Annotated in this window: 48 protein-coding genes and 1 pseudogene (1 of these 49 running past the window's edge); 27 read left to right on the top strand and 22 right to left on the bottom strand. The window is 73.3% G+C overall.

Features of this window, described 5'->3' with window-relative positions:
• The 7 genes from PUR71_RS28285 to PUR71_RS28255 form a co-directional block, all read left to right on the top strand.
• A protein-coding gene (locus tag PUR71_RS28285) for an MFS transporter (RefSeq protein ID WP_329929975.1) crosses the window boundary here: on the top strand, positions 1-172 show its end. 1,049 nt of this gene lie to the left of the window's left edge; 172 of the gene's 1,221 nt are visible here — the last part of the coding sequence; the start codon falls outside the window, past its left edge; the stop codon is at positions 170-172.
• A gap of 197 nt (positions 173-369) precedes the next feature.
• Complete coding sequence (locus tag PUR71_RS28280; protein ID WP_329929974.1) at positions 370-603, top strand: hypothetical protein; 234 nt, start codon at positions 370-372, stop codon at positions 601-603.
• A gap of 138 nt (positions 604-741) precedes the next feature.
• On the top strand, positions 742-1,269 hold the full coding sequence (locus PUR71_RS28275; RefSeq protein ID WP_329929973.1) for a methylated-DNA--[protein]-cysteine S-methyltransferase: 528 nt from the start codon (positions 742-744) through the stop codon (positions 1,267-1,269).
• Positions 1,270-1,512: 243 nt separating this feature from the next.
• On the top strand, positions 1,513-2,934 hold the full coding sequence (locus PUR71_RS28270) for a family 2B encapsulin nanocompartment shell protein (protein ID WP_329929972.1): 1,422 nt from the start codon (positions 1,513-1,515) through the stop codon (positions 2,932-2,934).
• Between the two features lie 214 nt (positions 2,935-3,148).
• Positions 3,149-4,198 (top strand): family 2 encapsulin nanocompartment cargo protein polyprenyl transferase, encoded by a 1,050-nt coding sequence (locus PUR71_RS28265; RefSeq protein WP_329929971.1) that lies wholly within the window; start codon positions 3,149-3,151, stop codon positions 4,196-4,198.
• Between the two features lie 152 nt (positions 4,199-4,350).
• Positions 4,351-5,745, top strand: coding sequence for a DUF1254 domain-containing protein (locus tag PUR71_RS28260; protein WP_329929970.1), 1,395 nt, complete (start codon positions 4,351-4,353; stop codon positions 5,743-5,745).
• 58 nt (positions 5,746-5,803) lie between these two features.
• A complete protein-coding gene (locus PUR71_RS28255) occupies positions 5,804-7,138 on the top strand; it encodes a DUF1254 domain-containing protein (RefSeq protein WP_329929969.1) in 1,335 nt (444 codons plus the stop codon).
• A 29-nt stretch (positions 7,139-7,167) separates the two neighbouring features.
• On the opposite strand, the gene PUR71_RS28250 is transcribed toward PUR71_RS28255, so the two are convergent.
• Positions 7,168-9,129, bottom strand: a complete 1,962-nt coding sequence (locus tag PUR71_RS28250) for a BACON domain-containing protein (protein WP_329929968.1) — start codon at positions 9,127-9,129, stop codon at positions 7,168-7,170.
• A gap of 172 nt (positions 9,130-9,301) precedes the next feature.
• Here PUR71_RS28250 and radA point away from each other — a divergent pair, with 172 nt between their 5' ends.
• Positions 9,302-10,837: a DNA repair protein RadA gene (gene radA / locus PUR71_RS28245; protein WP_329929967.1), complete on the top strand. Its 1,536-nt coding sequence runs from the start codon at positions 9,302-9,304 to the stop codon at positions 10,835-10,837.
• 200 nt (positions 10,838-11,037) lie between these two features.
• Positions 11,038-12,096 (top strand): DNA integrity scanning diadenylate cyclase DisA, encoded by a 1,059-nt coding sequence (gene disA, locus PUR71_RS28240; RefSeq protein ID WP_329930206.1) that lies wholly within the window; start codon positions 11,038-11,040, stop codon positions 12,094-12,096.
• A gap of 100 nt (positions 12,097-12,196) precedes the next feature.
• Here the strand turns inward: disA and PUR71_RS28235 are convergent, their stop codons facing one another.
• Positions 12,197-13,093, bottom strand: a complete 897-nt coding sequence (locus PUR71_RS28235; RefSeq protein WP_329929966.1) for a hypothetical protein — start codon at positions 13,091-13,093, stop codon at positions 12,197-12,199.
• A 212-nt stretch (positions 13,094-13,305) separates the two neighbouring features.
• Here PUR71_RS28235 and PUR71_RS28230 point away from each other — a divergent pair, with 212 nt between their 5' ends.
• Positions 13,306-14,235: an A/G-specific adenine glycosylase gene (locus PUR71_RS28230; protein ID WP_329929965.1), complete on the top strand. Its 930-nt coding sequence runs from the start codon at positions 13,306-13,308 to the stop codon at positions 14,233-14,235.
• 79 nt (positions 14,236-14,314) lie between these two features.
• On the opposite strand, the gene PUR71_RS28225 is transcribed toward PUR71_RS28230, so the two are convergent.
• A complete protein-coding gene (locus PUR71_RS28225) occupies positions 14,315-15,910 on the bottom strand; it encodes an MDR family MFS transporter (protein WP_329929964.1) in 1,596 nt (531 codons plus the stop codon).
• A gap of 219 nt (positions 15,911-16,129) precedes the next feature.
• Here PUR71_RS28225 and PUR71_RS28220 point away from each other — a divergent pair, with 219 nt between their 5' ends.
• Complete coding sequence (locus tag PUR71_RS28220; protein ID WP_329929963.1) at positions 16,130-16,765, top strand: TetR/AcrR family transcriptional regulator; 636 nt, start codon at positions 16,130-16,132, stop codon at positions 16,763-16,765.
• Positions 16,766-16,879: 114 nt separating this feature from the next.
• On the opposite strand, the gene PUR71_RS28215 is transcribed toward PUR71_RS28220, so the two are convergent.
• On the bottom strand, positions 16,880-17,812 hold the full coding sequence (locus PUR71_RS28215; protein WP_329929962.1) for a M23 family metallopeptidase: 933 nt from the start codon (positions 17,810-17,812) through the stop codon (positions 16,880-16,882).
• A gap of 365 nt (positions 17,813-18,177) precedes the next feature.
• Between PUR71_RS28215 and PUR71_RS28210 the strand changes: the two genes are divergently transcribed.
• The gene (locus tag PUR71_RS28210) at positions 18,178-19,341 is read left to right on the top strand and encodes a threonine aldolase family protein (protein ID WP_329929961.1); all 1,164 of its coding nucleotides are present in this window, start codon (positions 18,178-18,180) and stop codon (positions 19,339-19,341) included.
• A 73-nt stretch (positions 19,342-19,414) separates the two neighbouring features.
• Here the strand turns inward: PUR71_RS28210 and PUR71_RS28205 are convergent, their stop codons facing one another.
• The 15 genes and pseudogenes from PUR71_RS28205 to PUR71_RS28135 all read right to left on the bottom strand — a co-directional run bounded on the left by PUR71_RS28205 (position 19,415) and on the right by PUR71_RS28135 (position 37,728).
• Entirely contained in the window at positions 19,415-21,766 is a 2,352-nt protein-coding gene (locus PUR71_RS28205) for an immune inhibitor A domain-containing protein (protein ID WP_329929960.1), read from the bottom strand.
• Positions 21,767-22,038: 272 nt separating this feature from the next.
• A complete protein-coding gene (locus PUR71_RS28200) occupies positions 22,039-24,558 on the bottom strand; it encodes an ATP-dependent Clp protease ATP-binding subunit (protein ID WP_097237352.1) in 2,520 nt (839 codons plus the stop codon).
• Between the two features lie 664 nt (positions 24,559-25,222).
• Positions 25,223-25,573 carry a histone-like nucleoid-structuring protein Lsr2 gene (locus PUR71_RS28195; protein WP_329929959.1) on the bottom strand — a complete coding sequence of 117 codons (351 nt, stop codon included), beginning with the start codon at positions 25,571-25,573 and terminating at the stop codon, positions 25,223-25,225.
• Positions 25,574-25,664: 91 nt separating this feature from the next.
• The gene (locus tag PUR71_RS28190) at positions 25,665-26,201 is read right to left on the bottom strand and encodes an amino-acid N-acetyltransferase (RefSeq protein WP_329929958.1); all 537 of its coding nucleotides are present in this window, start codon (positions 26,199-26,201) and stop codon (positions 25,665-25,667) included.
• Between the two features lie 9 nt (positions 26,202-26,210).
• Positions 26,211-26,657, bottom strand: coding sequence for a BlaI/MecI/CopY family transcriptional regulator (locus PUR71_RS28185; RefSeq protein WP_329929957.1), 447 nt, complete (start codon positions 26,655-26,657; stop codon positions 26,211-26,213).
• Between the two features lie 277 nt (positions 26,658-26,934).
• Positions 26,935-28,479, bottom strand: a pseudogene (lysX, locus tag PUR71_RS28180) (bifunctional lysylphosphatidylglycerol synthetase/lysine--tRNA ligase LysX); the annotation flags it as partial.
• A gap of 375 nt (positions 28,480-28,854) precedes the next feature.
• Positions 28,855-29,616 carry a hypothetical protein gene (locus tag PUR71_RS28175; protein WP_329929954.1) on the bottom strand — a complete coding sequence of 254 codons (762 nt, stop codon included), beginning with the start codon at positions 29,614-29,616 and terminating at the stop codon, positions 28,855-28,857.
• Positions 29,617-29,698: 82 nt separating this feature from the next.
• Positions 29,699-30,484 (bottom strand): type III pantothenate kinase, encoded by a 786-nt coding sequence (locus PUR71_RS28170; RefSeq protein ID WP_329929953.1) that lies wholly within the window; start codon positions 30,482-30,484, stop codon positions 29,699-29,701.
• A gap of 47 nt (positions 30,485-30,531) precedes the next feature.
• A complete protein-coding gene (gene nadC, locus PUR71_RS28165) occupies positions 30,532-31,500 on the bottom strand; it encodes a carboxylating nicotinate-nucleotide diphosphorylase (protein ID WP_329929952.1) in 969 nt (322 codons plus the stop codon).
• 4 nt (positions 31,501-31,504) lie between these two features.
• On the bottom strand, positions 31,505-33,178 hold the full coding sequence (locus tag PUR71_RS28160) for an L-aspartate oxidase (protein ID WP_329929951.1): 1,674 nt from the start codon (positions 33,176-33,178) through the stop codon (positions 31,505-31,507).
• Between the two features lie 3 nt (positions 33,179-33,181).
• Positions 33,182-33,643 (bottom strand): aspartate 1-decarboxylase, encoded by a 462-nt coding sequence (panD, locus tag PUR71_RS28155; RefSeq protein WP_329929950.1) that lies wholly within the window; start codon positions 33,641-33,643, stop codon positions 33,182-33,184.
• A 78-nt stretch (positions 33,644-33,721) separates the two neighbouring features.
• A complete protein-coding gene (panC, locus tag PUR71_RS28150; protein ID WP_329929949.1) occupies positions 33,722-34,627 on the bottom strand; it encodes a pantoate--beta-alanine ligase in 906 nt (301 codons plus the stop codon).
• A complete protein-coding gene (locus tag PUR71_RS28145; RefSeq protein ID WP_329929948.1) occupies positions 34,614-35,582 on the bottom strand; it encodes a Rossmann-like and DUF2520 domain-containing protein in 969 nt (322 codons plus the stop codon). Before PUR71_RS28145 ends, panC begins: the two co-directional genes overlap by 14 nt.
• A 229-nt stretch (positions 35,583-35,811) precedes the next feature.
• Positions 35,812-36,501, bottom strand: a complete 690-nt coding sequence (locus PUR71_RS28140; RefSeq protein WP_329929947.1) for a response regulator transcription factor — start codon at positions 36,499-36,501, stop codon at positions 35,812-35,814.
• A 33-nt stretch (positions 36,502-36,534) separates the two neighbouring features.
• Entirely contained in the window at positions 36,535-37,728 is a 1,194-nt protein-coding gene (locus PUR71_RS28135) for a sensor histidine kinase (RefSeq protein ID WP_443077610.1), read from the bottom strand.
• Positions 37,729-37,893: 165 nt separating this feature from the next.
• On the opposite strand from PUR71_RS28135, the gene PUR71_RS28130 reads away from it, so the two are divergent.
• Entirely contained in the window at positions 37,894-38,919 is a 1,026-nt protein-coding gene (locus PUR71_RS28130) for an SAM-dependent methyltransferase (protein ID WP_329929945.1), read from the top strand.
• A 4-nt stretch (positions 38,920-38,923) separates the two neighbouring features.
• Positions 38,924-40,093, top strand: coding sequence for an NADH-quinone oxidoreductase subunit D (locus PUR71_RS28125; protein ID WP_329929944.1), 1,170 nt, complete (start codon positions 38,924-38,926; stop codon positions 40,091-40,093).
• A gap of 63 nt (positions 40,094-40,156) precedes the next feature.
• Here the strand turns inward: PUR71_RS28125 and PUR71_RS28120 are convergent, their stop codons facing one another.
• Positions 40,157-41,041: a hypothetical protein gene (locus PUR71_RS28120; RefSeq protein WP_443077599.1), complete on the bottom strand. Its 885-nt coding sequence runs from the start codon at positions 41,039-41,041 to the stop codon at positions 40,157-40,159.
• 139 nt (positions 41,042-41,180) lie between these two features.
• On the opposite strand from PUR71_RS28120, the gene PUR71_RS28115 reads away from it, so the two are divergent.
• The 6 genes from PUR71_RS28115 (at position 41,181) to PUR71_RS28090 (ending at position 48,011) form a co-directional block, all read left to right on the top strand.
• Complete coding sequence (locus tag PUR71_RS28115; RefSeq protein WP_329929943.1) at positions 41,181-42,047, top strand: glycerophosphodiester phosphodiesterase; 867 nt, start codon at positions 41,181-41,183, stop codon at positions 42,045-42,047.
• 151 nt (positions 42,048-42,198) lie between these two features.
• Positions 42,199-43,161 (top strand): Ppx/GppA phosphatase family protein, encoded by a 963-nt coding sequence (locus PUR71_RS28110; RefSeq protein ID WP_329929942.1) that lies wholly within the window; start codon positions 42,199-42,201, stop codon positions 43,159-43,161.
• Positions 43,162-43,750: 589 nt separating this feature from the next.
• Complete coding sequence (locus PUR71_RS28105) at positions 43,751-44,554, top strand: sugar phosphate isomerase/epimerase family protein (protein WP_329930204.1); 804 nt, start codon at positions 43,751-43,753, stop codon at positions 44,552-44,554.
• A 46-nt stretch (positions 44,555-44,600) separates the two neighbouring features.
• Positions 44,601-45,371, top strand: coding sequence for a class I SAM-dependent methyltransferase (locus PUR71_RS28100; protein ID WP_329929941.1), 771 nt, complete (start codon positions 44,601-44,603; stop codon positions 45,369-45,371).
• A 175-nt stretch (positions 45,372-45,546) separates the two neighbouring features.
• Positions 45,547-47,391, top strand: a complete 1,845-nt coding sequence (gene ilvD / locus PUR71_RS28095; RefSeq protein WP_329929940.1) for a dihydroxy-acid dehydratase — start codon at positions 45,547-45,549, stop codon at positions 47,389-47,391.
• Between the two features lie 104 nt (positions 47,392-47,495).
• The gene (locus PUR71_RS28090; RefSeq protein WP_329929939.1) at positions 47,496-48,011 is read left to right on the top strand and encodes a hypothetical protein; all 516 of its coding nucleotides are present in this window, start codon (positions 47,496-47,498) and stop codon (positions 48,009-48,011) included.
• Between the two features lie 3 nt (positions 48,012-48,014).
• On the opposite strand, the gene PUR71_RS28085 is transcribed toward PUR71_RS28090, so the two are convergent.
• Complete coding sequence (locus PUR71_RS28085) at positions 48,015-49,382, bottom strand: SCO2583/SCO2584 N-terminal domain-containing protein (protein ID WP_329929938.1); 1,368 nt, start codon at positions 49,380-49,382, stop codon at positions 48,015-48,017.
• A gap of 121 nt (positions 49,383-49,503) precedes the next feature.
• Positions 49,504-49,953 carry a hypothetical protein gene (locus tag PUR71_RS28080; RefSeq protein ID WP_329929937.1) on the bottom strand — a complete coding sequence of 150 codons (450 nt, stop codon included), beginning with the start codon at positions 49,951-49,953 and terminating at the stop codon, positions 49,504-49,506.
• 152 nt (positions 49,954-50,105) lie between these two features.
• Here PUR71_RS28080 and proC point away from each other — a divergent pair, with 152 nt between their 5' ends.
• The 7 genes from proC (at position 50,106) to PUR71_RS28045 (ending at position 57,058) form a co-directional block, all read left to right on the top strand.
• Positions 50,106-50,933 (top strand): pyrroline-5-carboxylate reductase, encoded by an 828-nt coding sequence (gene proC, locus PUR71_RS28075; RefSeq protein WP_329929936.1) that lies wholly within the window; start codon positions 50,106-50,108, stop codon positions 50,931-50,933.
• A 251-nt stretch (positions 50,934-51,184) separates the two neighbouring features.
• Complete coding sequence (locus PUR71_RS28070; RefSeq protein ID WP_329929935.1) at positions 51,185-52,393, top strand: MFS transporter; 1,209 nt, start codon at positions 51,185-51,187, stop codon at positions 52,391-52,393.
• A gap of 442 nt (positions 52,394-52,835) precedes the next feature.
• On the top strand, positions 52,836-54,032 hold the full coding sequence (locus PUR71_RS28065; RefSeq protein ID WP_329929934.1) for an acetoin utilization protein AcuC: 1,197 nt from the start codon (positions 52,836-52,838) through the stop codon (positions 54,030-54,032).
• 227 nt (positions 54,033-54,259) lie between these two features.
• The gene (locus tag PUR71_RS28060) at positions 54,260-54,469 is read left to right on the top strand and encodes a helix-turn-helix domain-containing protein (protein WP_148644250.1); all 210 of its coding nucleotides are present in this window, start codon (positions 54,260-54,262) and stop codon (positions 54,467-54,469) included.
• A 174-nt stretch (positions 54,470-54,643) separates the two neighbouring features.
• Complete coding sequence (locus PUR71_RS28055) at positions 54,644-54,760, top strand: 30S ribosomal protein bS22 (protein ID WP_425311139.1); 117 nt, start codon at positions 54,644-54,646, stop codon at positions 54,758-54,760.
• Between the two features lie 149 nt (positions 54,761-54,909).
• Positions 54,910-56,043, top strand: a complete 1,134-nt coding sequence (locus PUR71_RS28050) for an NAD-dependent epimerase/dehydratase family protein (protein ID WP_329929933.1) — start codon at positions 54,910-54,912, stop codon at positions 56,041-56,043.
• A 7-nt stretch (positions 56,044-56,050) separates the two neighbouring features.
• Positions 56,051-57,058, top strand: a complete 1,008-nt coding sequence (locus PUR71_RS28045) for a lysophospholipid acyltransferase family protein (RefSeq protein ID WP_329929932.1) — start codon at positions 56,051-56,053, stop codon at positions 57,056-57,058.
• Positions 57,059-57,098 lie beyond the last annotated feature (40 nt).

Raw genomic sequence — 57,098 nt, 5'->3', positions numbered from 1 at the left:
CTTCGTCCTGGGCCCGGTGGGCCTGGCGGCGGCGGGACCGCTGGCGGAGCGGCTCGGGACCGGGACCGTCCTGGCGGTCGGTGCCTTCTGGCAACTCGGCGCCGCAGCAGCGGTGCTGGCCGTACCCGCCGTGCGCCGCCGCCCCTGGGAGGGCGACGAGGAGCCCACCTGAACCCGCCCCGGGGCGCACCCCCGGGCGGACGCCCGGCCCCGGAGCGCCACCGCCCCGCCCGCCCGTCCGACCCAGCGGCGGGCGGGGCCGCCTCCCCGTCCCGGTCGGAGCCGCCCGGCTGCCCCCGCCCCCCGGGCGGGCCCGCCGGGCCGGTCGTACGGTGGAGGGTGCGGGGGGGACGACGGAGGAGGCTGGACATGCCCGGTTCGCTCACCATCAGCCACCACGAGGCCGCGGTGGCCCTCGACCACTCGGACGCCGCACGGCTCGCCACCGTGCTGGAGGAACTGGCCTACCTGCTGGAGATCCCGGGCCCGAACCGGATCAACGACGCGCAGCTGACCGTCCTGTGCGAGGGCCGCGCGGCGGACCGCGCCGAGCTGTCGCACTGGTCCCGCGCGCTCGCGGCGCAGCTGAAGGGCCGGCTCTAGCCCGACGCACCGGCGCCGACACCTACCCCGCCGTACGATGGCGCGCGGGGCGGGCGGGTGCCGCGCGCCTCCCGGGTGCCGGGGTGGCCGGCGGCCGGTCCGCCGGAGGGTGAGGGTGGGGGCCCGAGCGTGCCGCAGATGTCCTGGTTGACCGTGCCGACGCCGCTGCCGAGCGGCCCGATGCACGTCGCGGTGACGCCGCTGGGCGTGGCGGCGGCCGGTTACGGCGGTCGCGACGGCGAGGTGCCGGCCTGCACCGACGACGCGAAGATCGCCGCCGTCACCGACCGGATCGGCGCCTACCTGGCGGGCCGCAGCCGGGAGTTGGGCCTGCCGATCGACTGGAGCCTGAGCAGCGGCCCGCACCGGGAGGTGCTGCGGACGCTGTGGCGCGAGGTGCCCTACGGGCGGACCATCACCTACGGCGAACTGGCCGCGCTCAGCGGGGTGTTCGAGGACGTGACCGAGCCGGGCCTGGCGGCCCGGACGGTGGGGCAGATGATGGCCGCCAACCCCGTCGCGCTGCTCGTGCCGTGCCACCGGGTGGTGGCGGCGGACGGCATCGGGGGCTTCGGCGGCGGCCGGGTGGGAATCGACGTGAAGCGCTGGCTGCTGACCCTGGAGGGCGTGCTGGAACCGACCCTCGACTGGAACGGCCCGCTGTAGTGCCGGAACCTCCCGAGTGCTGGATCCGCCCGCGCCGGATGCGGGAGGATGGCATCCGGCATTCCGACGAGTTCGATTAGCCAATCGAACATATATCGATCAAGTGATCTAGTCGTACTATTTGTTCGGTTATTCCGAACCACTCGAATGAGTGATTGCGGCGTGCCTCCGTTCGGGCCCACCATGAAGTTGCACCATGAATATGCAAGGCGACACTTCATCGGTTTTGCGAAGGGCTCCCCTATGTCGACCGAAACGAATGCCGGTATTCCTGCGCCGGGCGCGCAGCCGGAGATCCGGCAGCAGCAGAGTCTGAGCACGGCGGGTGCGCGGAACCTCGCCACGACCACCAAGTCCGCGCCGCAGATGCAGGGCATCAGCCCGCGCTGGCTGCTCAGGATGCTGCCGTGGGTGCAGGTCTCCGGTGGCACCTACCGGGTGAACCGTCGCCTGCGCTACTCGGTCGGCCGCGGCCGGGTGAGCTTCGTCAAGACGGGCGCCGAGGTGCGCATCGTCCCGCCGAGCCTCACCGAGGTGCCGGTGCTGCGCGGCTTCCAGGACGAGGCCGTCCTGGAGGAGTTGGCGGGGCGCTTCGTGCAGCGCGACTTCGCCGCCGGTGACGTCCTGGTCTCCGCCGGCGCGGAGATCAGCGAGGTCTTCGTCATCGCGCACGGCAAGCTGGAGCGGATCGGCACCGGCAAGTACGGCGAGGACACGGTCATCGGCACCCTCGCCGACGGCGACCACCTCGGCGACGAGGCCCTGCAGGAGGACGGCAACGCCTGGCCGTACACGGTGAAGGCGGCGACCGCCGGCACCGTGATGGTGCTGCCGTGGCCCGCCTTCCAGGAGCTCCACGACCGCTCCGAGTCGCTGCAGTTGCAGATCATGGAGTACCTGAACGGCTTCCAGCAGGCGCAGAACAAGCACGGCGAGGCCGCGATCGACCTCTCCGCGGGCCACGAGGGCGAGTTCGAGCTGCCCGGCGCCTTCGTCGACTACGAGCTGAAGCCGCGCGAGTACGAGCTGAGCGTCGCCCAGACGATCCTCAAGGTGCACAGCCGGGTCGCCGACCTCTACAACCAGCCGATGAACCAGACCGAGCACCAGTTGCGGCTGACGATCGAGGCCCTGCGCGAGCGCCAGGAGCACGAGCTCATCAACAACCCGGAGTTCGGTCTCCTGCAGAACGCCGAGTACGACCAGCGGATCCAGACGCACTCCGGCCCGCCCACGCCGGACGACATGGACGACCTGCTCAGCCGTCGCCGCAGCACCAAGATGTTCCTCGCGCACCCGAAGGCGATCGCCGCCTTCGGCCGCGAGTGCAACAAGCGCGGCCTCTACCCGGGCACGGTGGAGGTCGAGGGCACGCACGTCACCTCGTGGCGCGGCGTGCCGGTCTTCCCGTGCAACAAGATCCCGATCATCGGCGGCCACACCAGCTCGATCATCGCGATGCGGGTCGGCGAGGACAATCAGGGCGTCATCGGCCTGAACCAGACCGGAATTCCGGACGAATACCAGCCGGGCCTTTCGGTGCGGTTCATGGGGATCGACGAGAAGGCCATCATCTCCTACCTGGTCACCGCCTACTATTCGGCCGCCGTCCTGGTGCCGGACGCGATCGGCGTCCTGGAGAACGTGGACATCGCCCAGCGCTGAGGCGGCCGCTGCGGCGGAGCGGGCCGGCGCCGAGGCCGCCCCACGACCGGCACGGCACGCCGGCCGCACGTCGACCGCACCGAGCGCTGTCCGGCCCCGGGCCCAGCTCCCGGCGCCGGACGGCGCCCCGCGCGTCCCACCGCGCACCGGCCGGCCGCGTCGCCCCAGGGCGGCGGCCGGCCTTCTCACGACAGGTCATCAGGGGGAGGAACCCATGACGAGCCCCACGCTGGAGCGGGACCACCGGGAGGGCCACGAGGCCGAGGACGTGCTCCTCCGGGCCCGCGCTCTGGTCGACCCGGTCCTGCGGGCCGCCGTCGACTCGCTGCCGGGCGCGATGCGCAAGGTCGCCGGCTACCACTTCGGCTGGTGGGAGGCGGACGGCTCGCCCTCCGCGGCGCCCTCCGGCAAGGCGATCCGTCCGGCCATGGTCCTCGCCGCCACCCAGGCCCTCGGCGGCGACCCGGCCACGGCCACCTCCGCCGCGGCGGCCGTCGAGCTCGTGCACAACTTCACGCTGCTCCACGACGACGTCATCGACCGCGACGAGACCCGCCGCCACCGCCCCACCGCCTGGCGGGTGTTCGGCACCACCGAGGCGATCCTGGCCGGCGACGCGATGCATTCGCTGGCGCTGCGGCTGCTGGCCGAGGACACCCACCCGGCCGCCCGCTCCGCCGTCCGCCGCCTCACCGACTGCGTGGTGGAGCTGTGCGAGGGCCAGCAGATCGACTGCGCCTTCGAGCAGCGGGACGACGTCTCGCTCGCCGAGTGCCTCGCGATGGCCGAGGCGAAGACGGGAGCCCTGCTGGGCGCGTCCTGTGCGATGGGCGCGGAGTACGGCGGCGCGTCCGAGCGGGCGGCGAAGGCGATGGACGGCTTCGGGCGGGAGATCGGCCTGGCGTTCCAGCTGATCGACGACCTGATCGGCATCTGGGGCGACCCGGCCGTCACCGGCAAGCCGGTCGGTGCGGACCTGGTGGCGCGGAAGAAGTCGCTGCCGGTGGTCGCGGCGCTCGGCTCGGGCACGCCCGACGGCGCCCGGCTGGCCGAGCTGTACGCGCTGGACCGGCAGCTCGGCGCCGAGGAGTTGGCGCTCTGCGCGGCGGCCGTCGAGGGCGCGGGCGGTCGCGGCTGGGCGCAGGGCGCGTCCTGCGAGCGGATGGCCGCCGCGATGGACCTGCTCGCCGTGGCCGTGCCCGAGCCGGCCCGGACGGACGAACTGCTCGCGCTGGCCGAGCTGGTGACGCGCCGCACCCACTGACCTCGCGGGGGAGTGGGAAGTCGGCCGGGCCGACTTCCCACTCCTGCCGTGTCCCCTTCTCGCCGTCCGCCCTCCAGGTGCTGACCGACGCCTCCCCGCCTAGCATCCCCTATGTAGTGATATGTCCGAATCCTGCTGGGGAGAGCGACAGCATGGTCAGCCCGGCCCTCGTCGACCCGACCACCGTCCGTGCGACGGCTGCCGAGGCGTGGCTGCGCGGGTACCCGATCCTGCGGAACTACCGCACCCTGTACGCGCAGGCGCTGGACGACGCCGACCCGGCGTACGTCGGCGGCTTCGGCGTCTTCCGCCACCACCCGCCGCCGTCCGCCCCCGACGCGGCGACCCCGCGTACCGCGACGCTCCGCCCCCCGCCGCCCGGTGCCGGATTCGTCGACCACGAGCTCGCGACCTCCTCCGCCTGGCTCGACCTGCGCGCCGAGCCCTGGGTCCTCTCCGTCCCCGCCGACGACCGCTACCACGTCCTGCCGGTCCACGAACTCGACGCCGTGTACGCCGGGTTCGTCGGCGCCCGCGTCACCGGCCCGGAGGCCGGCGACCACCTGGTGGCCGGCCCCGACTGGCGGGGCGAGCCGCCGCCGGGCGTCCGGAGCGTGATCCGCACCGCCACCCGGTTGGTCGGCATCGTCGCCCGCACGCACCTCACCGGACCGGAGCCGGCCGAGGTCGCCGCGATGGAGGCGGTCCGACAGCAGTACCGGCTGCGCCCCCTGCACGAGTACGCGGGCACCCCGGCGCCGCACCCCGCCCCGGACCCGGTCTGGCCGGTCTGGCGGGACGAGGTGACGGACACCGTCGAGTTCTTCGCCTTCCTCGACTTCCTGCTCGGCTTCTTCCCGCTCCCCTCCCCCCGCCACCCGGCCGCCGTCCCGCTCCCGCCCGCCGAGGCGGACCTGCGCGGCCGCCTCACCGACCTCGGGATCGACGGCCGCGGCGAGTTCGAGCCCGCCGCCCTCCCGCTGGACGTGCGGGGCGAGCTGGAGCGCGGCATCGCCGACGCCCGGGCCCGGCTGGAGCGCGAGGCCGCCGCCCGCCCCGACGCGCGCGGCCTCGCCGGCACCCGTGAGCAGACCGGCGCCGACCACCTCCGCCAGGCCCTCGGCGCCCGCCTCGGCCCGTACGACCTGCCCGCCGAGGAGGTCTGGTGCGGCGCCTGGACGGCCGACAGCGAGGGCCACCGGCCGCCCAGCGCGAGCGAGCGCGACTACACGATCCGGTTCGCCCCCGGCGCGCTCCCCCCGGCCCGCTTCTCCTGGTCCGCCGCCCTGTACGAGCTCCCGGACCGCCGGCCGGTCGACAACACCCTCGACCGCTACGCGATCGGCGACCGGACCCCGGGCCTGGTCCACGACCGGGACGGCGGTCTGACGATCCACGTCCGCCACAAGCGCCCCGCCGACTCCGAGCACTCCGCCAACTGGCTCCCGGCGCCGGACGGCCCGTTCACCGTCGTCCTGCGGCTCCGCGGCCCCGAGGCGGCGGCACTCGACGGCCGCTGGCGACTCCCGCCGCTCACCCCGCGCTGACGTCCACCCCCACCCCCAGGCCGCGACCGACCGTGACCCGACCCCGACAGGACACCCGATGACCCAGCCCGAGCTGGAGGCCCTGGCCGCCGACGCGTACGTCTACGGCTACCCGCTCGTCGCCGGCCTCACGATGGTCGAGCGCTTCACCAAAGGCGGGATGGGCACCCTCCCGGCGGCGACGTTCAACCGCTTCAGCCACGCCACCCGGCTGGCCGCGCCGGGGGACGACTTCGTCTCGGTCAACAACGACACCGTCTACTCGATCGCCCAGCTCGACCTCTCCGAGGGCCCCCAGGTGCTGCACGTCCCGGACACCGCCGGGGCCTACTACGTGCTGCAGTTCGTCGGCGCCTGGACGGACAACTTCGCCTACGTCGGCAGCCGCGCCACCGGCACCGGCGCGCAGACCTGGCTGGTCGTCCCGCCCGGCTGGCACGGCACCCGGCCCGACCCGGAGCGGGTGATCGAGGCGCCGACCACCGTCGCGACCGTCGTCGGCCGCTTCGCCTGCGCCGGCCCGGACGACCTGCCCCGGGTCAAGGCCCTCCAGCACGCGCTCACCCTCAGCCCGCTGGAGCCGGGAGGGCGGGCCACCGGCCTGCCCGAGCCCGACCAGGACGTGCCCGAGCGGCTCGCGTTCTTCGAGCGGATGCGGATCTGGATGCGGGCCTTCCCGCCCGCCGGCCCCGACGTCGAGTACGAGCGGCGCCTGGCCCCGCTGGGCCTCCTGGACGAGGGTGCCTCCCCGTACCGGGCGGCGGCCTCGGACTGGACCCACACCCTGCTCAAGGGGCTGGCCGCCGGGCGCGAACGGGTCGAGGCGGCCACCCGCCCGCCCGAGGACCACCCGCTGGGGGAGTGGCGTTCGGCGCTGCACCTGTTCGACTACAACATCGACCACCTGGGCCCCGGCACCATCGACGACCCCGAGTGGCGCATCCCCGACCGCCGCGCCGGCTACCTCAGCCGCGCCGCCGCCGCCCGCGCCGGCCTGTGGGGCGGCCACGCCTACGAGGCCTCGTACGCCATGACCTACGACGACTCCGACGGCCGCCCGCTCAGCGGCGCGAACCGCTACACGCTGCGCTTCGACGTACCGCCGCCGGCCGAGGCGTTCTGGTCCGTCACGATGTACTCGCTGCCGGACTACTACCTCGTGGCCAACCCGATCGAGCGCTACTCGATCGGCGACCGCACCCCCGGCCTGGTGCACGGCGCGGACGGTTCGCTCACGCTGACCCTCCAGCACGAGGAGCCGGAGGACCCGACGGAACTCGCGAACTGGCTGCCCACCCCGGCGGGCGAGTTCCGCCCGATCATCCGCTTCTACCAGCCGAAGCAGTCCGTCCTGGACGGCACGTACCGGGTGCCGCCGATCCACCGGCTCTGAACCGCTCCGGCCCGGACCGGAAGCACCCCCTACCGCGGCGAGGACCGAGGCGAGGACTCGGGCGAAGCCTGCGGCGGGGCCGACCCGCCGCTGCGCGGGTGCGGCGTCGCCGTGCCGCCCGGGGACGCCGTGGCCGTCGGGCTCGGCGAGTGCGGGGGCGGCGGGGGCGCCGGGGTGCCCGTGGGCTGGGCCGTGGGTGTGGCGGTCGGCGCGGGCGTCGTGCTGGGCGTGGCCGTGGCGGTCGGGCTGGCGCTGGGGGCGGGCGTGGCCGTGGCCGTCGGTGCCGCGGTCGGCGTCGGCGAGGCGGGCGCCGAGGTGGAGCCGCCCCGGTCCTGCGGGCCGCCCTCCAGGGTGACGACCGCCTCGGACGGTGGGAGCGCGATCCGTGCCGTCCAGTGCGCCGCGGGGGCGAGGTCGTCGTCCACCGTGACGATCACCGTGATGCGCTGGCCCGGCTCGAGCGTCCCGGAGTCGCGGCTGAGCCGGAGCCAGGCCGCGTCCACGACCGCGTGCCAACGGATCTCGCTGCCACCGGAGTTGGTGAGAGTGAGGACCGTCCGGTTGCCGTACTCGCCCGCCTCGACGGTGAGCAGCCCGGCCGGCGCGGGCCGGTCCGCGCCGCCGCCAGCGGCCCAGCCGGGCCCGCGGCCGGGCCCGACCGCCGCGGGGGTGGCGATCAGGGCCTGGCTGCCGAGGGGAGTCGCGCCCCGGCCCGGCACGGGAACGGCCGGACCCTGGAGCACCGGCCAGTGGTAGCCCGGGAGCAACGTTTCTGCACCCATCGCCCCGGCCCTCGCGAGCTCCACCCCGGACACCGCCGTCCCGACGGCGGAACCCGCTCCCGAGGTGGTGACGCCCACCCCGCCGGCCCCCGCCGTCCGTTGCTCCTCCTGCCGCCCGGCCTCGTCCACCCGCACGGACGAGACCGCCGCCGTCGCACCGGGCCCGACGCCGCCCCGGTGCCCGGCCCACAGCGTGACCACCGGCGCCGCCAGCACGGCCGCGAGCACCCCGGTGGTCACCACCCGCCGCCGGACGGCCAGCCCGCGCCCCGCGTCCGGCACGCGGTGCCGCGGGAAGCCGCTCTGGTCGAACCTCAGCCCGGGCTCGACGGCCGCCTCCGCACCCGCCCCCCGTCCGGACCCGGACGCCCGCGGCAGGTACGTCACCGCGCCGTCGCGCGCCCACTCCTCCCGCGACGACGCCGACGAACCGGGCGTACCGGACGCGGCCACCGCAGGCGCCGTCAGCAGCGGCAGCCCCGCCAGCCCGGAAAGCCCCGATGACCTCGACGACCCCGAACGCCCCGCGCCGTCCGCCGCCTCCTCCGCGACCCGCTCCGCCGTCCCCCGGCAGGTCGGACACTCCACGACGTGCTGGACGAGCTCCCGCCGCAGCGCCGGCCCGAGCACCCAGTCCCGCCAGCTCTCCGCCCCGGCCCCGCCGAGCCGGTCGAGCTCCGGGCAGCTGCCGACGCCGAGCACCAGCAGCGCCGACCTGGTGCGGGCGACCTCCGCCTCCGCCGCGCCGAGCAGCGCCCGGGTCGCGTCGAACGGCAGCCCGAGCACCGCGGCCACCTCCAGCGGGGTGAGCCGGTGGCGGGCCGACAGCTCCAGGGCCTCCCGCTGCTCGGGGTCGGTCCCGGCAGCCTCCGGCCAGGCGAGCGAGGCCAGCTCGCGCCGGCGCCGGGCGGCCTCGGCCTCCGTCAGCCCGGTGCCGGCCGTCCCCCCTGCGCCGTCCGCGAGCCGCCGCAGGCAGCAGTACCGGGCGAGCGAGAACAGCCAGGCCCGGACGAGTCCGGGTTCGGCCAGCCGTGCGCCGTGCCGCTGCGCCAGGTCGCGGACCTCGCGCAGCGCCTCGGTGGCGGTGTCGTGCTCGCACAGCACCGAGAGGCAATAGGTGAACAGGCCGTCCACCTGCCGGTCGTACGCCGCGAGCACGGCCGTCGCCGGCCCTTCCGCGCGCGGCGGCCCATCAGTACGCGTTGTCACCCCTCCGACGGTAGGCACGGCGGGCGGCCCGTCCGGCGGATTCCTCGCGTATGTACTTCTTTCGGGTAACAACATCGCCCACGTGTGTGGACGCCCGGCACCGAACGGGGCCGGCCCGGATCCCGCACGGCCGTGCCCACCGCTGTCGTACCCAGACGCTACGGTGGGCCCCATGGCTGCCCGTACCAAGACCACCGCCAAGCCGCGCCCGGCGTACCGCTGCACCGAGTGCGGCAACCAGCTGCCCAAGTGGGTCGGCCGCTGCCCGGAGTGCAACGCCTGGGGCACGGTGGAGGAGTACGGCGCGGTGCCGATCCGCACGACGGCGGCCGGTCCGGTCAGCGCGCCCGCCCGCCCGATCGGCCAGGTGGACGGCCAGGTCGCGACGGCCCGCTCGACGGGCGTCCCGGAGCTCGACCGGGTGCTCGGCGGCGGCCTCGTCCCCGGCGCCGTGGTGCTGCTGGCCGGCGAGCCCGGCGTCGGCAAGTCCACCCTGCTGCTGGACGTCGCCGCGAAGGCCGCCACCGCCCAGCACCGCACGCTCTACGTCACCGGCGAGGAGTCGGCCGGGCAGGTCCGGCTGCGCGCCGACCGGATCGGCGCGCTCTCGGAGCACCTCTACCTCGCCGCCGAGCAGGACCTCGGCGCGGTGCTCGGGCACATCGAGGCGGTCGGCCCCGGCCTGCTGATCCTCGACTCGGTGCAGACCATCGCCTCGGCCGAACTGGACGGCGCCCCCGGCGGCCCGGCCCAGGTCCGCGAGGTCGCTGGCGCGCTGATCCGGGCGTCCAAGGAGCGGGGCATGGCCACGCTGCTGGTCGGTCACGTCACCAAGGACGGCCAGATCGCCGGCCCGCGCCTGCTGGAGCACCTGGTGGACGTCGTGCTGAGCTTCGAGGGGGACCGGCACGCCCGGCTGCGGCTCATCCGCGGGATCAAGAACCGCTACGGCGCCACCGACGAGGTGGGCTGCTTCGAGCTGCACGACGAGGGCATCGTCGGCCTGGCCGATCCGTCCGGCCTCTTCCTGACCAGGCGTGACAAGCCCGTCCCCGGCACCTGTCTCACCGTCACGCTGGAGGGCAAGCGCCCGCTGGTGGCCGAGGTGCAGGCGCTGATGGTGGATTCACAGATCCCGTCGCCGCGCCGGACGACCTCCGGCCTGGAGTCGCCACGGATCGCGATGATCCTGGCGGTCGTCGAGCGGCACGGCGGCGTGAAGCTCGGCAAGCAGGACATCTACACCGCGACGGTCGGCGGGGTGAAGCTGAGCGAGCCGTCCGCGGACCTCGCGGTCGCGCTCGCGGTGGCCAGCTCCTCCACCGACACCCCGCTGCCGAGCAACCTGGTGGCGATCGGCGAGGTCGGCCTGGCGGGCGAGGTGCGGCGGGTGACGGGTGTGCAGCGGCGGCTCGCCGAGGCGCACCGGCTGGGCTTCACGCACGCCCTCGTCCCGCCGGACCCGGGCAAGGTGCCACCGGGCATGAAGGTGGTCGAGGTGGCCGACATCGGCGAGGCGCTGCGGGCGATCCCGGGCCGCCGCCGGGCCGCCGCCAAGCCGCGCGGCGAGGGGCGCGAGGAGGCCCGCGGCGAGGCACGTGGTGAGGCACCGTCGGCGCCGCCGGCCCCGCGCCGGGCCCGGGTCGCCGCCTACCCGGAGGAGCTGATGGACGGCTGGGAGCCGCTCGACTCCGACGAACTGCGCTGACCCAAGCCCTGTCCCCGCCACACGCAGTTAGACTTCCCCTGTCTCATTGACGAGAAGGCGAGTACCGAGCGGTACTGAGCGACAGAGCAACAGACCGCAGGCCGGCGCACGGCGCGAGGCGCGCGGCACGGGTCGACCGGAGGAGTCACGTGGCAGCCAGCGACCGGGGGGCGGACAAGTCCTCCCGCGAGGAGGCCCTGCTGCGGGCCTCCCTCAGCGCCATCGCGCCCGGCACGGGGCTGCGCGACGGCCTGGAGCGGGTCCTGCGGGCCAACACCGGCGGTCTGATCGTGCTCGGCTTCGACAGGCACGTCGAGTCGATCTGCACCGGCGGCTTCGTCCTGGACGTCGAGTTCACCGCGACCCGGCTGCGCGAGCTGTGCAAGCTGGACGGCGCGGTGGTGCTGGACAAGGACATCACCAAGATCGTCCGGGCCGGGGTCCACCTGATGCCGGACTCCACCATCCCCACCGACGAGACCGGCACCCGTCACCGCACCGCGGAGCGGGTCAACCGGCAGACCGGCTTCCCGGTGGTCGCGGTCTCGCACTCGATGCGGCTGATCGCGATGTACGTCAACGGCACCCGCCGGGTGCTGGAGGACTCGACCACCGTCCTCTCGCGCGCCAACCAGGCGCTCGCCACCCTGGAGCGCTACAAGCTCCGCCTGGACGAGGTGGCCGGCACGCTGTCCGCGCTGGAGATCGAGGACCTGGTGACGGTCCGGGACGTCACCGCCGTCGCCCAGCGCCTGGAGATGGTCCGGCTGATCGCCACCGAGATCGCCGGCTACGTGCTGGAGCTCGGCATCGACGGCCGCCTCCTGTCGCTCCAGCTGGACGAGCTGATCGCGGGCGTGGAGCCGGAGCGCGAACTGGTCGCCCGGGACTACTTCCCGGAGCGGGCCGCCAAGAAGGGCCGCACGGTCACCGAGGTGCTGGCCGACCTGGAGGCGCTCACCCACGCCGAGCTGCTCGACCTGCAGACGGTCGCGAAGGCGCTCGGCTACTCCGGCTCGCCGGAGTCGCTGGACGCCGCCGTCTCGCCGCGCGGCTACCGGCTGCTGGCGAAGATCCCGCGCCTGCCCAACACGGTGATAGAGCGCCTGGTCGAGCACTTCGGCGGGCTGCAGAAGCTGCTCGCCGCGAGCATCGACGACCTGCAGACGGTCGAGGGCGTCGGCGAGACCCGCGCCCGCTCGGTCCGCGAGGGCCTGTCCCGCCTTGCCGAATCGTCCATCCTGGAGCGCTACGTCTGACCCGTCGTCACGCCCGACCGGGAACGCCGAAGCCCCCGACCGCAGTTCGCGGACCCGGGGGCTTCGCCGTACGGGCGGGTGACGGGCGGGTGAGGGCCGGTCAGGCGTCCAGGCGGATCGAGATGCGCGCCGAGACCTTGTCCCCGGTGAGGCCGGTGAGGTCGGCGTTCACCACGTAGGTGTCGTTCGCCGGGGGTGCCGGGTCGGGCGTGGCGCACTGCGGCTTGCTGCGGCTGCGGTCCCAGGTGAACGTCTCGATCTGGCTGCCGTTGGCCGGGAGCTGCACCCAGAGGCTGCCCCGGTCCGTCGGGCAGTCGCCGGAGGACCAGACCCGGTCGCCCTTGTTGGCGGCGGTCACGGTGATCACCGAGGTCGTCCGGCCCAGGTCCACGCGGCAGTTGGCGCCGGAGGAGTTCTTCACCGTCAGGGCGAACCGCGGTTTGTCCTTGGACTGGTACGAGTTCTGGGGGCTGGCCAGCTCCAGGGCCACCTGCGAGGTGGCGCAGATCGGCAGCGCCATCACGTCGGGGGTGTTCACCGCGGGAGCGCCGCCGGAGCCGCCGGGGCCACCGGAGCCGGAGCCGCCCGCACCGCCGGCGGTGCCACCAGCCGCACCACCCGCCGCCGCACCACCCGCCGTGCCGCCGGTGGCCGGGGCCGGGTTGGCCGCGCCGCCGGTGCCGGTGCCGCCGGTGCTGAGGCTGACCTCGCCGCCGCCCCCGCCGGAGCCGGGAACGGCGCCGCCCGCGCCGGCGCCACCGGTGCTGCCGCCGCCGGGGCGCGCCGCGGGGCCGCTCGGCGAGGCGCCGGGCGTGATGGCCTGAGCGGGTGTCTGGGACTGGGTCGGCGCGGCCTGCGCGGTCTTGCTCGGTGATCCGTCGTCACTGCCGCCGCCCTGATCGGACATCAGCCAGGCGATGAGGGCGATGACCGCGGCCACGGCGGCGAGCACGACGACGCGCCGTCGCCAGTAGATCGAGGCCGGCAACGGTCCCACGGGTTGACGCAGAGAGGGCACGCCCAAACTCTACGAGACAGTGTGTGGCGATTGACTCACCAACACCGCACAGTCACCCCTTCCTTCACATGATCCGCCAGTTGAGCCGTTCGAGGGAGGTCTTTCGGCGTGTTCGCCTGAAAATTCCCCGAGATGCGGAATCATGCGCTCCGATTCGGCCGGGTCCGCGGGCGTGGGAGGATCGAAGGGCCATGACTTCCATCACCGCCGCCCCCGCCACCGCTCTCGTCGCCCCCCGGCTGCCCCTCCCGTTGCCGGCGCTGCACGCGACCGTCCTCGACTGGTACGAGGCCAGCAAGCGCGACCTTCCCTGGCGCACGCCCGACGCGTCGCCCTGGGCGGTCATGGTGAGCGAGTTCATGCTCCAGCAGACCCCGGTGAAGCGGGTCCTGCCCGCCTGGGAGGCGTGGCTGGAGCGCTGGCCCACCCCGGCCGACCTCGCGGCCGACGCCCCCGGCGAGGCGGTCCGGATGTGGGGCCGGCTCGGCTACCCGCGGCGCGCGCTGCGGCTGCACGCGGCCGCGGTGGCGATCACCGAGGAGCACGGCGGTGAGGTGCCGGACGACCACGCCACGCTGCTGTCGCTGCCCGGGGTGGGGGAGTACACGGCCGCCGCCGTCGCGTCCTTCGCCTTCCGCCAGCGCCACGTCGTGCTGGACACCAACGTCCGCCGGGTGTTCGCCCGCGCGGTGACCGGCGTCGAGTACCCGGCCCAGGCCACCACGGCGGCCGAGCGCCGGACGGCGACCGCGCTGCTGCCCGACGACGCCGAGACCGCCGCCACCTGGGCGGTCGGCGTCATGGAGCTGGGCGCGCTCGTCTGCACCGCCCGTGGCCCCGAGTGCGGTGACTGCCCGCTGTTCGCCCACTGCGCCTGGCAGCGGGCCGGCCGCCCGCCGTACGAGGGCCCGGCCCGGCGCGGCCAGTCCTACGAGGGGACGGACCGGCAGGTGCGCGGCAAGCTGCTCGCCGTCCTGCGCGAGGCACACGGCCCGGTCGAGCAGGCCCGGCTGGACGCGGTCTGGCCGGACGCCGTGCAGCGGGCCCGGGCCCTGGACGGTCTCGTGGCGGACGGCCTGGTCGAGCCCGTCGAGCAGGGCGTCTACCGCCTCCCGCAGTAGGCCTTCCCGATACGCGACGGCGCCCCCGGAGACCTCTCCGGGGGCGCCGTCGCGCGTCAGCCGCGTACGGCAGGGCCCGTCAGATGGCCGCGGCCTCCAGCGAGGCCTCGGCCGCCTTCTCGTCCTTGCCGGTGCCGCGCAGCGGCACCTCGCGCATGAAGACCGAGGCGGCGATCGCGATCACGGCCACCGCCGCACCCCACAGGAAGACGGTGTGCATGCCGTTGGCCACCGCGTGGTGGTAGGCGTCCTGGACCGGGGCGGGCAGCTGCTTCAGCGCCGCCGGGCTCATCTGGCTCGGGTCGCCCTTCGAGGCGCCGGCCGAGGCGTGCTCGCCCAGCCGCTCCTTCATCGTGTCGGCGACCCGGTTGTTGAACAGCGCGCCGAACAGCGCGACACCGAAGGAACCGCCGATGGTGCGGAACAGGGTGGCGGTGGAGCTGGCCACGCCCATGTCCTTGAGCTCGACGCTGTTCTGCGCGACCAGCATGGTGATCTGCATCAGGAAGCCCATGCCGGCGCCCAGCACGATCATCCAGCAGGCGGAGGTGAAGCTGCTGGTCTCGGTGCCCATGGTGGAGAGCAGGACCATGCCGCCGGCCATCACGATGGTGCCGATGACCGGGAAGATCCGGTACTTGCCGGTCCGGGTGACGACCTGGCCGACCACGAGCGAGACGACCAGCATGCCGAACATCATCGGCATCAGCAGCAGGCCGGAGTTGGTCGCCGAGGCGCCCTGGACGATCTGCTGGTAGAGCGGCAGGAAGACGGTCGCGCCGAACATCACGAAGCCGACGATGAAGCCGATGATCGAGACCAGGGTGAAGTTCAGGTTCTTGAACAGGCTGAGCGGGAGCATCGGCTCCTCGACCCGCTGCTCCACGTAGCAGAAGGCGATCAGCGACGCGGCGGCCAGCGCGGCCAGGCCGAGGATCTGCTTCGAGCCCCACGCGTACTGCTGGCCGCCCCAGGTGGTGATCAGCACGAGCGAGGTGATGCCGGTGGTGAGCAGGACCGCGCCCAGGTAGTCGATCCGGGCGTTGTTGCGGACCTTGGGCAGCTTCAGGGTGACGACGACCACGGCCAGCGCGATCACGCCGAGCGGCAGGTTGATGTAGAAGGTCCAGTGCCAGCTCAGGTGGTCGGTGATGAAACCGCCGACGAGCGGGCCGCCGATGGTGGCGAGTGCCATCACCGCGGCGAACATGCCCTGGTACTTGCCGCGGTCGCGCGGCGGCACGAGCGCGCCCATGATCGACATGACGCCGACCATCAGACCGCCGGCGCCCAGGCCCTGCAGGGCGCGGAAGCCGATCAGCTCGTTCATGTTCTGCGACAGGCCGGACAGCGCCGAGCCCACCAGGAAGATGACGATCGAGGTCAGGAAGGTGCCCTTGCGGCCGTAGAGGTCGCCGAGCTTGCCCCAGATCGGGGTGGAGGCGGCGGTGGCCAGGGTGTACGAGGTGACCACCCAGGACAGGTGCTCGGCGCCGCCGAGGTCACCGACGATCGTGGGCATCGCGGTGCCGACGATCAGGTTGTCGAGCATGGCCAGGAGCATCGTGACGACCAGGCCGACCATCACGAGGCGGATCTCACGGGGTGACCGCGGCTGTTGCTCCTCGGTCTGCTTGTCCTCCGGCACCGGGTCGGCGGTCTTGGACTGTGACATGGGGTGGTGTCTCCCGGGACTGGGTGTGGACGATCGTCGGGCCTGGCGCGGCTACTTACTTGTCGCCCGGCTAGTTTATGGACCGTCGGCACGGTAAGTTGTCCACTAGCCGGTCGTCAAGCCAGTTTCTCTCCCGGCCGCCTGGGCAGGGAGAATGTGTCCCGGGGGCGGGCACCGCCGGCGTCCGCAGCAGTCACCGACGCAGTCATGAGGCAGGCCATGGGTACGACGCACAGCCCGCGCAGCGACACCCGGGCCCGCATCATCGCGGTCTCCCTGGAGCTCTTCGCCGAGCAGGGTTACGAGCAGACCTCGCTGCGCGAGATCGCCGACCGCCTGGGCGTCACCAAGGCCGCGCTGTACTACCACTTCAAGACCAAGGACGACATCGTCCACGGCATCGTGGAGTCCATGGCCGCGCCGATCGACGAGGCCATCGAGTGGGGCCGGCAGCGGCCCTGGACGCCGGAGCTGCGCGACGAGCTGATCCGCCGCTTCGCCGCCGGGATGTCCGAGCGGGCGCCGCTGCTGCGCTTCTTCCACGAGAACCAGCCCGCGCTGCGCGAGTCGCCGGCCGGCCTGGAGTTCAAGGAGCGCATGATCGCGATGGTCCGCCTCGTGCACGGGCCGGACGCGAGCTTCCAGGACCGGCTGCGCGCCGCGATGTCGCTCTTCACCATCAACTCGGCGATGTTCCTGCTCAAGCAGGACGAGACCGGCACCGACCACGCCGACCACCTGTGGCACGAGTCGCCGCAGGCCACCGTGGAGGAGGCGATGGCCGCCGCCCGCGAGGTCGCGCTGGAGATCGGCGCCCTGATCGACCGTCCGGTGCCCGCCTCCGCCCAGGCCTGACCACGCCGGGCCCGATCGGCCCGATCGGCCCGGTCAGACCGGGCGGGATCACGACGAAGGGCGGCCGCCGCGCGAGCCGCGCCGTCCCCCTCGGGTGTTCCCGACCTCCGGTCCTCAGAACGCCGTGACGCCGTGCGCGGACAGGTAGGCGATCGGGTTGATCACCGCGCCGTAGCGGTTGCTGGTGCGGATCTCGAAGTGCAGGTGCGGCCCGGTCGAGTTGCCGGTGCTCCCGGAGCGCCCGATCTCCTCGGCCGCCGAGACCTGCCGGCCGGGTGACACCTCCACCGAGGACAGGTGCGCGTACTGCGCGAAGTGCCCGTCCGCCAGCCGCAGCACGACCTCCTTGCCGTAGGAGCCGTCCCAGCCGGCCGACACCACGGTCGCGTTCCCGACCGCCAGCAGCGGCGTACCGGGGCCGACCGCGAAGTCCACCCCCGTGTGATATCCGGCGGCGTACTCGGAGTTGGGCACCCCGTACGGGTTGCTGGTCGGCGCGCCGGGCACGGGGGCGGACCAGTCGGGCGCCGCGGCGGGTGCGGGCACGGGCGCGGCGGCCTCCTCGCCGCCGGGGGCCGGCGCCGCCGGGGCGGGCTCGGCGGGCGGCTCGACCGGCAGCAGGTTGGGGGCCGTCGCCACGTCGGCCTGCGCCGACTCGCTGTCGTCCGGGAGCCGGTACGGGCTCGGCCCGGCCACCTGCACCATGCCCGGGGCGGGCACCGTGGCCTGCGGCGCGGTGAAGGCCGAGCTGCCGGGGGTGGTCGGGAGGACCGTCTGCGCCGAGGCGCTGCCGGGCGCGGCGACCAGCAGCGCGCCGGCCAGCAGCACCGCGGTGCCCCCGGCGGCGATGACGGCCCGCTCGCGGTCGGCCCACACCCGGGCGCCGGGCAGCGGGTGCCGGGACTCGGTGAGGGCGAGCACCGGCGCGGCGTGCGAGCCGACGGTGCGGACGGCGTGGCCGAGCCGGGGCTGCCAGGCCGCCGCGCGGGCCGCCGTGCGCGCGGCGAGCCGGCGCAGGGCCGGCCCCACGGGCGGGACAGAGGACATCGCAAGCCCAATCACGGTCGTACGAGGGCAGCACGAAGCGCCCGAACGGACGCGGCGTGTGCTGAGCGGGGGACCACTCAGCTTTAACCGTCACCGAGCGGACTCCCAAACGGGGTGACGTACTACGGCGTGTAGTCGGCGTTGCGCCGGAGATTCAAACCGACGGAGCAACGATCATGAGATCCGATCGTCTGCCCTGGGTCCGTGCCGTCCACCGCGCCCGTCACCGCCCTCTACTACCGCCGGTCGTACCGGCTCCGGGCCCTGTGACCAGCGCCACCCGACCGCGGGGTTTGCCGCCCGCGGGGCCCGCCGCTCGCGTCCGCACCGCTGACCGGGAGCCTCCGCTGCGGGACGATCGACGCATGTATGCCAACAGCAGCGACGACGGCCCCCGCCGCCCGAGCCTCCAGGACCGCCGCTTCACCGCCCAGCGCGGCTGCGAGCGGCTGCTCTCCGGCCACCGGCCGAAGAGCCTGCGCGAACGCCTCGCCGCCCTGGCCGGGGAGGCGGAGGGCGTCCATGACCTCGACGGGCGTCCGGACCAGTACGGCGACGGCGTGGTCCGCGCGCTGGAGCGCCGGGTCGCGGACCTGCTCGGCACCGAGGACGCCGCGTTCTTCCCGACCGGCACGATGGCCCAGCAGGTCGCGCTGCGGATCCACGCCGAGGCGGCCGGGCTGCCCACCGTGGCCACCCACCCGCTCGGCCACACCGACCAGCACGAGCGCCACGCGCTCGGCGTGCTGACCGGCCTGCGGAGCGTCTGGCCGACCCTCGCCCCGCGCCTGCCCACCGTCGGGGAACTGCGCTGCTTCGACGAGCCGTACGCCGCGATGATCCTGGAACTGCCCCTGCGCGAGGCCGGCTTCGTGCTGCCCGACTGGGCCGAGCTGGTGGCGGTGGCCGAGGTCGTGCGGACCGAGCAGGGCGCCGCGCTGCACCTGGACGGCGCGCGGCTCTGGGAGTCGGTGTTCCACCTCGGCCGCTCGCTGCCGGAGATCGCCGCGCTGGCCGACTCGGTGTACGTCTCCTTCTACAAGACCCTCGGCGGGATCAGCGGCGCCGCACTGGCCGGCCCGGAGCGCTTCGTGCGGACGGCGAAGGCCTGGCGGCACCGGTACGGCGGCCAGCTGTTCCAGCAGTGGCCGCCCGCGCTGGCCGCGCTCGCCGGGCTGGAACGCGAACTCCCGCGCCTGGAGGGGTACGTGACCCACGCGCGGACGGTCGCCGGCGCGCTGGCCGAGGCCGTCGCCGGGGTGCCCGGCGCCCGGGTGCACCCGGCGCCGCCGCACACCCACCAGTTCCAGTTCTGGCTGCCGTACCCGGCCGCGGAGCTGGAGGAGGCGGGCCTTGGCCTGGCCGAGGACACCAAGGTCGGCCTGTTCGGCAGCTGGCGCGAGCCCGGCCCGCCGGGGCTGGCGATGACCGAGGTCACGGTGGCCGCCGAGGCACTGGACTGGACGCCCGCCGGGATCGCGGAGGCGGTCGCGGCCTTCCTCGACCGCCTGCCCGACCGCAAGGCCTGAAAAAGCGTCCGACCCGCCCCCGCGCAGTGCGGGGACGGGTCGGACCGTCGGATCAACTACGTGCGATCACCGATCAGTTGTCGACCGGACGGACCCGGATCCAGGTCTCCAGGTAGTTCGAGGACTCGTTCTCGACCTCGATGCTGGTGCCCGTCTTCGGGACGTCCACGCCGCTGTACGGGTTGTCCTTGGACCACCACGACTTCAGGTCGTTGAACTCGTCGACGCCCTTGGACTTCGGGACGACGGTCTCGACGCCGGCCTTGTGCAGGGTCAGCGCCGGGACGCGGCGCGAACCGAAGGTCGAGTCGAAGCCCTGCATGCGCGGACGCATCAGGGTGCCGTCCGCCCACTTCATCGGGGTCGGGTGCGAGTCGACCGGCAGCACGAGGCCGTGGCCCGGGTGGGCGCTGACGTTGTTGTCGGTCTGCGACGCGTCCCAGTACCAGATCAGCAGGCCGGGCTGGTACGCGTAGTGCTCGACCCAGCTCGGCTTGTCGGCGAAGCCGAAGTTGTACGGGCCGGTCTTCAGCGTCTGGTCGAACGACACGTACTGCTTGTTCTCCGCGATGTAGTACTGCGCGTAGTCCTTGGTGAACGAGCCGCCGAAGCGGGTGAAGCCGGCGGCGGTCCAGCCGTTGTCGCCGTTCTCCACGTCGTCGCTGAACACGGTGGCGCCGTCTGCGGTCACCGCGATGTCGTCCACCGCGAAGCCCCGGTAGTGCAGGCCGCCGTCGGTGGTGTTGTGGTAGCGGAACTGGATCTTCTTCCCGGCGTAGGCGTCCAGGTTGAAGGACAGGTCGCCCCAGGTGGCGGCGAGGCCGCTGAGGGCCGGGCGGCCGTTCTCCTTGGGGAGCGCGGCGCCGTTCCAGGTGCCGTCCACGACGGTCCAGGTCTTGCCGCCGTCGACGGAGACCTCACCGAAGGTGTAGTCGAAGTCCGGCTCGAGCTCGTACCAGGCCTTGGCGTTGATGCTGGCCTTGGCCTTGCCGGTCAGATCGACGTCGCGGGTGAGCGTGACGTTCAGGTTGTCGGCGCTGCCGCTCCACCACTCGGACTGGCCGCCGAACGGCTTGTTGATGTCCGTGGTGATCGACTTCTTCGGCAGGTCGACGATGAGCGCCTGCGGCAGGTTGGTGTTGTACTCCACCGGACCGATGTGGTGCGTCGACTCGGTGCCCGCCTTGGCGCGGTCGGCCTTCAGCCAGCCGAGCTGGTACTTGCTCCAGGCGTCGAGGTCGTTCGGCATGTCGCCGATGCTGTCCTTGCCCTCGCCGAGCCAGGAGCCGGAGGACATCAGGGACCAGAAGCCGACCGAGTTGTCGATGCCCTTGCCCGCGGTGTCGTAGAGGTCCGGCAGACCGAGGTCGTGGCCGTACTCGTGGGCGAAGACGCCGAGGCCGCCGTTCTCCGGCTGCATCGTGTAGTCGCCGATCCAGAGACCGGTGTCGCCGACCTGGACGCCGCCGAGCTTGTTGCCGTCGGGGCCGGCCTGGCCCGTCAGGTTGCCGTAGACGTAGGAGCGGTGGGCCCACAGGGCCTTGGTGCCCTGCTTGCCGCCGCCGGCCGACTTGTCCTCACCGGCGTGCACGATCTGGAAGTGATCGATGTACCCGTCGGGCTGGTTGAAGTTGCCGTCGTGGTGCGAGCCGTAGCGGTCCCACTGGTCGTACTGGGCCAGGGTCGCCTTGATCTGCTCGGTGGTCTGACCCTTCGCCACCTGGTCCTTGTACCAGATGTCGACGGCGTCCCGGATCAGGTCCTGGGCGCTGGCGCAGACGTTGGAGCCGCAGTAGTCCGAGCCGTAGCGGGCCTCGTTCCACGGCACCCGGACCCAGTCCGAGACCACGCCGTCGACCGAGTAGCGGCCCGAGGACTGCTTCTCGTAGAAGGTCTTCAGCGAGGGCTTGTCCTTGGAGAAGTACAGGTCCTGGTAGTGCTGCTGGTTGTAGTCGGCCTGCCAGGCGGTCGAGTTGTTGGTCGCGCGGTCCGGCGCGGCTATCTCGTTGTGCTTGGGGCCGGGCTCGCCACCGTACTTGACCTTGCCGTCGGCGGTCTTGGTGGTGTTGTCGACCTGGTCGCCGAAGTCGACGAGGATCGTGAAGATCTTGTCCGTGCGCTCACGGGCGAGCTCGACGTACTTGTCCTTGCCGAGCTTCACGCTGGTGCTGCCGTTGTGCTGCTCGACCTGGGCGGTGCCGTCGAGCAGCTGCTCGGTGGCAGCCTTGCGCTCGGCGTCCACCTTCTCGGTCAGCGGGCCCGGGATGTTGTGCTCGGTGCTGACGGACTGGACGGCATCGGCCGGGTCCTTCGGCGTGGGAGCCGAACCGGCCGCGACGGCGCTGTTCGGGAACAGACCCGCGCCGAGCGTGACGATGACCGCCGCAGCCGTGGCGGCCGCAGCGGTTCTCCTGGTGGTCTTCAACGTTGTGCGTCCTCCCCGACCGAGCCGACTCTTGGCCAAGGCCCGGTAAACCAATATGAAAGACAGGTGGACGTACTTTGACCGAAGTGGAGACGGAAAAGATAGACCTTGACCCTGACATGGCGACGGCGCTATGCTCGCCGACTTTCCGTCAGCTGATGGATCGTGGGAAGAGCCCAGGTCAGCGCGGTGCGGAGGGCAAACGAAACGGGCTGAGCCCCCGGCGCGAACGCCGGGGGCTCAGCCCGCTTGCTGTTATCTGTTAAATGTTGCTACTTCGTCAGGTCCGGACCCGACGAGGCAACGGCGGCCGGGGTGTCCGCGACGGCGGACTTCTCCTCGCCCCGGAAGGTGAACTTGGCGTCCTTGCCCTCGCCCTCGACGTCGACGACGACGATGTGGCCGGCCCGCAGCTCGCCGAAGAGGATCTTCTCGGAGAGGTGGTCCTCGATCTCGCGCTGGATCGTGCGGCGCAGCGGACGCGCACCCAGGATCGGGTCGTAGCCGCGCTTGGCGAGCAGCTTCTTGGCCTCGACGCTGAGCTCCAGGCCCATGTCCTTGTCCTTGAGGCGCTCGTCCACCTTGGCGATCATGAGGTCGACGATCTGGATGATGTCGTCCTCGGACAGCTGGTGGAACACCACGATGTCGTCGACGCGGTTCAGGAACTCGGGGCGGAAGTGCTGCTTGAGCTCCTCGCCGACCTTCGCCTTCATCCGCTCGTACCCGGTCTGGGTGTCGCCCGTGGCCGCGAAGCCGAGGTTGAAGCCCTTGGAGATGTCCCGGGTGCCGAGGTTGGTCGTCATGATGATGACGGTGTTCTTGAAGTCGACCACGCGGCCCTGGGAGTCGGTCAGGCGACCGTCCTCCAGGATCTGCAGCAGCGAGTTGAAGATGTCCGGGTGGGCCTTCTCGACCTCGTCGAAGAGGACGACCGAGAACGGCTTGCGGCGGACCTTCTCGGTCAGCTGGCCGCCCTCCTCGTAGCCCACGTACCCGGGCGGGGAGCCGAAGAGCCGGGAGACGGTGTGCTTCTCGGAGAACTCGGACATGTCGAGCGCGATCAGCGCGTCCTCGTCGCCGAAGAGGAACTCCGCCAGCGTCTTGGACAGCTCGGTCTTACCGACGCCGGACGGGCCGGCGAAGATGAACGAGCCGCCGGGGCGCTTCGGGTCCTTGAGGCCCGCACGGGTGCGCCGGATGGCCTGGGAGAGCGCCTTGATGGCGTCCTTCTGGCCGATGACGCGCTTGTGCAGCTCGTCCTCCATGCGCAGGAGGCGCGAGGTCTCCTCCTCGGTCAGCTTGAAGACCGGGATGCCGGTGGCGGTGGCCAGGACCTCGGCGATGAGCTCCTCGTTGACCTCCGCGACGACGTCCATGTCGCCGGCCTTCCACTCCTTCTCGCGCTTGGCCTTGGCCTGCAGGAGCTGCTTCTCGTCGTCGCGCAGGGACGCGGCCTTCTCGAAGTCCTGCGCGTCGATCGCGCTCTCCTTCTCGCGGCGCACGTCGGCGATCTTCTCGTCGAACTCGCGCAGGTCCGGCGGCGCGGTCATCCGGCGGATGCGCATCCGGGAGCCGGCCTCGTCGATCAGGTCGATCGCCTTGTCCGGCAGGAAGCGGTCCGAGATGTACCGGTCGGCCAGGGTGGCGGCGGCGACCAGGGCGGCGTCCGTGATGGAGACCCGGTGGTGGGCCTCGTAGCGGTCGCGCAGACCCTTGAGGATCTCGATGGTGTGCGGCAGCGACGGCTCGGCGACCTGGATGGGCTGGAAGCGGCGCTCCAGCGCGGCGTCCTTCTCCAGGTGCTTGCGGTACTCGTCCAGGGTGGTGGCACCGATGGTCTGCAGCTCGCCGCGGGCCAGCATCGGCTTGAGGATGCTGGCGGCGTCGATGGCGCCCTCGGCGGCGCCCGCGCCGACCAGGGTGTGCAGCTCGTCGATGAACAGGATGATGTCGCCGCGGGTGCGGATCTCCTTGAGGACCTTCTTCAGGCGCTCCTCGAAGTCACCGCGGTAGCGCGAGCCGGCCACCAGGGCGCCCAGGTCCAGCGTGTAGAGCTGCTTGTCCTTGAGCGTCTCCGGGACCTCGCCCTTGACGATCGCCTGGGCCAGACCCTCGACCACGGCGGTCTTGCCGACGCCGGGCTCACCGATCAGGACCGGGTTGTTCTTGGTGCGGCGGGACAGCACCTGCATGACCCGCTCGATCTCCTTCTCGCGCCCGATGACCGGGTCGAGCTTGGCCTCGCGGGCGGCCTGGGTGAGGTTGCGGCCGAACTGGTCCAGGACCAGCGAGGTCGACGGGGTGCCCTCGGCGGGCCCGCCGGCCGTGGCCGACTCCTTGCCGCCGCCGGTCTGGTAGCCGGACAGCAGCTGGATGACCTGCTGGCGCACCCGGTTCAGGTCGGCACCCAGCTTGACCAGGACCTGGGCGGCGACGCCCTCGCCCTCGCGGATCAGGCCGAGCAGGATGTGCTCGGTGCCGATGTAGTTGTGGCCGAGCTGCAGGGCCTCCCGGAGCGACAGCTCCAGGACCTTCTTCGCCCGGGGGGTGAAGGGGATGTGGCCGGACGGGGCCTGCTGGCCCTGGCCGATGATCTCCTCGACCTGCTGGCGTACGGCCTCAAGAGAAATCCCGAGGCTCTCCAGGGCCTTAGCGGCGACGCCCTCGCCCTCGTGGATCAGACCCAGGAGGATGTGCTCGGTGCCGATGTAGTTGTGGTTGAGCATCCGGGCTTCTTCCTGAGCCAGGACGACAACCCGCCGCGCGCGGTCGGTGAACCTCTCGAACATCGTTTATCGCTCCTCAGAGCGGTCGGGCAGTTCGGGGTCGGTCCCCGCCCTGTCCTTCCGCATGCTAGTCCCGCTCAGCGGCGCGGCCCACGGATTCACTCCCCGGTACGGGAGCGAGATGCTGCGCGACCAGCCGACACCAATCCCAACCTGATGCTGGGAATCGGTGTTCCCACAGGCGGGCCGGATGCACCGGATACCGCTACGCCATCGGCGAACAAGAACCGCCGGGACGAACCGGATCCGTCTGCGGCCGGTCACGCATACTGCCCCTGGACGGGTCGAAGAACCCGTCCACCTGCATTCATACCCGGTATCGGGGCGGTTCTCGCGCAGTTTCCGCGGTGGCGGTGTTCGCCTGGCGAGAAGTCGGGCCGGGACGGGGCCGCGGTGACGGTGGCTCAGCGCCGGCCACCGTGGCCGGTACGCCATCCCGGTGGTGTCCGCGTTACCGCTTCGCCCCTACAGCGTTGCACAGCTCGTGATTGTTCCGCCGCCCGAGTCCGGCCCGCGGTCGCCCCGCCCGGCCCCCGGCGCCGGTGCGGCCGGTCCGGCGCGCGCCGCGGGGCGCGGAGGAGCCTCCTCCGCGCCCCGCGGCGCGCGCCGTCGACGCCGTCCGCGGACGCCGGGGCCCCGCACCCGCTCCGGTGGTCCGGGGGCGGGGTCAGGCCGCGTTGGCCTTGTCGTAGGCGTCGCGGACCACGCTGGGCACGCGGCCGCGGTCGTTGACCTCCAGGCCCTGCTCCTTGGCCCACGCGCGGATCTTGGCGGTGTCCGGAGCGCTGCCGGACGGGCGGGCGGCGGTGCCGCGGCCGGGGCGGCGCGGACCGGCGAGCCGGCCGCTCTGCTTGCGGCCCTTCTCCACGTACGGCGCCAGCAGACCGCGCAGCTTGTCCGCGTTCGCGCTCTTCAGATCGATCTCGTAGGCAACGCCGTCGAGCGCGAACGTCACCGTCTCGTCCGCCGAACCGCCGTCGAGATCGTCTTCAAGAATGACCTGCACCCTCTGTGCCACGGGCTTCCCTTTCCGCTAAACGACCCATTGCCTAAGGAAAGGAAAGCGCCTTTCACCGGAAAACACAAACCCCTGACCGGCGCGGAGCCGCTCAGAGGTGCAGCAGCATGCGCGAGTTGCCCAGTGTGTTGGGCTTCACCCGCTCCAGGTCGAGGAACTCCGCGACACCTTCATCGTACGAGCGGAGAAGTTCCTCATAGACATCCGTAGCGATCGCCGCCGGGTCTGTCGTACCATCATCGGTTTCCTGGAGCTCGCCGATCTCGACGAAACCGTGTTTCGCGAAGAAGGGCACCTCGAACGTCAAGCAGAAAATCCGACGGACGCCGAGCCAGCGGGCCGTCTGCAGCAGCTTCTCCAGCAGCAGGTGCCCGACCCCGAACCCCCGGCAGGCCGGGTCCACCGCGAGCGTGCGGACCTCGGCGAGATCCTCCCACATCACGTGCAGCGCGCCGCAGGCCACCACGGTGGCGTCGTCGTCGCGTTCCGCGACCCAGAACTCCTGCACGGATTCGAACAGGGTGACGGTGGGCTTGTCGAGCAGAATGCCGTCCCGGGAGTAGGCGTCGATGAGCCTGCGTACTGCCCGCACGTCCGTGGTCCGTGCGCGGCGGATGGTGACCTCCATGGCGGGACGTTATCGCGCCGCCCCGGGTGCGGTCCCCCCGGTATCCGTCCCGTCGGCCGGGGAATCCGGGCCGGCGGGTTCGGGCGGATCGGGCGGGAACAGAGCCGCCACCCGCAAGGCGTCCCGCAGCGCCTCCCGTTGCTCGGGCGACATGAGGCCGAAGAAGTGCACCAGGGCCGCCGCGGGATTGTCACTCGTGGCCCACGCGTCGTTCATGAGCGCCGCGGTGTACGCCTCGCGGGACGAGACCGGTTCATATCGATAGGCCCGGCCGGCGCGCTCGCGGCGCAGCCAGCCCTTTCTGTGCAGCTTGTCCAGGACCGTCATCACCGTGGTGTAGGCGATTTCGCGTTCCGACAGCAGATCCTGGAGAACCTCGCGAACCGTCACCGGGCGGTTCCACCGCCACACCCTGGTCATGATGGCGTTCTCAAGTTCGCCGAGTTGCCGGACCATAGTGCCGCCAGGATAGGGAATGAATGGGGCAAATCTTGTGAAGTGCGCCAAACCGGCGCGCCGCCACCCCCGGAATCGGGAATGGCGGCGCGCCGGCCGTGCGGGCGGCGGCCGGCCCGGGACGCGGGTGCGCCCGGGCCGTCCGCCCGCGGATCAGTCGAGGTCTTCCTTGGCCTTCTGGGCCCCGCCCTGGCTGCGGACGATGGCCCGCACCAGGAAGCCGAAGCCGATCGCCATGACCAGCGGCGGGACGATCGCGCTGACGTAGTCCATCAGGTCACTCCTCCTCGGTCTTCTCCGCCGCGGCGGCGGCGGAGGCCTTCGGCTCCGGCTTCACCAGCGGGAACAGCACGGTCTCCCGGATGTTCTTGCCGGTCAGCAGCATGATCAGGCGGTCCACGCCGAGGCCGAGGCCGCCGGTGGGCGGCATCGCGTACTCCAGGGCCCGCAGGAAGTCCTCGTCGACCTGCATGGCCTCGACGTCGCCGCCGGCCGCGAGCAGGGACTGCGCGGTCAGGCGGGCGCGCTGCTCGACCGGGTCGACGAGCTCGGAGTAGGCGGTGCCGATCTCGGTGCCGAAGATGACCAGGTCCCACTTCTCGGCCACGCCCGGGATCGAGCGGTGCTGGCGGGTGAGCGGGGAGACCTCGGTCGGGTAGTCCTTGATGAAGGTCGGCCGGACGGCGTTCTCCTCCAGCAGGCGCTCGACCATCTCCAGCACGATCTGACCGTGGCCCCAGGTCTTCTCGAACGGGATGTCGTGGTCGAAGGCCAGCTTGCGCAGCTCCTCGACGCTGGTCTCCGGGGTGACCTCGACGCCGAGGTGGGCGGAGATGCCCGGGTAGACGCTGACCTCCTCCCAGGGCTCGGCGAGGTCGATCTCGTGCTCGACGCCGTGCGGGTCCAGGCCCTTGATCACGGTGGTGCCGAGCGCGTCCCGGGCCGCGTTGACGATCGTCGCGCGGATCAGCTCGGCCTGGGTGTCGTAGTCGCCGTACGCCTCGTACGACTCCAGCGAGGTGAACTCCGGGTTGTGGGTGGAGTCCGCGCCCTCGTTGCGGAAGTTGCGGTTGATCTCGAAGAGCTTCTCGGCGCCGCCGACCACGAGCCGCTTGAGGTACAGCTCGGGCGCGATGCGCATGTAGAGGTCGATGTCGTACGCGTTGATGTGGGTCTTGAACGGGCGCGCGTTGGCGCCACCGTGGACCGGCTGCAGCATCGGGGTCTCGACCTCGATGTAGCCGCGGTCCTCGTAGGTCCGGCGGATCGAGCGGACGACCTTGCTGCGCAGGTGCAGGATCTCGCGCGCCTCGGGGTTCACGATCAGGTCGACGTAGCGCTGGCGGACCCGGGCCTCCGGGTCGGTCAGGCCCTTGTGCTTGTCCGGCAGCGGGCGCAGGCACTTGGCGGTGAGCTCCCAGCGGTCCACCATGACGGACAGCTCGCCGCGCTTGGAGGTGATGACCTCGCCCTCGACGCCGACCTGGTCGCCGAGGTCGATGTCGGCCTTCCAGGCCGCCAGGCGCTCCGGGCCGAGCTTGTCCAGGGAGAACATCACCTGGAGGTCGCCGCTGCCGTCGCGCAGGGTGGCGAAGCAGAGCTTGCCGCCGGTGCGGGAGAGGATCACCCGGCCGGTGACGCCGGCGCGCTCGCCGGTCGCGGTGTCGGGCTCCAGGTCCGGGTGCTTGGCGCGCAGGTCCGCGATGGTGGTGGTGCGGGGGAAGCCGACCGGGTACGGGTCGACACCGGCGGCCCGGAGCCGGTCCAGCTTCTCGCGCCGGACGCGCATCTGCTCGGGAAGGTCGTCGGTCGCGGGAATAAGACTCTGATCGCTCACCCCACAAGGGTAGCCAGCCGCACACCGTGCTCCGCCACGGGATGACGGTGTGGGGAGGACGGCGGGCGCCCTCCCCGCACGGGTGCGGACGGCTCAGCCCTTCCGGCGGGAGCGGAGCCGGTGCGAGCCGATCAGGGCGGCGGTGCCGAGGGCGACGGCGGCCGCGCTCGCACCGGCCGGCGGCAGGGCGGCGGACCTCCCGGTGTCGGCCGGCGCGCAGCAACGGGCCGAACGCCCGGCCGCGCGGTGTGAAGGTCACGGAGATGTGACCGCCATTCGGTGGGGGAATGGCCGGAAAGTCGACACATGGACAAGGGAGGCCGCTCGGTGCGGCCTCCCTTTCGTCCGGTGCGGCCCGGATCAGCCGGTGCCGGTGGCGAGCTCGACGTCCTCCGGACCGGGCGCCGGTGTCGCCGGCGGGGCGGGCCGGGTCGGCGGCTTGGGGCGGCGGCCGAAGAGTTCGGCCGGCGTGGGCATCCGGTGCGGGCGGGGCGGGTCCTGCGGGGCTGCGGGCCGCTCGGCGGGGGAGTCGGTGCTGCTCATCGTGATCCGTCCTCCAACAGGGGTGGGGAGACTGCTCGGTGGTGCGGCGGGGTTCGGTACGGCCACCAGGTGGCGCGGCTGGCCGACGGTGCGGGCGAGCCGCTCGCGGACGGCGGCCTCGGCGAGCGCGTGGCAGCGCCCGGCCAGCCGGGAGCGGCGGGAGCGCTCCAGGTGGCCGCAGGGCTGGCGGGTGAGCCCGCGCAGCGCGGTGAGGTCCTCGGGGCCGGGCAGGTAGCCGTCGGTCACGGCCTCCTCCAGGCGCTCCAGGTAGCCGCTGGCGCTGCCGGGCAGCGCGGCCCGGTAGCGCCCGAGGTCGGCGAGCAGGAAGGCGCGCAGTCGGCCGCCCTCCTGGACGGCCTCGTCGATCGCCTCGGTCAGGCGCAGCGCCTCCTGGACGTCCTCGGCCCACAGCTCGGCGCCCGGGTCGGTGCAGGCCGTCCGTTCGAGGGCCGTTCGCTCGAGGGCCGGGAAGTGGACGGGGGTGGCGGGGTGCAGGGCTTGGGCGAGGGCGCGGCGCAGCACGCGGACTTCGTCGGCGCTGAAGGCCATGCCGCCGCGCGATCCGTGTGGCGTAGGCATGGGCTGACACTACGTGAGGAATATCCGATTTGTCGGTAACGTCGCGCCGATGCCCCACGTTCGGCCCGACGCAGTGCGCCGGTCAGCTCGGGCGGTTGCGCTCCCAGACGAGCCGCAGGCCGATGAGGGTGAGCCAGGGCTCGTGGACGTCGATGCTGCCGGCCTCGCCGAGGACGAGCGGGGCGAGGCCCCCGGTGGCGATCACCTGGACGTCGTCCGGGTCCTTGGCGAGCTCCCGGGCCATCCGGTCGACCAGGCCGTCGACCTGGCCGGCGAAGCCGTAGAGGATGCCGGACTGCATGCCCTCGACGGTGTTCTTGCCGATCACGTTGCGCGGCCGGGCCAGTTCGATCTTGCGCAGCTGGGCGCCGCGGACGCCGAGCGCCTCCACCGAGATCTCGATGCCCGGGGCGATCGCGCCGCCCACGTAGTCGCCGCGGGCGTTGACCGCGTCGAAGGTGGTCGCGGTGCCGAAGTCGACCACGATGCACGGCCCGCCGTACAGGTGGTTGGCGGCCAGCGCGTTGACGATCCGGTCGGCGCCGACCTCCTTCGGATTGTCCATCAGGACGTGCACGCCGGTCTTCACGCCGGGCTCCACGATCACCGCGGGGACGTCGCCGTAGTAACGGCGCGTCACCTCGCGGAGCTCGTGGAGCACGGCGGGGACGGACGAGCAGATCGCCAGGCCCTCCACCGTGGCCTCGCTGGCCGCGGTGTGGCTGCCCATCAACCCCTTCAGCAGCACCGCCAGTTCGTCGGCCGTGCGGCGCGGATCGGTGGAGATCCGCCAGTGTTCCACCACGTCCTCGCCGTCGAACAGGCCGAGTGTGGTCTGGGTGTTGCCGACGTCGATGGTGAGGAGCATGGGGCGCTTTCTGCGAGTCGGGACGGGCCTGGCGTCTTCTCTGACGGTCAGGCGCGCAGGTCCAGACCGATGTCCAGGATCGGCGAGGAGTGCGTGAGCGCGCCCACGGCCAGGTAGTCGACACCAGTCTGGGCGACCTCGCGCGCGGTGGCCAGGGTCAGGCCGCCGGAGGCCTCCAGCCGGGCCCGGCCGGCCACCAGCGCGACGGCCTCCTTGAGCTGTTCGACGGTGAAGTTGTCCAGCAGGATCAGGTCCGCCCCGGCCTCCAGCACCGGCGGGATCTGCTCCAGGGTGTCCACCTCGACCTCGACCGGCAGCTCGGGGTAGGCGGCCCGCACGGCCCGGAAGGCCTCGGCCACGCCGCCGGCCGCGACGACGTGGTTGTCCTTGACCAGTGCGGCGTCGGACAGCGCCATCCGGTGGTTGGCGCCGCCGCCGCAGCGGACCGCGAACTTCTCCATCGCGCGCAGGCCGGGGGTGGTCTTGCGGGTGTCCCGCACGACGGCGCCGGTGCCCTCCAGGGCGTCGGCCCAGGCACGGGTCGCGGTGGCGATGCCCGACAGGTGGCAGAGCAGGTTGAGCGCGCTGCGCTCGGCCGTCAGCAGGTCCCGGGTGCGGGAGCGGATCGACAGCAGCACCTGGCCGGCCTCGACCCGGTCGCCGTCCTCGACGTGCCGCTCGACCTCGAACTCCTCCTCGCAGACCAGCGAGACGACGGCCTCGGCGATCCGCAGGCCGGCGACCACGCCGGCCGAGCGGGCGGTGAAGTCGGCGGTGGCGACGGCGTCGGCGGGCACGGTGGCGACGGAGGTGACGTCCTCGCCGCCGGCCAGGTCCTCGGCCAGCGCCAGGGTGGCGACGTCCTCGACCTCGATCGGGTCCAGGCCGGCCCGCTCCAGCAGCTCGGCCAGCTGCGGGTCCAGCCCGGTCTCGTAGCCCTCGCCGTCCCCGCAGGCGCAGCCGTCGCCGCAGCCGCCCTGGTCGGCCAGGGGGAGTTCCTCGTGCGCGTGGGTCATGGTTCTACTGCTCCTCGGGGGTGCTGACGGGGTCGCCGGAGGCGGCGAGGGTGGTGATCAGGTGGCGCCGCCAGTTGGCGTCGTCGCGCTCGGGGAAGTCCTCGCGCCAGTGGCCGCCGCGGGTCTCCTCGCGCTGCGCGGCGGCCGCGACCAGGGCGGTGGCGACCAGCAGCAGGTTGGCGGCCTCCCAGGTCTCCACCCGGGGGTCGGCCGGCTTCTCCTCGGCCACGTGGGACCGGGCCTGCTCGGCGAGCAGGGCCAGCCCGGCCGCGGCGTCGGCCAGCGAGGCGGCCGAGCGCAGCACGCCCGCGCCGCGCGACATCAGCCGCTGGATCTCGGCGCGCGACTCGGAGGCCGGCAGCGGCACGGCCTTCGCGGCCTGCGCGGCGGCGACGTCCACGGTGCGCTCGGGCAGTTCGCCGGCCGCGTGCCGCTCGGCCAGGTCGGCGGCGATCCGCTCGGCGAAGACCAGGCCCTCCAGCAGGGAGTTGGAGGCCAGCCGGTTGGCGCCGTGCACGCCGGTGCAGGCGACCTCGCCGCAGGCGTACAGGCCGGGGACGGAGGTGCGGCCGTGCCGGTCGGTGCGGACGCCGCCGGCGGCGTGGTGCGAGGCCGGGGCGATCGGGATCGGCTCGGTGACCGGGTCGATGCCGTGGGAGCGGCAGGAGGCCAGGATGGTCGGGAAGCGGTGCTCCCACATCTCGGCCCCGAAGTGCCGCCCGTCCAGGTACATGTGGTCGGCGCCCTTCTCCTGCATGCGCCGGGTGATCGCCTTGGCGACGATGTCGCGTGGGGCGAGTTCGGCCAGCTCGTGCTGCCCGACCATGAAGCGCACGCCGTCGGCGTCCACCAGGTGGGCACCCTCGCCGCGCACGGCCTCGGAGACCAGCGGCTGCTGGCCCGCGGCGTCCGCGCCGAGCCAGAGCACGGTCGGGTGGAACTGGACGAACTCCAGGTCGGCGGCGGCGGCGCCGGCCCGCAGGGCCAGGGCCACGCCGTCGCCGGTGGAGACGGCCGGGTTGGTGGTGGCGGAGAAGACCTGGCCCAGGCCTCCGGTGGCGAGCACCACCGCCCGGGCCCGGACGGCGCCGACGCCGTCGCGCTGGCCCTCGCCCATCACGTGCAGGGTCAGCCCGGCGGCGTGGCCCCCGGCGTCGGTCAGCAGGTCGAGGACGAGGGCGTGCTCGATCAGTTCGAGGTCCGGATCGCTGCGGACGGCGGCGACCAGGGCGCGGGAGACCTCCGCGCCGGTGGCGTCCCCGCCCGCGTGCACGATCCGGTGGCGGTGGTGGCCGCCCTCGCGGGTGAGCAGGATCTCGCCGTCCTCGTCGCGGTCGAAGGCCGCCCCGACCGCGATCAGCCGGCGGACGGCGTCCGGACCCTCGGTGACCAGGGTGCGGACGGCCTCCTCGTCGCAGACGCCGGCGCCGGCCACCAGGGTGTCGTCCAGGTGCTGCTCGGGGGTGTCGCCCTCGCCCAGGGCCGCGGCTATGCCGCCCTGCGCCCAGCGGGTCGAGCCCTCGTCCAGGACCGCCTTGGTGACCACCATGGCCCGCAGGCCGGCCTTGCGGACGTTGAGGGCGACGGTGAGGCCGGCGATGCCGGAGCCGACCACGACCACGTCGGTGGTGGCGGTCCAGCCCGGGGCCGGGGCGGTGAGGCGGTGGGTGACGGACATGACTCAGCGGCTCCTTCGGCGCGTGGCCGCGGTGGCCGCGCCGTCCTCGTCACGGTACGCCGCGTCCCCGCGGAGCAGTCCGCTGCCCTCCGGGGCCTGCGCCGGGTCCCCGCCAAGGCCGGTGATCCGGTTCCGCTCGTCCACGAAGACGATCTTCGGCTCGTAGCCCTTGGCCTCGGCGGTGTCCATCTGCCCGTAGGCGATGAGTATGACGAGGTCGCCGGGGTGGACCAGGCGGGCGGCGGCGCCGTTGATGCCGATCACGCCGGTGCCGCGCGGGCCGGCGATGGTGTACGTCTCCAGCCGGGCGCCGTTGTTGATGTCGACGATGTGGACCAGCTCGCCGGGGAGCAGGTCGGCGGCGTCGAGCAGGTCCTCGTCCACCGTGACCGAACCGACGTAGTGCAGGTCGGCCTGGGTCACGGTGGCCCGGTGGATCTTGGACTTGAGCATGGTGCGGAGCATTGCGGGTCACGCCTCCTGTGAGTGCATGCCTGAAAGGGGAAAAGCCATGGAACGGTTCTGTGCGTGACGCTCATCCGCCTAGCGGCAGATGACGTGGACGTTGTCGATCAGGCGGGTGGAACCCACCTTCGCGGCGACGGCCAGCACCGCCCCGCCCTGGAAGTCGTCCGCCGCCTCGGTGAAGTCGTGCGGGTCGATCAGGGCGAGGTAGTCAAGGGTGACACCCTCCGCGGTGTCCAGGACGGCCGCGGCGGCCTCGCGCACGGCCTTGGGGCCCTGGGCGGCGACGTCACGGCCCGCGAAGAGGGCCTTCGAGAGGACGAGGGCGCGCTCGCGCTCCTCCTGCGACAGGTAGCGGTTGCGCGAGGACAGCGCCAGGCCGTCCTCCTCGCGGACGGTCGGCACGCCGACGATCTCGACGTCGAAGTCCAGGTCGGCGACCATGCGCTGGATGACCGCCAGCTGCTGGGCGTCCTTCTCGCCGAAGAAGGCGAAGTCCGGGTCGGTGATGTGCAGGAGCTTGGCGACCACGGTGAGCACGCCGTCGAAGTGGCCGGGGCGGGTGGCGCCCTCGAAGCGCTCGCCCATCGGGCCGGCCGCCAGGCGCACCTGCGGCTCGCCGTTGGGGTAGACCTCGTCGACGGAGGGCGCGAAGACGACGTCGGCGCCGTTCTGCTCGGCCAGCAACACGTCGTCGTCGAGGGTGCGGGGGTAGCGCTCCAGGTCCTCGCCGGCGCCGAACTGCAGCGGGTTGACGAAGACCGTCACCGCGACCCGGCCCTCCGGGCCGACCTGCTTGCGGGCGGCCCGGATCAGCGCGGCGTGGCCCTGGTGCAGGGCGCCCATGGTCATCACGACGGCGTTGTCGACCGGCCGCTCGTCCGGCCAGAACGCGGCCTCGAAGTCGTCCACGGTGCGGGTGACGACGGCCCGGTGGACCTTCGGCGTCCGCTGGGGCTTGTTCGGCTGCTTACCGCGTGCCATCTGGCTTCTCCTCGTTCAGTACGTCCAGCAGCGCCGCCGCCGACGGTTCGTCGATCGTCCCGTTGGCGAGCGCCCGCTGCGCGGTCGCGCGGGCCATCGCCCGGTAGGCCGCCGGGATGTCCGGGGACACCGTACTGAGCTGCGCCAGGTGACGCCGAACGGTGCCCGCGTCGCCCCGGGCGACCGGGCCGGTGAGGGCCGCGTCGCCGGAGCGCAGGCTGTTGTCCAGGGCCGCGCCCAGCAGCGGGCCGAGCAGCCGGCCGGGCTCGGCGACGCCCGCCGTGCGCAGCAGGTCCATCGCCTGCGCGACCAGCGTGACCAGGTGGTTCGCGCCGTGCGCGAGGGCCGTGTGGTAGAGCGGGCGGACCTCCTCGGGCACCCACTCGGGCTCGCCGCCCATCTCCACCACGAGCGCCTCGGCGACCGGCCGCAGCTCGGCGGGCGCCGTCACGCCGAACGGGCAGCCGGCCAACCGGTCCAGGTCGACGGAGGTGCCGGTGAAGGTCATCGCCGGGTGCAGGGCGAGTGGCAGCGCCCCGGCCCGGGTGGCGGGCTCCAGGATGCCGACGCCGTGCGCGCCGGAGGTGTGCACGACCAGCTGGCCGGGGCGGATCGCGCCGGTCGAGGAGAGGCCCGCGACCAGGTCGGCCAGGGCGTCGTCGGGGACGGTCAGCAGGACGAGGTCGGCGGCGGCGAGCACCTGCGGCGGGGTGACGATCCGCACGCCCGGCAGCAGCGACTCGGCCCGGCGGCGCGAGGTGGCGGAGACGCCGGAGGCGGCGACGACGGTGTGCCCGGCGAGCTGCAGGGCGGCGCCGAGGGCGGGGCCGACCCGGCCGGTGCCGACCACGCCGACGGTCAGCCGGGCCGGGCGGTTGCCGGGGTCGCGCGGGTCGCCGAAGCCGTCGTCGAGCGGGGCGAACCCGGCGAAGTCGTCGCTTTCGTAGGTGCTCACGCTCCCACCTCGCTTCGCTCGGCGGGGGCCTTCGCCCATGCGCGCCAGTCGATGGTGAGTTCGCTGCGCTCACTCACGCTCCCACCTCGCTTCGCTCGGCGGGGGCCTTCGCCCACGCGCGCCAACCGACGGTGAGTTCGCTGCGCTCACTCACGGGGCCCACCTTGTCCCTGATTCCCGTTCCGGTCCACCTCGGGTACCGGACGTACCGCCCCAGTGTACGGGCGCGTCAGTCCCCGGCCCCGGCCCGGATGAGCCCGGCCTCGTACGCGAGGACCACGGCCTGGACCCGGTCGCGCAGGCCGAGCTTGGCCAGGATCCGGCCGACGTGCGTCTTCACGGTGGCCTCGGAGAGCACCAGCCGGGCGGCGATCTCGCCGTTCGACAGGCCCTGGGCGACCAGCAGGAACACCTCCCGCTCGCGGTCGGTGAGCGGGCCCAGGGCGTCCGAGCCGGGGGCGCTCTGCGGGGTGGGGAGCACCTCGGCGAAGCGGTCGATCATGCGGCGGGTGGTGGTCGGCGCGACCACGGCGTCGCCGCCGTGCACGGCGCGGATCGCGGCCACCAGCTCGGTCGGCGGCACGTCCTTGAGCAGGAAGCCGCTGGCGCCGGCCTTGAGCGCGGCGAAGGCGTACTCGTCGAGGTCGAAGGTGGTGAGGATGAGGACGTGCGGGGCGTCCGGCAGCGGAGTGCCGTCCTCGGCGAGGCAGATCCGGCGGGTGGTCTGCACCCCGTCCAGGCGGGGCATCCGGACGTCCATGAGGATCACGTCGACCGGCGTGTGCTTCAGCTTCTCCAGGGCTTGGGCGCCGTCGCCGGCCTCGGCGGCGATCTCGATGTCGCCCTGGGACTGCAGGATCATCCGGAAGCCGGTGCGCAGCAGCTCCTGGTCGTCGACGAGCATCACGCGGATGGTCAAAGGGGGGCTCCTAGGGGGTGAGCGGCGGGCGGGCTAGTGGGCCGTCTTCAGGGGCAGGACGGCCCGGATCCGGAAGCCGCCGCCGGGGCGGGGGCCCACGTCCAGGCTGCCGCTGACCATGCCGACGCGCTCGCGCATGCCGATCAGGCCGTGGCCGAGTCCGTCCGTGCCGCCGGAGGCGAGCTGCTCGTCGGTGGTGCCGCGGCCGTCGTCCTCGACCAGGACGGCGAGTTCGCGCTCGCCGAAGTCGACCGCCACCCGGGCGTGCACGTCGGGGCCGCCGTGCTTGCGCACGTTGGTGAGCGCCTCCTGGACGATCCGGTAGACCGTGAGCTCGACGCCGCGCGGCAGTTCGCGCGGGTGGCCGGAGGTGGCGTAGTCGACCCGCAGGCCGGCGGTGCGGACCTGTTCCAGCAGCTCGGGCAGCTCCTCGACGCCCGGCTGGGGCACGTACTCGTCGGCGGTGTCGGCGGTGCGCAGCACGCCGAGCAGGCGGCGCATCTCGACCAGCGCCTGGCGGCCGGTCGAGGCGATCGTGCCGAGCGCCTCCTTGGCCTGCTGGGGCGAGTTGTCGAGGACGTAGGCGGCGCCGTCGGCCTGGACGATCATGACGGAGACGTTGTGCGCGACGACGTCGTGCAGCTCGCGGGCGATCCGCGCCCGCTCGGCGGCGACGGCGACCTTGGACTGGGCGTCGCGCTCGCGCTCCAGCCGGGCGGCGCGGTCCTCCAGCTCGGTCAGGTAGGCGCGGCGGACCCTGGTCAGCCGGCCCCAGGCCCAGCAGAGGATGAACGGGGTGCTCATCAGCAGCATGATGAGCAGCGCCTCGCCGACGCTGTACGGGGTGCGGACGGCGGTGACGCCGTCGTCCGCGAAGTGGGTCTTGGCGGGGTTCATCCGCCAGTAGGCGAGTGGTCCGGCGAGGAGGCCGGCGGCCAGGGCCAGCCGGGAGGTCCAGGTGCGGCCGAAGGCGGCGCCGGTGTAGGCGAACACCAGGTAGGCGATGGAGGAGGCGGCCGGGTCGACGTTGGCGCAGACCTGGCCCAGCGCGATCGCGGTGGCCGCGGTGACCGTGAGGTCGGGCAGGCGGCGGCGGAAGACCATGAGCGCGGGCAGCGCCACCGCGGTGGCGATCTGTGCGTCGAACCGCCAGCCCCCGGAGAAGTTGTCGTTCGGCAGGAGGCCGAGGAAGAGCACGATCGCCGCCCAGGCGGCGTCGACCACCATGGGGTGACGGCGGAGCCAGGCGTTGAGTCGATGCACGCCTCAAGCGTAGGCAGTCGCACGACCCGTCCAGGTCCGCCGGTAGGGCGATCCGTTCTACTCCGTAGGTCGGAGAAGCCCCGGCGCCGGTTGGGGAGGGGCCCGGGGCGGCCGGTAGCGTCGCGCCCCATGACGTGGATGCGGTGGGCGCCCGCCATGGAGCGGGCCCTGTACGACCAGGAGGCGGGCTTCTACCGCAGGCCGGAGGGCCCGGCGGGGCACTTCCGCACCTCGGTGCACGCCTCGGCGGAGTTCGCCCGTGCGGTGGCCCGGTTGCTGCTGGAGGTTGACGCGGCCCTCGGCCGTCCGGAGGAGCTGGCGTTCGTGGACGTCGGGGCCGGGCGGGGGGAACTCCTGACCGGGGTGCTCGATGCCGTCCCGGACGAGGTGCGCGCGCGGCTGCGCCCGTACGGCGTGGAGATCGCGGACCGCCCGGCCGGACTGCTGTCCACAGCCCTGTGGACGGACGAGGTGCCGCAGGGCGTCACCGGGCTGCTGTTCGCCAACGAGTGGCTGGACAACGTGCCGCTGGACGCCGGCGAGGTGGACGAGGACGGGGTGCTCCGGTACGTCGAGGTGGAGACGGGGACCGGCCGGGAGCGGCTCGGCGAGCCCGTCTCCGAAGCCGACGCGGCCTGGGCCGCCCGCTGGTGGCCGGTCGAACACCCCGGGGACTTCGTGGAGTTCGGCGGCCCCCGGGACGCCGCCTGGGCGCACGCCGTGGCCGGGCTGGAGCGCGGCCTGGCCGTCGCCGTCGACTACGGGCACACCGCGGCCCGCCGTCCGCTCTTCGGCACGCACGCCGGTTTCCGGGACGGCCGCGAGGTGGCCCCCGTGCCGGACGGCTCGTGCGACGTCACCGCGCACGTCGCGCTCGACTCGATCGCCGTCCCCGGTGTCCACAGCCTGTGGACGACGCAGCGCGAGGCCCTGCGCGCCCTCGGCGTCAGCGGCGGGCGCCCGCCGCTCGCCCTCGCCTCCAGCGACCCGGCGGCCTACCTGCGGGCCCTCGGCGGCGCCGGGGAGGCGGCCGAACTCACCGACCCGTCCGGGCTGGGCGCCTTCGGCTGGGTCCTGCAGAGCGTGCGCATGTCGCCCCTTGAGATTGGGCAGGGGCTCGGAGCCCGGAACCCCTGGTGGGATGGCAGACTCTGAACCCATGAGGGAGACCACGGTCGGCATCGGGGCGGGAGCCGAGAACGTCACGGGCGAGGCGGGCACCACCGACATGGTGCTCAACATCGGCCCGCAGCACCCCGCGACGCACGGCGTGCTGCGCCTGCGGCTGGTGCTCGACGGCGAGCGCATCGTCACTGCGGAACCGGTCATCGGCTACATGCACCGGGGCGCGGAGAAGCTGTTCGAGGCCCGCGACTACCGGCAGATCATCATGCTGGCGAACCGGCACGACTGGCTCTCCGCCTTCTCCAACGAGCTCGGCGTCGTGCTCGGCGTCGAGCGGATGCTCGGCATGGAGGTGCCCGAGCGGGCGGTGTGGATCCGCACCCTGCTCGCCGAGCTCAACCGGGTGCTCAACCACCTGATGTTCCTCGGCTCCTACCCGCTGGAGCTCGGCGGGATCACCCCGATCTTCCACTCCTTCCACGGCCGCGAGGACCTCCAGCACGTGCTGGAGGAGGCCTCCGGCGGCCGGATGCACTACATGTTCAACCGGGTCGGCGGCCTCAAGGAGGACCTCCCGGCGGGCTGGCTCGGCCGCGTCCGCACCGCCGTCGCCGGCGTCCGCGCCCAGATGCCGGTCTTCGAGGACCTCGTCCTCGGCAACGAGATCTTCCGCGCCCGCACCGCCGGCGTCGGCGTCCTCACCCGCGCGCAGGCCGAGGCGTACGGCGTCAGCGGCCCGATCGCCCGCGCCAGCGGCCTCGACTTCGACCTGCGCCGTGACGAGCCCTACCTCGCGTACGGCTCCGAGGAGCTGCGGCAGGTGCTCACCGTCGTCACCCGCGAGGAGGGCGACTGCCTGGCCCGCTTCGAGTGCCTGCTGGAGCAGACGCTCAACGCGCTGGACCTGGCCGACGCGTGCCTCGACAAGCTCGCCGTGCTGCCGGCCGGCCCGGTCAACCTGCGGCTGCCCAAGGTGCTCAAGGCCCCCGAGGGCAGCACCTACGCCTGGACCGAGAACCCGCTCGGGATCAACGGCTACTACCTGGTCTCGCGCGGCGACAAGACGCCGTGGCGGCTCAAGCTGCGCTCGGCGTCCTTCAGCAACATCCAGGCGCTGACCGAACTGCTGCCCGGAACCCTGGTCGCCGACATGGTCGCGATCCTCGGGTCGATGTTCTTCGTCGTCGGCGACATCGACAAGTAGTCGGCGCGTAGCGGACGGACGGGCCCGGGGACGATCCGTCCCTGGGCCCGTCCGTCCGCTACGTCAGTCCTTCTTCTTCGCCTTGCCGACCGGATCCGCCGGGTGCGGCGCCACCTTGCGGTCGCCCTTCGTGGCGATCCGCTCCTCGCACAGGCCGGCCAGCACGTCGTAGCCCGCCTTGCCCATCAGCTCGGTGAGCTCGGGGCGGTAGCTGACGTACACCGGGTCCGGGCCGCCGTGCGCCTCCGGGCTGCCGGTGCACCACCAGTGCAGGTCGTGGCCGCCCGGGCCCCAGCCGCGGCGGTCGTACTCGCCGATCGTCACCTGGAGGTAACGGGTGTCGTCCGGCCGGTCGATCCAGTCGTAGGTGCGGCGGATGGGCAGCTGCCAGCAGACGTCCGGCTTGGTCTCCAGCGGCTCGCGGCCCTCCTTGAGCGCCAGCGCGTGCAGCGCGCAGCCGGCCCCGCCCGCGAAGCCGGGGCTGTTCACGAAGATGCACGCGCCGCCCACCCGGCGGGTCTGGCGGTCGCCGTCCTCGTCGAGCATCGTGATGCCGCCGTCGGCCTTGATCCGGCCCTTGCCGTCGGTGCCGTGCGCGAAGTTCTCCCAGATGTCCGGCGTCAGCCGGGCGGCGTGGCCGGCGACGCGCTTCTCGTCGTCCTCGTCCGAGTAGTGCGCGCCCAGCGTGCAGCAGCCGTCCGACGCGCCGCGGCCCTCGCGGATGCCGTGGCAGCCGCGGCCGAACACGCACGACCAGCGGGAGGTCAGCCAGGTGAGGTCGCAGCGGAACACCTGCTCCTCGTCGCCCGGGTCGGCGAACTCGACCCACGCGCGGGGGAAGTCGAGCGGGACCTCGGGGCGCAGGGCCGGCATGGCCAGGTCGACCGGGGCCGGAGCGGCCGGGGTCTTCGCCTTGGACTTCTTCTTGGACGTCTCTGCTGGTGCCACCCGGCAAGGGTAGAGCCTCCGGGGGAACCAACGGTCGTGTCGGACGGTCCGTTCGGTTTGATGATTCCGAGCCGTTGCGTGTTGGATGCCCCGTGCGTCCGTGCCCGCGGCGCCCGACGCCCGACTGGAGCCCCGAGCCGTGACCGCCTCGCCCCGCGCCGTCCGGACCGCCGTCCTCGCCTCGCTCGCCGTCCTGGCCTCCGGCTGCGCGTCGGGACCCGCGCTGCGCGCCCGGGCGCAGACCGCGCCGCCGCCCTGCGCCCAGCCCGTGGTGATCGGCCACCGCGGCGCGCCGCAGAACGCCCCCGAGAACACCCTGGCCTCCTTCGACACGGCGCTGCGCCAGGGCGCCGACTGGATCGAGACCGACGTCCAGACCACCCGCGACGGCGTTCCGGTGCTGATGCACGACCCGAGCGTGGACCGCACCACCAACGGCAGGGGCGCGATCGGCGACCTGACCGCCGCCCAGGTCGCCGCCCTGCGGGTGACCATCGGACCGGGCCCGGCCGAGCCCGTCCCCACCCTGGAACAGCTGCTCCAGCGGATGGCCGGCACCAACGCCACCCTGCTCATGGAGATCAAGTGGCAGCGCCGCCCCGAGGACGTCGTCCGGATCGCCGAGCTCGCGGCGGCCAGCCGCGCCCGGGTCATCGTGTACTCGTTCTCGGCCGACCACCTGCGGGTGGCCCACGCCGCCGCGCCCAAGCTGCCCATCGTCCTCATCCAGGGCGCCTCCATCGCCGAGAACCCCGGCAACCTGCCGCTGAGCGGCATCGCCCTGGACACGACCCTGGCCAGCGCCTCCCGGATCGCCGCCGAGCGCAGGGCCGGGCGCGAGGTGTACGTGTGGACCGTCGACGACGAGGAGTCCTGGCAACTGATGACCGGTCGCGACGCCGACGGCCTGATCACCGACACCCCAGGCCCGGCCCGCCGCTGGTTGGACGCCAACTGCCCGACCGGCCGCCCGACCGGCCGCCCGACCGGCCCGCACCGGAACTGAGGGAACCGGCCACCCGGTCCCGGCGCCCACGCTCCGCGGGCGCCCGCCCCGCCCCGCGGCACCCGCGACCAGCACGGGTGCCCCGGCCGCGCCGAGGCGGTGCCGCCGCGACCGATCACCCGCGCGGCCGGATCGCGTAGCGTGGAGAGCTATGCGACTCGGTGTGCTCGACGTAGGTTCCAACACGGTCCACTTCCTCGTGGTGGACGCCCATCCGGGCGCCGCCCCCGTGCCCGCGTACTCGCACAAGGCCGAACTGCGCCTCGCCGAGCTGCTCGACGAGCGGGGCGCGATAAGCGGGGCCGGCGTCGAGCGGCTCGTCGGCCACGTCGCCTCCTCGCTGCGCGTCGCCGAGGACAAGGGCGTCGTCGACATCCTGCCCTTCGCCACCTCCGCCGTCCGCGAGGCCGCCAACGGCGAGGAGGTGCTGCGCCGGGTCGCCACCGAGACCGGCGTCGAACTGCGGGTCCTGTCCGGCCAGGACGAGGCCCGCCTCACCTTCCTCGCCGTGCGCCGCTGGTTCGGCTGGTCCTCCGGCCGGCTGCTCAACCTGGACATCGGCGGCGGCTCGCTGGAGATCGCCTGCGGCCTGGACGAACAGCCCGACGTCGCCTGCTCGCTGCCACTGGGCGCCGGCCGGCTGACCGCCCGCTGGCTGCCCGGCGACGTCGCCGACCCGGAGGGGCTGCGCGAGCTCAGACGCCACATCCGCGCCGAGATGGCCACCGTCGTCGGCGAGATCTCCCGGCTCGGCGCCCCGCAGCACGCCGTCGCCACCTCGAAGACCTTCAAGCAGCTCGCCCGGATGACCGGCGCCGCGCCCGCCGACGCCGGCCCGTACGCCGACCGCCGGCTCACCCGCGCCGGCCTGTCCGCGTGGCTGCCCCGGCTGTCCACCATGACCGTCGCCGAGCGGGCCCAGATCCCCGGCGTCTCCGAGGGCCGGGCCAAGCAACTGCTGGCCGGCGCGCTGGTCGCGGACGCCGCGATGGACCTCTTCGGCCTGGAGGAGCTCGACGTCTGCCCGTGGGCCCTGCGCGAGGGCGTCATCCTGCGCCGACTGGACGCCATGGACAGCCCCGCCGACCGCCGCAAGCCCGCGCTGACCACCTGAGCCGCCGGGCCGCGCCGCCGGCCGTGCCGACGGGGGCGGACGAGGAGGGCGGACGAGGAGCCGACGAAGGGGACGCCTGAGAGCCGCGTCTCGTTCGCCCGGAGTCCGGTGCCGTTCGCGAGCCGGTCCGCTTACGCTGTCTCCCGTGGTGCAACCAGCGGGCGACGACGGGACGCGGGAGGGCCGCGCCCCCGGCGACGGGCAGCCGCGGCCGGACGGCCCGCGCCGCAAGCTGGGCAAGACCGTCAAGGGCGCCACCGCCGCACAGGCCGCCAAGGCCGTGAAGGCGGCCCAGCGCACCGCGCAGGGCGCCAAGAAGGCCGCCGCGAAGACGGCCACCGCCAAGACGGCCACCGCCAAGACGACGGCCAAGAAGGCGGCGGCCGGGAACACGGCGGCGGGAGCCGGGAAGTCCGCCCCCAAGGCCACCGCGACCCCGGCACCCAGGGAGACCCGCACCGCCCGCGCCACCGGCGCCGCCAAGGCCGCCGTCCAGTCCGTGAAGTCGGTCAAGGCCGCCAAGCGCGAGGCCGCCCGGGCACCCCTCCTGCGCACCACCGACCGCCTCGTGCTGCCCCCGCACCCGACCCTGCACATCCCGGACACCAAGGTCGCGCTCTCCACCGCGTCGGTGTACCCCGCGAGCACCGCCGTCGCCTTCGAGCTCGCCGCCAAGCTCGGCTACGACGGCGTCGAGGTCATGGTCTGGAACGACCCGGTCAGCCAGGACATCGAGGCGCTGCGCCGCCTGTCCGACCACCACCGGCTGCCGATCCTCGCCGTGCACGCGCCCTGCCTGCTGATCACCCAGCGGGTCTGGACCACCGATCCGTGGACCAAGCTGGTCCGCGCCCGGGCGGCGGCCGAGAAGCTCGGCGCGAGCGCCGTCGTCGTCCACCCGCCGTTCCGCTGGCAGCGCCAGTACGCCCGCGAGTTCGTCGAGGGCATCAACCGCATGGCGGGCGAGACCGACGTCCGGTTCGCGGTCGAGAACATGTACCCGTGGCGCTACCGCGACCGCGAGATGCTCGCCTACGCGCCCGGCTGGGACGTCACCGAGGAGGCGTACCGGCACTACACCATCGACCTCTCGCACGTCTCCACCTCCCGGATCGACGCGTTCGAGATGGTCGAGCGGATGGGCGACCGGCTCGCCCACATCCACCTCGCCGACGGCAGCGGCTCCGGCAAGGACGAGCACCTGATCCCCGGCCGCGGCAACCAGCCCTGCGCCGAACTGCTGGAACACCTCGCCCGCACCGGCTTCGACGGCCACGTCGTGCTGGAGGTCAACACGCGGCGCTCCGCGTCCCCCGCCGAACGCGAGGCCGACCTCGCCGAGGCGCTCGCCTTCACCCGCTTGCACCTGGCCACCCCCTCGCGCGTACGCTGAACCCACGTGCCCCACTGGGCACCAACTGCCGCGCGTAGGGGGAGACATGACGGAGGCAAAGAACTTCCGGGAGCTCGCTCAGAGTTTCGGCGCGGTCGCCGCCGAGTACGACCGGGGCCGCCCGACCTACCCCGACGCGCTCTTCGACGCCCTGGAGCGGCTCTGCGGCCGCGGTCTCAAGGGCGCCCGCGTCCTGGACGTCGGCGCCGGCACCGGCATCGCCACCCGGCTGCTCGCCGCCCGCGGCGCCGACGTCGTCGCGGTCGAGCCCAACGGCGGCATGGCCGCCCAGTTCCTCGCCTCCTCGCCCGGCCTGCCGCTCGTCAAGGCCTCCGGCGACGACCTGCCCTTCCACGACGGCTCCGCCGACCTGATCACCTACGCCCAGGCCTTCCACTGGACCCGCCCCGACCTGGCCGTTCCCGAGGCGATCCGGGTGCTGCGCCCCGGCGGCGCGCTCGCCACCTGGTGGAACGTCCACGACGAGACCGTCCCGTGGGTGCGGGCCCGGGCCGAGCGGATGGCCGCCGCGCTGCCCGAGCGCTACCGCGGCTACGGCGGCATCAGCGAGCACACCGGCCACTTCGCCCCGGCCGGGCTCGCGGTCGAGCGCACGGTGCTGCGCTGGGAGCGGCGGGTCACCGTCGACCACGTGATCACCGACCTGACCTCCCGCTCGTACCTGGCCTCGCTCGACCCGGCCGAGCGGGCGCCGGTCCTCGCCGCCGAGCGCGAGGCCACGCTCGCGGAGTTCCCCGACGGCTGGGTGGTCGAGCCGTTCACCGTGGAGCTGGTCGTCGCGGTCACGCCGTCCTGACTCCCGAGCGCCCGTACGGCCCGTACGGTCCGTGCGCCGAGCGCGCCCGCCGCCTGACCGCATCGCGGACGGGGCGTCCGCCGCGCGGACGGCGGGCGTAGGCTCGGTAGCCACAGCGGTTCCCGCACCCTCCCACCCGCGGGGCCGCGCGCGAGCCCCGAAGGAGTGGAGCACAGTGCCCGAGCTGAGGTCCCGTACGGTCACCCACGGTCGCAACATGGCAGGCGCCCGGGCGCTTCTCCGGGCCGCCGGCGTAGCCCGTGAGGACTTCGGCAAGCCGATCATCGCGGTCGCCAACTCCTTCACCGAGTTCGTCCCCGGCCACACCCACCTCCAGCCGGTGGGCCGGATCGTCTCCGAGGCGATCAAGCAGGCCGGCGGCATCCCGCGCGAGTTCAACACCATCGCCGTCGACGACGGCATCGCGATGGGCCACGGCGGCATGCTCTACTCGCTGCCCTCGCGCGACCTGATCGCCGACTCGGTCGAGTACATGGTCAACGCGCACTGCGCCGACGCCCTGATCTGCATCTCCAACTGCGACAAGATCACCCCGGGCATGCTGATGGCCGCGCTGCGGCTCAACATCCCGACCGTCTTCGTCTCCGGCGGTCCGATGGAGGCCGGCAAGGCCACCCTCGTCGACGGCACCGTGCGCAAGCTGGACCTCGTCGACGCGATCTCCCAGGCCGTCAACGAGAACGTCTCCGACGAGGACATCGCGATCATCGAGGAGAACGCCTGCCCGACCTGCGGCTCGTGTTCCGGCATGTTCACCGCCAACTCGATGAACTGCCTCACCGAGGCGATCGGCCTCTCGCTGCCCGGCAACGGCTCCGTCCTCGCCACCCACACCGCCCGCCGCGCCCTGTACGAGAAGGCCGGCCGGACGGTCGTCGAGATCGCGGACCGCCACTACGGCCAGGACGACGCCTCCGTGCTGCCCCGCGCGATCGCCACCCGCGCCGCGTTCGAGAACGCCATGGCCCTCGACATCGCCATGGGCGGCTCGACCAACACCATCCTCCACCTGCTCGCCGCCGCCCAGGAGGCGGAGCTGGACTTCGGCCAGCGGGACATCGACGCGATCTCCCGCAAGGTGCCCTGCCTGTCCAAGGTCGCGCCCAACGGCTCGTACTACATGGAGGACGTCCACCGGGCGGGCGGCATCCCCGCCATCCTCGGCGAGCTGTACCGGGCCGGGCTGCTCAACGAGGACGTCCACACCGTGCACGCCGACTCGCTCGCCGAGTGGCTCAAGACCTGGGACGTGCGCGGCGGTTCGCCCTCCGCCGAGGCCATCGAGCTGTGGCACGCCGCCCCCGGCTGCGTCCGCTCCGCCGAGGCCTTCTCGCAGTCCGAGCGCTGGGAGTCGCTGGACACCGACGCCGCCAAGGGCTGCATCCGCAGCGTCGAGCACGCCTACTCCGTCGAGGGCGGCCTCGCCGTGCTGTACGGCAACCTCGCCGAGGACGGCTGCATCGTGAAGACCGCCGGCGTCGACGAGTCGATCTGGACCTTCAGCGGCCCGGCCGTCGTCGTCGAGTCCCAGGAGGACGCGGTGGAGGCGATCCTCGCCAAGCGCGTCAAGGAGGGCGACGTCGTCGTCATCCGCTACGAGGGCCCCAAGGGCGGCCCCGGCATGCAGGAGATGCTCTACCCGACCTCCTTCCTCAAGGGGCGCGGCCTGGGCAAGGCCTGTGCGCTCGTCACCGACGGCCGCTTCTCCGGCGGGACCTCGGGCCTGTCCATCGGCCACGCCTCCCCGGAGGCCGCCTCCGGCGGCACCATCGCCCTCGTCGAGGACGGCGACACCATCGCCATCGACATCCCCGGCCGGACGATCTCCCTGGAGGTCCCGGACGAGGTGCTCGCCGAGCGCCGCCGGGCGCTGGAGGCCTCGGGCGGCTACCGCCCGAAGAGCCGCGAGCGCCAGGTCAGCCAGGCCCTGCGCGCCTACGCCGCGATGGCCACCTCCGCCGACAAGGGCGCCGTCCGCGACGTCACGAAGCTCGGCTGAGCCGCCCGCACCGCACGCGCGAGGAGGAGCCGCCCCGGACCACGGGACGGCTCCTCCACGGCGTCCGGGGCCGTGGGACGAGGGGGCGGGGGATAATCGGCGGCGTGAGCGAGCAGCCCCCCACCCCCACCCCCGCCCCGGACCCCGCCGCCCCGCAGCCGGAGCCGATCCGCTGGTTCGGCACCAGCTGGGTGCACCGCGACCACGGCTACTGGCCGCGCCGCGTCGCCGTGTCCGCCGGCTCGCTGGTCATCGCCGCAGCGGCCGCGTTCGTGCTGCGCCTGGCCGTCGAGGGCGTCGCGCTCTCCGCTCAGGGCGGGTTCCTCAACACCCTGCTGGTGCTGGCCGTCGCGCTCTGCTCGCTGCTGGCCGCGCTGCGCACCTGGAAGGTCCTCGCCGAGGGCAAGGACCACCTCACCGGCTGGATGACCGAGGACCGCTCGCTCGGCGCGGTCTGGATGATCGGCGGGGTCGGCTCGCTGCTGGCGTACTTCGTCCGCAGCCTCACCGAGGCCCCGGGCGAGGGCGTCCGGCGGGCGCGGTACGAGCGGGCCGTCGAGCAGTACGAGAAGCGCCGGGCCGGCCGCAGTGGCCGACCCGGCGGGAAGCGCAAGCGCTGACGGTCAGTTGCGGCTGACCGTGCCGCACTGGTCGGTCGGGACGAGGTCCTTGCTGCGGTCGTACGGGTCGGTCGCCGGGCCGGTCGGCCGGGAGCCCGGGGAGTCCTGCTGGACCGGCTCGAACTGGGCGAACTGCGGGTGGTAGAAGCCGTCGTAGACGTCGCAGGCCGAGTTGGCCGAATCCGAGCCGCCGCCCTCGCCGAACGCGATCTTCTTCGGGTTGACCTGGTAGCGGGCCGGGTCGTAGAAGCGGAAGTTCTCGACCCGCCGCACGACCGTGCGGGTGGTCCAGGTGTCCCCGGCCACGTCGGCCGCGGGCACCACCAGGCCCACCGGCCTGGCCGCCGGGTCCTGGGTCTGCGGCGCGGCGGGCTTCGTCGGCTTCGGGCCGCCGGCCGACGGCGCGGGCGACATGGCCCGCTTGGCGGCGTCCGGGCCCGGACGCACCGCGTACACGTAGCTGAAGTCGGTGTGCACCAGCACGCCCTTGTCGCCGTCGCCCTCGAAGCTGATCCGGCCCTGGACCTTGACCACGCCGCCCACCTGGACGGCCTCGCGCGGGTCGAAGCGGCTGAACCAGTTGGTCGGGTCGTTCTCCTTGGACGGGGTCGCCAGGGCGGCGGCCGCCTGGTCGCGCTCGGCCCGGTCCAGCAGCGCGAGCGCGGCCTCCGGGCGGCCGCCCGCGATCACCTGCGGGTCCAGGTTGGCGGCGGTCAGGTAGTCCTTGACCAGCTGCAGCTGGGCGGTGACCTGCTCGGTGGAGAAGACGCCGGTGGCCTTGGCCTCGGGGAGCACGAAGGCGTCCGCGCCGTTCGGCCAGCCCTCGGCGGGGGATCCGGCCCAGGGGTGGTCGACCGTCGGCTGGTCGGCGTCGACCTTCGGCGGCGCCGTCGTCGGCTTGGCCGTCTCCGGGGCGACGGTCGGCACCGGGGTGTGGGCCGAGGAGCCGGTGCCGGTGCCGTGGTACCAGTTCCGCAGGCCGTCGATGTTCAGCGCGGCGAGCAGCACCGCGACGGTCAGGGCGACGAAGAGCGGCGTGCGCCACTCCAGACCGCCCCGGCGCTTGGGCGGGCGCGGGTTGCCCCAGGGGTCGACGACCTGGAGCTTCGGCTTGCGGCCGAACCGGCGCTTGGGCGCCGCCGGGCCGTCGTCGACCGACCGGCGCCCGCCCGGGTCGACCGGCGGGGTGTGCTTCCACTGGGCGGCCAGCATCCGGGTGCGGCCCGACTGCTCCTTGACGGCGGCACCCTTGACGAACTCGTCGTCGAGGACGAGGTCCGCGAACGGGTCCTTCCCGCCCGCTCCGGACGGGTCGGACCCGCCCTCACCGCCCTCCGAGGGGCGCGGTTCTGGATCTTCGGCGATCGGCATCGCGCCAGTATGCCGACGGGGTGTGACGACCGGCCGATCGGGGGCACGCCTTGTGGTGAACGCGTGTACCGAGTGTGGACCTTTGCCCTGTTTGCCCAGGTCGCAGCGGTGCCGACGGGCCTCAGCCGCGGCCCCGGGCCTGCTTCACCGACCCGACCACGCCCGCGATCGCCAGCAGGATGCCGGCCGGGATGAGCGACTCGAAGAAGGCGGCGAACACGCCCGCGTCACCGAGGAACAGCTGCGCCAGCGTGTTCAGGAGCAGCAGTCCGCCGGCCGCCGGGAGCGCCGCCCGCCACGGGTGCGCGTCGGCCCACCGGCGCAGCCGTCGGTCGCCGGTGTCACGCCGCAACCGGCCGCCCACGGTGCCGACGAGGAAGAAGAAGAACAGACCCCAGCCGGCCGGTCCGGCCAGCATGCTCAGCGACCAGTCCCCGGTGATCGCGTCGATCCCCAGGGCCGTCGCCCCCACCACCGCACCGACCCCCGCGGCCGTCCGCCACGGACCCACCGTCGCCGAGGCGACGGCGAGTTGCCGGTTCTCACGTCGGGACATCTCCTCGTGTGCCATGCGTCCACGGTGCTCCTGCGGACGGCCAGGGGCCATAGGGGAAACCCCCGAGTTTCTCCGTGTTCCTCCGTAAGGGACCACGGACCGGACGGTCCGGCGAGCCGGTGCCGCGCGGTGCGAGGATGGCAGCAGTACCGAGGTTAGGAGCGGCCATGGGCGGCAGCGCAGCGCACGGACAGAAGATCGCCTTCCTGGGCACCGGCAAGATCGGCGAGGCCCTGCTCTCCGGTCTGCTGCGGGCGGGCAAGGACCCGGCGGACGTCCTGGTGACCGCCCGCCGCCCCGAGCGCGCCGCCGAACTGGCCGACCGCTACGGCGTCGTGGCCGCCTCCAACGCCGAGGCCGCCAAGCTCGCCGACACCTTGATCCTCGCCGTCAAGCCGCAGGACATGGGCACCCTGCTGGAGGAGCTCGCGCCGCACGTCAGCCCGGACCGGCTGGTCATTTCGGCCGCGGCCGGCGTGCCCACCGCGTGGTTCGAGGAGCGGCTGGCGGCCGGCACCCCGGTGGTCCGCGTCATGCCCAACACGCCCGTCCTGGTGGACGAGGGGATGAGCGTCATCTCCGGCGGCTCGCACGCCACCGAGGAGCACCTGGTGCGCGCCGAGGAGATCTTCAGCTCGGTCGGCAAGGCGCTGCGCCTGCCCGAGGCCCAGCAGGACGCGGCCACCGCGCTCTCCGGCTCCGGACCGGCCTACTTCTACTTCCTCGTCGAGGCGATGACGGACGCCGGCATCCTGCTCGGCCTGCCCCGGCAGGTGGCGCACGACCTGATCGTCCAGTCCGCGATCGGCGCCTCGGTGATGCTGCGCGACTCCGGCGAGCACCCCGTGAAGCTGCGCGAGGCCGTCACGTCGCCGGCCGGCACCACCATCGCGGCCATCCGCGAGCTGGAGAACCACGGCGTGCGGGCCGCGCTGCTGGGCGCCCTGGAGGCGGCCCGGGACCGCTCCCGCGAGCTGGCCTCCGGGGGGAAGTGACCGCCGGTCGACGGGCATTGGCACGCCCGCGCCCGAGCTGTTCCCGCATGCCGCCCGCTCCCTCACCCCGCCGCCGCGGCTGACGGCCGCCGTGGCCCGGGCTGATCGCCGGCCTCGCCGAGGTGCCCGCGCTGCCGGGCTGATCACCCCGAGCCGAGCGCGGAAAGCGCTGCACACCCTCTCCCCAAAGTCCTCGCGGGCACCTACGCTCTCGCCAACATCGTCGTACCGGCCGGTAGCGAGGTTCCCGCATGCGCCCTGCGTTCCCGTCGAGTGCCGAGGTCCCGTCCCGCCTGCGGGCCGGCCGCGCCGCGCTGGCCCTGAGCTTCCTGCTCCAGGGCACGACGTTCGCGCTGCTGGTCACCTGCATCCCGGAGATCCAGCACCGCTACGGGCTGAGCGACGGGCTGCTGCCGGTGTTCCTGGCGGCCGTGCCGATCCTGGCGGGCGTCGGCTCGATCACCTCCGAGCAGTTGGTGAGGCGCACCGGCGCGCGGGCCGTCCTGCGGGTCGTCCAGCCGGGTGTCTGCCTCAGCCTCGCGGGCGCCGGCCTCGGTGACGAGCTGTGGCAACTCGCCATCGCGCTGGGGGCGTTCGGGCTGCTCGTGGGGGCGCTGGACGCCAGCATGAACATGCTCGGGGTGGGGCTCCAGCACCGGTACGGCCGCTCGATCATGATCGGCTTCCACGCCGCGTTCAGCCTCGGCGGCATCCTCGGCGCGGCCGTCGCCGGCCTCGGCTCGCACGACGACGTCGGTCTGCCGGTGCTGTTCGGCACCGCGGCCGCCGTGATCGCCCCGCTCGCCGTCCTGGTCGGCACCCGCTTCGCCGGGCCCGCCGAACTCGGCGACGCCGTCCGGGAGGCCGCCGAGGCCGCCGCCCGCTCGATCCCGTGGCGGCCGCTGCTGCCGCTGTGCCTGGCTATGGCCTTCGCGTACATCGCGGACGCGTCGGTCTCCAACTACAGCGTCAAGTACCTGACCGACGGGCTGGGCAGCCCCGAGGACGTCGCCAAGCTGTCCTACCTCGGCTACATGGTGGCGATGCTGCTCGGCCGTGCCCTCGGCGACCGCGCGGTGCAGCGCTGGGGCGCCGTCCCGGTGGTCCGCGGCGGCGCGGCGCTGGCGGCCCTCGGCTTCGCGGCCGCCGCCGGGGCGCCCGCGGCGTGGGCGGGCATCGCCGGGTTCACGCTGCTCGGCTTCGGCATCTGCGCGATCATCCCGCAGGTGTTCGCGGCCGGCGGGCGGCTGTTCCCGGCCGACTCGGACGCCGCGGTGGCCCGGCTCAACCTCTTCAACTACGTGGGCTTCCTGATCGGCTCGCCGCTGGTCGGGGCGATCGCGAACGGCAGCTCCTACCGCTGGGCGCTGCTCGCCCCGATGGTGCTGGTTCTCGCCGTCCTCCCGCTGGCCGACCGCTTCGCCCCGGCGCCCGCCGCCCTGACGCCCGCCGAGGCGTAGCCCGTTCGACCTGCCGCTGTCCGGCGCGGATCCCGTCCAGGGACTCCCGCAGGATCGCGCGGGCGCGGGTGAACCGGTCGGGCCGGTCAGGACGGCCACCTCGTCCGGCGTGCGGTCGGCGAACAGGGCGCCGACGCGCTCGTAGAACGGCCCGTGGACCTGCGGGATGCGCTCCTGCGCGTCCTCGGCCCTCACCACCCGCACCCGGCGGCGGCGGCCGGCCCGGCCACCCCGACTGCCCCGACTGCCGTCTCGCCGGCCGCCGCCCGTGCCCGCGCGACGCTCCCCGCGTCCACGGCCGCCGCCGCCGCGGCCCCGGCGGATGACCGTTCCTGACGTTCTGCTTCAAGCCGCCTTTCCCGCACGGGTTTGAACCCGGACCCCCGGGACTCGCCCCGGCCCGGCGGCCGCCCGCGGACCGCCACCCACTACGGTGGAGGCCATGCCCGAAGCCGAGCGTGATCTCCCCTGCGGCCTGCACCTCTTCTGGGACGAGGCCGTCACCGCCTACGACTTCGGCCCCGGTCACCCGATGGACCCGACCCGGCTGGCCCTCACCATGCGCCTCGTCGAGGCCCTCGGCCTCGCCACCGCCCCCGGCGTGACCGTCAGGGCGGCGCCGCCGGCCGGGGATTCGACGCTCCACCTGGTGCACACCCGCGAATACGTCGAGGCCGTCAAGCGCGTCGCCGCCGACCCCGACCGGCACGACGCCCGGCACGGGCTCGGCACCGACGACAACTGGGCCTTCCCGGCGATCCACTCGGCCTCCGCCCTGATCGCGGGCCAGTCCGTCGCCGCCGCCGAGGCCGTCTGGCGCGGCGACGCCCCGCACGCCGTCAACTTCACCGGCGGACTGCACCACGCCATGCCCGCCAAGGCCTCCGGCTTCTGCATCTACAACGACCCGGCGCTCGCCATCGCCCGGCTGCTCGAACTCGGCGCCCGGCGCGTCGCCTACGTCGACGTCGACGTCCACCACGGCGACGGCGTCCAGCAGGCCTTCTGGAACGACCCCCGAGTGCTCACCGTCTCCCTGCACGAGCACCCCGCCACGCTCTTCCCGCAGACCGGCTTCCCGACCGAGACCGGCGGCCCCGACGCCCCCGGCGGCGCCGCCAACCTCGCGCTCCCGGCCGGCACCGGCGACGCCGGCTGGCTGCGCGCCTTCCACGCCCTGGTGCCCGAACTCCTCGCCGCCTTCCGCCCGGATGTCCTGGTCACCCAGCACGGCGCGGACACCCACCTGGAGGACCCGCTCGCCCACCTCGCCGTCACCGTCGACGCCCAGCGGCTGATCGCCGAGGAACTGCACGACCTCGCCCACCGCCACGCCGGCGGCCGCTGGGTCGCCACCGGCGGGGGCGGCTACGCCGTCGTGGACGTCGTCCCGCGGACCTGGACCCACCTCGTCGCCACCGCCGCCGGTCACCCCGTCGACCCGGCCACCGAGACCCCGGAAGCGTGGCGCGCCGAGGTCTACCGCCGCACCCGCCGCCCCGCCCCGCTGCGCATGACCGACGGCGCCCGCCCGGTGTGGCGCGACTTCGACGCGGGATACGATCCGGCCGACCGCCTGGACCAGGCGATCCTCGCCAGCCGTCGCGCCGTCTTCCCCCACCACGGCCTGCTGGCCTGAAACCGGCGCCCGGGGCGCCCCGCGCGGTGGCGGTGCGCACGCCCACTGCTACGAACCGCCGACTGACTACGTACTGCAACAGGACTATCTCTCACCGTACGAGGACTGCGCTTCTCCCTCTTCCCACTGGTACCACCCATAACTACTCTGGGGATACACGTGTGCCGGTGGAGTCACCGGAGGGGAAGCCGGTGCCTTGCACACGGGTTAAGGGTCGGGTGATGGTCATGAGTTCCGGCGAACGCCCCCTGCAGGAAGTCGTCTTCCTGACCGTGGCAGAGGTTGCCGCGGTCATGCGGGTGTCCAAGATGACGGTGTACCGCCTGGTGCACAGCGGAGAGCTGCCGGCCATCCGGGTCGGACGGTCCTTCCGGGTGCCCCAGCAGGCGGTGCACGAGTACCTCAAGGAGTCCTACGTGCGGCTCGAGAGCGCGTAGGACGGGGCGCGCGGGTGCGGGGTCCACCACGGTGGGCACCGCACCCGTTTGCCACGGATTTCCCGTGCGTTCCCCGGCCGACGGGGGCGCGATTTACAGCCCCGGGCACGCGGACGGTAGGCTAGGCCCTCACGTCAGTCGTATGGACTCCGTCTCTCACGGACGAGAGTCTCAGTGAGCGAGGGTTGTTCCGTGGGCTCTGTCATCAAGAAGCGTCGCAAGCGTATGGCCAAGAAGAAGCACCGCAAGCTTCTGAAGCGCACGCGCGTTCAGCGTCGCAACAAGAAGTAAGCGCCCCCGGTTGCGCCCTGCGCACCGCGCGCTTCCACCGCCCGCCCGGCCCCTCGTGGGCTCGGCGGGCGGTGTCGTATCACGGCCCGTGGCGGCGGCGCGGTACGGTGCACGCAGGCCGCTCGGGTCGAGGATTGGGGTGGAGCACTGTGGGCGTCGTCGTGCTCGTCACGGGTGTGGCCCGGCATCTCGGGGCCCGCTTCGTCGCCGAGGTCCGCCGCCGGCCCGACGTCGACCTGGTGGTCGGCGTCGACGTGCAGCCCCCGGGGCGACCGCTCGAGGACCCGGACGGCCCGGCCGCGCCGTACCGCTTCCACCAGCTGGACCTGCGCCGCCCGGCGGTCTCCCGGGTGATCGCCGAGCACGGCGTCGACACCGTCGTGCACCTCAGCGTCTCCGCCACCGGGCTGGGCTCCACCCACCGCTCCGCGGTGAAGGAGTCCAACGTGATCGGCACCATGCAGCTGCTGGGCGCCTGCCAGAAGGCGCCGGGCGTGCGGCGGCTGGTGGTGAAGTCGACCACCGGCGTCTACGGCTCGGCCCCGCGCGACCCGGCCGTGTTCACCGAGCGGATCCAGCCGAAGAACCCGCCCGGCGGGGGCTTCGCCAAGGACGCCGCCGAGGTCGAGGGCTACGTCCGCGGCTTCGCCCGGCGCCGGCCGGACGTCGCGGTGACGGTGCTGCGCTTCGCCAACATCGTCGGCCCCGCCGCCGACACACCGCTGAGCGAGTACTTCGCGCTGCCGGTGCTGCCGACCGTCCTCGGCTACGACCCCCGGCTCCAGTTCGTGCACGAGGACGACGCCGTCGCCGTGCTCTGCCGCGCCGCCGGTGAGCCCGAGCCGGGCACCGTCAACACCGGCACCTTCAACGTCGCGGGGGAGGGCGTCCTGCTGCTCTCCCAGTGCGCCCGCCGGCTCGGCCGGCCCACGCTGCCGCTGCTGCTGCCCGCGGTCAGCTGGATGGCCGGCCTGGCCCGGCAGACCCGCCTCGTGGACGTCTCGCCCGAGCAGCTGCGGCTGCTCACCCACGGGCGCGTCGTGGACACCACCCGGCTGCGGGAGACCTTCGGCTACCGCCCGGCCTTCACCACCGCCGAGGCCTTCGCCGACTTCGCCGCCGCCCGGGGCCCCGGCCTCCTGCCGCCCGAGCGGCTCGCCGCCGTCGCCGACCGGCTGACCGGGCTGCTCGGGCCCGAACCGGCCCCCGCCGACCGTAGCCGCACCGGCCGCGACGGCACCGACCGCGACGGCACCGACCGCCCGACCCGACCGAGGAGCTGAACCCGCCATGAGTGCCGCAGCCGAGAACGCGCCGGGCGAGGCCAAGGTCATCCCGATCGAGTCCGCCCCCAGCTGGAGCTCCCCCGACCGCCCGGCCCTCGCCGACCGGCTCGCCGGGGCCGTCGGCGGCGCGCTGTCCGGGCAGCTCGGCCCGGCCGCGACCCGGCTGTTCGGCAAGGGCTGGGAGGCCCGGGCCGCCGAACGGCTGGCCTTCCTGCGCCGCCGCGTCACCGGCGACTACGAGGTGGACGAGTTCGGCTTCGACCAGGAGCTCACCGAGGAGGTCCTGCTCGGGCTGCTGCGCCCGCTGGCCGAGAAGTACTTCCGGATCGAGGTGCGCGGCGTCGAGCACATCCCGGCCGAGGGCGGCGCGCTGATCGTCGCCAACCACTCCGGGACGATCCCGCTGGACGCCCTGATGACCCAGGTCGCCATCCACGACCACCACCCGAACCACCGTCACCTGCGGATGCTCGCCGCGGACCTGGTCTTCGTGCTGCCGGGCGTCAACGAGTTGGCCCGCAAGGCGGGCCACACGCTGGCCTGCAACGAGGACGCCCAGGCGCTGCTGGAGCGCGGCGAGGTCGTCGGGGTGTGGCCGGAGGGGTTCAAGGGCATCGGCAAGCCGTTCGCCGAGCGGTACAAGCTCCAGCGCTTCGGGCGCGGCGGGTTCGTCTCGTCGGCGCTGCGCGCGGGGGTGCCGATCGTGCCGTGCTCGATCGTCGGGGCGGAGGAGACGTACCCGATGATCGGCAACCTGAAGACGCTGGCCCGGCTGCTGGGCCTGCCGTACGTGCCGATCACACCGACGTTCCCGTGGCTGGGCCCGCTCGGCGCGGTGCCGCTGCCGACGAAGTGGACGATCCAGTTCGGCGAGCCGATCGCCACCGACGGGTACCCGCCGGAGGCGGCGGACGATCCGATGCTGGTCTTCGACCTGGCGGACGAGGTGCGGGAGACCATCCAGCACACGCTCTACAAGCTGCTGGTGCAGCGGCGCTCGGTGTTCTTCTAGCTCGGCGTTGTTCCAGCTCGGCGTTCTTCTGGCTCGGCCG

This window comes from Streptomyces sp. SP17BM10 (assembly GCF_036322405.1).
In the GTDB taxonomy this organism is placed as follows: Bacteria; Actinomycetota; Actinomycetes; order Streptomycetales; family Streptomycetaceae; genus Kitasatospora.
The sequence above is the reverse complement of the archived record's forward strand: the minus strand, read 5'-3'. Positions and strand labels throughout refer to the sequence as shown.

Excerpts from the sequence above, each read along its gene's own strand:
- PUR71_RS28085 (WP_329929938.1), bottom strand. The coding sequence starts at position 49,382 with ATGCCGATCGCCGAAGATCCAGAACCGCGCCCCTCGGAGGGCGGTGAG.
- PUR71_RS28215 (WP_329929962.1), bottom strand. The coding sequence starts at position 17,812 with ATGTCCTCTGTCCCGCCCGTGGGGCCGGCCCTGCGCCGGCTCGCCGCG.
- PUR71_RS28265 (WP_329929971.1), top strand. The coding sequence starts at position 3,149 with ATGACGAGCCCCACGCTGGAGCGGGACCACCGGGAGGGCCACGAGGCC.
- PUR71_RS28125 (WP_329929944.1), top strand. The coding sequence starts at position 38,924 with ATGAGGGAGACCACGGTCGGCATCGGGGCGGGAGCCGAGAACGTCACG.
- proC (WP_329929936.1), top strand. The coding sequence starts at position 50,106 with ATGGGCGGCAGCGCAGCGCACGGACAGAAGATCGCCTTCCTGGGCACC.
- PUR71_RS28110 (WP_329929942.1), top strand. The coding sequence starts at position 42,199 with ATGCGACTCGGTGTGCTCGACGTAGGTTCCAACACGGTCCACTTCCTC.
- PUR71_RS28255 (WP_329929969.1), top strand. The coding sequence starts at position 5,804 with ATGACCCAGCCCGAGCTGGAGGCCCTGGCCGCCGACGCGTACGTCTAC.
- PUR71_RS28190 (WP_329929958.1), bottom strand. The coding sequence starts at position 26,201 with ATGGAGGTCACCATCCGCCGCGCACGGACCACGGACGTGCGGGCAGTA.
- nadC (WP_329929952.1), bottom strand. The coding sequence starts at position 31,500 with ATGACCCACGCGCACGAGGAACTCCCCCTGGCCGACCAGGGCGGCTGC.
- PUR71_RS28060 (WP_148644250.1), top strand. The coding sequence starts at position 54,260 with ATGAGTTCCGGCGAACGCCCCCTGCAGGAAGTCGTCTTCCTGACCGTG.
- PUR71_RS28170 (WP_329929953.1), bottom strand. The coding sequence starts at position 30,484 with ATGCTCCTCACCATCGACGTCGGCAACACCCAGACCACACTCGGCCTG.
- PUR71_RS28230 (WP_329929965.1), top strand. The coding sequence starts at position 13,306 with ATGACTTCCATCACCGCCGCCCCCGCCACCGCTCTCGTCGCCCCCCGG.
- PUR71_RS28275 (WP_329929973.1), top strand. The coding sequence starts at position 742 with ATGTCCTGGTTGACCGTGCCGACGCCGCTGCCGAGCGGCCCGATGCAC.
- PUR71_RS28175 (WP_329929954.1), bottom strand. The coding sequence starts at position 29,616 with ATGCCTACGCCACACGGATCGCGCGGCGGCATGGCCTTCAGCGCCGAC.
- PUR71_RS28270 (WP_329929972.1), top strand. The coding sequence starts at position 1,513 with ATGTCGACCGAAACGAATGCCGGTATTCCTGCGCCGGGCGCGCAGCCG.
- PUR71_RS28200 (WP_097237352.1), bottom strand. The coding sequence starts at position 24,558 with ATGTTCGAGAGGTTCACCGACCGCGCGCGGCGGGTTGTCGTCCTGGCT.
- PUR71_RS28080 (WP_329929937.1), bottom strand. The coding sequence starts at position 49,953 with ATGGCACACGAGGAGATGTCCCGACGTGAGAACCGGCAACTCGCCGTC.
- PUR71_RS28135 (WP_443077610.1), bottom strand. The coding sequence starts at position 37,728 with ATGGTGGTCGACGCCGCCTGGGCGGCGATCGTGCTCTTCCTCGGCCTC.
- PUR71_RS28220 (WP_329929963.1), top strand. The coding sequence starts at position 16,130 with ATGGGTACGACGCACAGCCCGCGCAGCGACACCCGGGCCCGCATCATC.
- panD (WP_329929950.1), bottom strand. The coding sequence starts at position 33,643 with ATGCTCCGCACCATGCTCAAGTCCAAGATCCACCGGGCCACCGTGACC.
- PUR71_RS28045 (WP_329929932.1), top strand. The coding sequence starts at position 56,051 with ATGAGTGCCGCAGCCGAGAACGCGCCGGGCGAGGCCAAGGTCATCCCG.
- PUR71_RS28260 (WP_329929970.1), top strand. The coding sequence starts at position 4,351 with ATGGTCAGCCCGGCCCTCGTCGACCCGACCACCGTCCGTGCGACGGCT.
- PUR71_RS28100 (WP_329929941.1), top strand. The coding sequence starts at position 44,601 with ATGACGGAGGCAAAGAACTTCCGGGAGCTCGCTCAGAGTTTCGGCGCG.
- PUR71_RS28160 (WP_329929951.1), bottom strand. The coding sequence starts at position 33,178 with ATGTCCGTCACCCACCGCCTCACCGCCCCGGCCCCGGGCTGGACCGCC.
- PUR71_RS28225 (WP_329929964.1), bottom strand. The coding sequence starts at position 15,910 with ATGTCACAGTCCAAGACCGCCGACCCGGTGCCGGAGGACAAGCAGACC.
- PUR71_RS28210 (WP_329929961.1), top strand. The coding sequence starts at position 18,178 with ATGTATGCCAACAGCAGCGACGACGGCCCCCGCCGCCCGAGCCTCCAG.
- PUR71_RS28280 (WP_329929974.1), top strand. The coding sequence starts at position 370 with ATGCCCGGTTCGCTCACCATCAGCCACCACGAGGCCGCGGTGGCCCTC.
- PUR71_RS28070 (WP_329929935.1), top strand. The coding sequence starts at position 51,185 with ATGCGCCCTGCGTTCCCGTCGAGTGCCGAGGTCCCGTCCCGCCTGCGG.
- panC (WP_329929949.1), bottom strand. The coding sequence starts at position 34,627 with ATGGCACGCGGTAAGCAGCCGAACAAGCCCCAGCGGACGCCGAAGGTC.
- PUR71_RS28065 (WP_329929934.1), top strand. The coding sequence starts at position 52,836 with ATGCCCGAAGCCGAGCGTGATCTCCCCTGCGGCCTGCACCTCTTCTGG.
- radA (WP_329929967.1), top strand. The coding sequence starts at position 9,302 with ATGGCTGCCCGTACCAAGACCACCGCCAAGCCGCGCCCGGCGTACCGC.
- PUR71_RS28185 (WP_329929957.1), bottom strand. The coding sequence starts at position 26,657 with ATGGTCCGGCAACTCGGCGAACTTGAGAACGCCATCATGACCAGGGTG.
- PUR71_RS28130 (WP_329929945.1), top strand. The coding sequence starts at position 37,894 with ATGACGTGGATGCGGTGGGCGCCCGCCATGGAGCGGGCCCTGTACGAC.